Genomic DNA, 57671 nt, shown 5'->3' on the forward strand with positions numbered 1-57671 from the left:
GATCGCGCGATCGCGCGCACGGAGATCCAGCGCGTCGGCCTGGTCTGAGCGCAGCGCTCGCCCCGAGCCCACTGTCTGTCCCAGCCTGCAGACCGACTCACGCCCGCCGTCTGGCCCGTGCCCGCCGGTCAACCTGCACCCGCCGTCTGGCCCGAGGCCCCCATCGCCCCCAAGCGCACCGTTGCGAAAACAGGACAGATCGCGCTCTCGCGCCGAAAACAGGACAGTTCGGCCTGTTGTCGACCGAATGTCCTGTTTTCGCAACCCATGGCGTCCATACGGACTCCTGGGAACAAGCGGGCGGCGTGGTGTGGACGTGCGGCGCAAACCTGCGAGCCAGCCGCTACTCGGCGACCTGCCGTGCGTCGTACGCGGCGCGCGAAGCCTCGATCGCCGGATGATGCGCCGTCGCCCAGTCCCCGAGCGCGATCGCGAGTTCGACGAGCGTGCGTCCGAGTTCGGTGAGCTCGTACTCCACACGAGGTGGCACCTCGGCGTAGACCGAACGCACCACGAGACCGTCGCGCTCCAGTTGGCGGAGGGTGAGGGTGAGCATCCGGTGCGAGATGCCAGGGATGTGACGCCGCAGCTCCGTGAACCGCAAGCGTCCGGCACGCAGCGTGGCGACCACCAGGAGCGACCACTTGTCGCCGATGCGGTTGAGCACGTCGCGCACCGCGCGGCCCGCCGACTCGTCGCCGGCGCACGAGTGCTCGTACGAACTGAGCTCGGCGGCGGCTGCGGACGGGCTGACTGCGCGTGCGGACGGTGCCGAGGCGGCCTCGGACAGTCCGGCGCGACTCGCGCGTGGCCCGACGGCGACACGTGGCTCGACGGCGGCATCCGCAGACGGATGCGCGACATCCGTCGTCCCTCGCCCGCCACTCACGCCGGTTACCTCCGTGTGCCTTTTGTACGTCACCCTCCGGTAACGCATCATGTCATTGATTACGCATCGTAACCGGCTTAGCCGAGTGATCCCCCTGCACCGGGGGCCACCTCGGAGCGCCTGCCTTCAGCACGCTCGTGGTCCCCCGTCCCGAGCAGACCCGAAACGAAAGACACCCATGACCATCGCACTCTGGATCGTCAACATCCTTCTCGCCCTCGCGTTCCTCGCCGCAGGCGGTACGAAGCTGCTGCAGCCGAAGGCCAAGCTCGCACCCGCAATGGGCTGGGTCGAGGACTTCGCCACGCCATCGGTCAAACTCATCGCTGCGGCCGAGGTGGTCGGCGCGCTCGGACTGGTGCTGCCGCTGTTCACCGGCATCGCGACGATCCTGGCCCCGATCGCCGCCGTGTGCCTTGCGATCATCATGGTCGGAGCCGTCGTCGTGCACATCCGGCGCAAGGAGCCGGTGCTTCCGGCGCTCGTGCTGGGAATCGTGTCGATCGCGAGCGCTGTGCTGGGGTTCGCAGCGATCTGAGGCGAGGCGAGTCACGGCTCCGGCGACGAGCATCCCCCGCCGGAGCCGATTGGCAGGTCAACGCCCGATGGGCCTGTATCCAATCCAGCCGAGCACCAGAGACAGCTCGGACGATCAGGCGGCCCGTAGGCACCTAACGGTTGCGTGTACAGCGGCAGATAACGCCCTCGCCATCCTCGTCGGAACCCTCAAGCCGGGGCTGCGGACGTCGGCGCAGAGTTCTTCAACGGCTCGGTCGCCGTCCACCTCGCGCACCGGCAGCACCACCCGGTCATCGTCATCCCGCTCAATCCGGCGTCCCCGGGCGATCCGCTCCCGTGGGAATGAGACAGCCTCGCCCTAGTCTCGCGTTCACTTCGCGCGCGGCTGAAGCGGAACGCTGCGCGGTGGCACCGGGGGGGACACTGTCACGGCTGTGACCGTCTGCCCGTAAAGCAGAAAGCTGTCGAGGATCTCCTCGAGGTCGGCAACCGTCGGCGCGTGCACGTGCATCAGAAAGCAGTCCTCACCGGTAGTGCGATGGCACTCGGTGACGGCTGGGGTCTTCTGCGCCAATTCGGCCACCCGTGGCAGCTGTCCGGTTGCCGGGCGTACCCGCACCCACGCGCTGACGGGCAGCCCGAGCGCGGCCGGGTCGATCACCGCCTGATATCCGCTGATGACACCGGCTGCCTCCAGTTTGCGCAGCCGCTCGGCGGCGGTGGGTGCCGAGACGCCGACGCGTCTCGCCACCTCGCTCATGGGCAGGCGTGCGTCTGAGATGAGCTCGGCCAGGATGGCCCGATCGACCGCATCGAGCGGATTCGCTGAAGCAGTGTCCATTCGACTCTTTCGCTTTCAGATCATCAGGAATTGAATCGATGACCCTCAGGCTCACCATAGCGAGATCGCTACCAGGTTTACAGACTGGGGTTGATGAGAACGAAAGGTACGCGTTCGGTCAAGCTGCGGGCATCCGGCTACTTCCTGGGCAGCGCGATCTTCCACTACCTCGGCCCGTCGCTGGCGGTTCTGCTCTTCACGTCCGTCGCCCCCGCCGGGGTGGCCTGGCTGCGCGTGGCATCTGCCGCGCTCGTGTTCGCGCTCTGGCGCCGGCCCTGGCGCGTGTGGGCGCGATCCACCCGGCAGGAGAAGGCGGTGTACCTCGCACTCGGTGTGTGGTGCTGGCAGGCATGAACACCGTGTTCTATCTTGCGATCGCGCGCCTGGATCTTGCGACGGTCGGCACCATCGAGTTTCTCGGTGTGATCGCGATCGCCGCCTACGGCGCCCGCTCCGGAAGAAACGCCCTTGCCCTGCTCGTCGTGATCGCAGGGGTCGCCGCGCTCTCCGTCCATGCCTTCGCGACAGACCCACTCGGCCTGGTGCTGGCATTCGCGAATGCGGTCGGCTTCGCCGCGTACATCGTGCTCGGACACCGCATCGCCCATCAAGCGGCACCGGATGCCGGCAACAGGGCATCCGCACTGCTCGCGGGAGTCGACAGGCTCGGCATCGCCATGCTGATCGCCGTCGTGCCGACCTCGATCTGGGGCCTTGCGCCAGCACTCACCGCCTTCGCACATCCGCTCTGGCTGGCCTGGGGCATCGGCGTCGGACTCTGCTCCTCGGTCATCCCCTACGTCACCGATCAGCTGGCGATGGCCATGCTCGACAGAGCCGCCTACGCGCTGATGATGGCACTGCTGCCGGCGTCGGCCGCGATCATCGGCGCCGTCGTGCTCGACCAGGTGCCGACGCCGCTCGAGGGCATCGGGATCGCCCTGGTCATCATCGGCATCGTCCTGCACACCGACTCCACGCAAACACGCTCCCCGTCACCGGCCGGCACACCGCAGAAGTGACCGTAGGACCAGACGCCGCCCCGGCACGCATCGAACGATGAACCGGTCGTGTGGATCCGGCCCGCTTCAGGCCTCCCTCGCGGCGAGTGCCGCGTCAGGAGCGGCCGGACGGTGGGCGGCCCTGATAGCCGGGATGCACATCGGCGTCCAAGCCGAGACGCGTGCTCAACGTGGCGAGCAGCTCATAGAGGTCGGCGCGCTGTTCGGCGCTGAGCCCCCCGGTGACGGTCGCTTCCTGCGACTCCGCGGCCTTCCGAAGCTCTGCGAGGAGATCGCGTCCGGAGTCGGTGAGGTCGAGATACTGCGCACGGCGATCCGTCTGGCCACGGGTTCGTCGCGCGAGCCCCTTGCGCTCCAGACCGTCGACGAGTGCGACGACGCGGCTCGGCACGGTGCCGAGCCGGTCGGCGAGTTCACGCTGGGTGAGTTCGGATGTGCGGCCGATGATCCGGATGACGCCGGCCTCCGACGGCGTGATCCCGAGCTCGCGCACCCGCTCTGCGAAGAGTGCGGACGCGTACGAGCCGAGTTGGGAGAGCAGGAAGCCGATCCGAGCTGGGCGTCCGGCGGGCGACATGGTGTCAGATTACTGCATTGACAGGATGATTCACTAGATGAATAATTACAGCCATGACTGACTTGCCCACGGAAGACACAACGCGTCGCCGCCCCGACGGACCGCCTGCCGGGGTGCTCGGGATCATCGTGCTCGCCTTCACCATCGCCTCGGTCGTCGCTTACGCCCTCGACTCCGGCTTCTGGACCGGGTTCTTCACCTTCGCCGCGTCGATACCGCTCGGCATTTACGCGGCCACTGTGTACGCGCGCCAGCTGAGGCTCGGCATCCGCGTTCCAGGTCCGGGCATCAGCTTCTTCGGCGGCGTTTCGGCGTCGGTACTGCTCGGGCTCTCTGGGCTGCTCGGCTGGGCGCAGGCGCAGGTCAGCGCACTCCCCGCCTCGGTGACGAAGCTCCTGACCGAGACCGTCTTCGTTCTCGGCGGAGTCGGCTTCGTCTGCGGGCTCGGGCTGCTCATCGCCGGGATCGCGGTTCCGGCCGTGATCCTCCGCCTCGTTCCTCGTTGGCTCGGCTGGGTGGGTCTCGTGCTGGGCGCGCTCGGTGAGATCGCCTTCCTCGCCCTCCTCTGGGACGGTCTCGACGTGCTGCTGCCGATCGTGCGCTTCGGCGGGCTGATCTGGCTCGCGGTCATCGGATTCCTGTTGCCGCGCAACCGACACGACGTCGACCGGAGCGCTCGCCGATGATCCGATCGCGGCGGACGACCGGCGGCCGGCGCGATGTGTTCGGAACCATTGCGCTCTGACCGCCACCGTCTGCATCATCGCGGCCTGAGACACCGGGTCATCCCCCATCGTCGACTACCGGAACGAGTCGCTGCCGTGATGGCGCTCGGCGCCGCCGAGATCGCATGCCATACGTGGCGTTCTTCGTTCCGTCGAACTCGTCGATCATTCAGACGCCGAGCATCCCGATGCACCCATCAGCTCGGGGCTAGAGCGTCAGGCCGTGTTCGAGGTACGAGAAGGCTTGGTCGATGAGATCGGACATCTCGGCGTGCGGGTCGTCGGCGAACTGCGCGAGGACAGCGAACATGCAGCCGACGATCGCGCCGGCCATCGTACGCACCCGAAAGTCGTCAGCTTCTCGATTCGCACGCTCAGCGATCGCGTCCGAGAGCAAGAGCACTGCCTGGGAGAACTGGTCGAGCATCGCTGCGCGCAGTGCCGGAACGCCCAGCACGAGGGCGAGCCGTTCGCGCTGCTGTTCGCGCTGTTCCTCGGTCAGGCCGACAAATGCTTTCCGAAGTGCCACCCGCATCGCCGCAAGATGTCCGATTTCGGCCGGTTGAGCTTCGTAGGCAGCCACGATCCGGGGGTCGAAGTCGTCGAAGAAGACCACCGATTCCTTGGTCGGGAAGTAGCGGAAGAACGTGCTCTCAGAGACGTCCGCAGCGTCGATGATCTGGTCGATCGTCGTGGCGTCGTAGCCCTGCTGGGCGAACAGGCGAAGCGCATGCGACTGGATGGATGCCCGGGTGCGTGCCTTCTTGCGCTCACGGAGGCCGGGCCTCGGCGCGTCATCCGTTGGGTTCGGCATGTTCAGCCCTTCGACTCTGGGAATTCAACGGCGACGTGGCCGACTCGGCGCGGGCCGATCGCGGAAGAATCATCAGTGCCATGATGGCCCCTGCGACAGCGATGCTTGCCGAGACCAGCAGAGACACGCTCATGCCGTGCGTGAAGGCATCGCGGACCGCGTCGGCCGCCGCAGCCGAGTGCAGCTTCGCCGCGACCGCTGCTCCCGCGTAGACACTCGTCTTCGCCTCGGATGCCACGGCCGACGGAAGGGACGCGAGCGTTGACGTCAGTTGTGCGGAGTACACCGCGGCGACGACGCTGCCGAGGATGGCGGTGCCCAGTGGCGCGCTCGTCTTCTGTATCGCCTGCACCACGCCGGAGCCGACCCCGCTGCGCTCGGGGGTGAGCTGGGACACTGCAGCAGACATGGATGCCGTCAGCGCGAGCCCGGCGCCGGCACACACGATCGCCATCCAGACCGCAATATATGGCTCCCCAGTCGAGCGGACGGTGAACGATCCGAGCCAGGAACCGATGGCGATCACAACGAAACCGATCGTCACGGTCACCTTGAACCCGATCGTCGTACTCAGCCGACTGGAGGTGAGTGCTCCGATGAGCATGCCGCCCACGAAGGGGAGGAGCCGGACCCCGGACGTGAACACGTCGACGTCCTGAACGGCCTGGAAAAACTGCGGCATCACGAACAGCAACCCGACCATGCCGATGCCTGCCACCCCGGCCAGCACTGCTCCGCCGGTGAACGCTCGGGAACGGAACAGCCGGGTGTCGATCAGCGAGGAATGACCACGTCGAGTGAGGACGATCTCCCAGAAGACGAAACCGACCATGATGACCAGCCCTATTCCGAGCGAGACAAGCGCTGTGGCATCCGCCCACCCCTGCTGTCCCACCTCGATGACGCCGTAGGTGAACACCACCAGCCCCGCCACCGACGTCACGATGCCAACGACGTCCAACCCGGGCCGTTCTTCGGCACGAGACTCCGGAATAAGCACCAGTGCAGCGACCAACCCGATCACCACGATCGGCACATTGAGCAAGAACACCCAACCCCACCACACGTTCGCGAGCATCCACCCGCCGAGGATCGGCCCCAACGGCAGGGACAGGAAGTTCGCCGCAGAGAACACGCCGACGGCCTTTGGCCGAGATACGTCATCGAAGAAGACCGTGAGAGCGGACAGCGCCATCACCACGATCCCCGCACCCGCAGCGCCCATCAGGAGCCGCGCGAGCAAGAACACCTCAGGCGTGGTCGCGAGCGCGCACAACGCTGATCCCGCACCGAACACCACAAGAGAAACGATCAGCACCTTCTTGCGACCGAAACGGTCACCGATCAAACCCACGGGCAACACCGCTGCCGCGAGCGTCAGCAGGTAGCCCGACGAAAACCACTCCAGCTGTGACTCCGTGGCGTGCAACACGCGCGCAAGCGTCGGCAGCGCCACCGAGAGCACCGTCCCATCGACGCCCACCGCCAGCACGCTCAGGCTCACCGCGGCAAGCGCCCACCACTTGCGCCGTTGACTCAACATGACAGTTACCTCCTTTTCAAGGATAGCTGCCAACTGATAGAAACAGTCGCGATTGCTCGCCGACCAGGCTGAGCCTGGATCTGCGCTGTGTGGCCTGTGGTTCGGGAGCGCAAGATCGCACGTTGTTGCTCTGCATGCCACGGGCACGCAGAGCTACCCCGGTGGAAGAAGACCGCAATACTCGAACCCGCTGAGGCAACAACTCGCAGCCCGCCCGAAGCCGCCTACGAAGTCCGATCTATACAGTCCGGAACGTCGGCTTCCGTCCGATTCATCGCGACGAGACGACGATCGGATCACGGCACTCCGGGCGGCTCATGCGAAACTCACAAGAAAATAACGAACAGGTAACTAGCGCCCCGTTACCTGTTCGTTATAGAGTTCAAGAGCACCGGCTGTTTGCTGTGGCGGTCGGTGCGGAATGTGATTGCAGGACACTCTTGGTGCAAGGGAGAGGGCCGGTCGTAAGCCTCTACGACCGGCCCTCAATTCTGTCTCCGGTCCGGTCTGTCTCCGGTCCGACGTCGGACGGCGCCGAGATCCACATCCCATCCACACGTTCTGGCCGATGACCCACGCCGGATTTCTCGCTTTCGCATCCCGTCCGTTGTCGTCCGAACGTCTCGGATCCCGTCCGTGACTGGTTCGTTCGTCGCCGACGCCTCGAACACCGCCGACAACGGTCACTCGCAGAGTCGGACATGTTGCCCCTGGTGGGGCCGCTGTAGCCTGATGCTTGCTGTTCCCTCGAGGCGGAGGCACATGTCGTGGATGAGCGGCGACGCTTGCTTGAACGAGCATTCTCACGCGAGGGCGCACACGAGACTCCTCAGCAGTACCGGGACCCGTCCACCGGTCGCACGGTACGCATGACGCCGAGCCATTGGGCTCTCGTGGAATACGATCAGCGACATCGCGACACATACTGTCTGGTCGCGGTGACCGGAACGAACCGAGCAGCCGAAACATGCGGCACGGCGGACGACATCGCCCGCACAGGTCTCGCTCTCTCGAAAGAGGCAGTGGACGGCGAGGCTGTCACCGTGACAGTGAACTGGCAGCGTGACGGCACGATCAGCTGGACCGAGCTGCCGTCCGCCGGCTGAGGTGGAGGTCGAGCGGATCAGACTCCGCTGATCGCCACCGTGACGATGAATCCGATGACGCCCGCGACCGCGATGACGAACGCGGTCCAGACCAGAACGCCTGCGGCACCGGTGCGGGCGGGATAAGTGGGGTGACGATCCTCCATCCCTCGATGCTATGCCCGTCCCGCGCGTCGTGCCTTGTCGCCGAGCATCGGCCTCGTCGCACGAAGGGGCCTGGGTTGTCCATCCGTCCGCCCGGAACGGCGCCCACCCCCGTACGCTGGATCGCGACGTTTCTTCAGTCGGGTCGGTCCGCGACCCGGCAGTCATTCGTGTCGGATCGTGCGACGATCCGTGTTCGGCGCCCCGGGAGGAGTCGCAGCGTGGCCACGAAGTCCGCCATCAGTGCATGGGAATCGCTGTTCCGAGCCCAGGTGACCGTCATGCGCGCGCTCACTGCGGAGTTCCCGCGCGACGCCGACCTCAGTCTCACCGAGTACGACGTGCTCTTCACCATCTCGAAACAGGAGGGGCGCAGCATCCGCATGCGCGATCTGCGCACCCAGGTGCTGCTGACCCAACCGAGTGTGAGCAGACTCGTCGACCGGCTCGTCGACCGCGGTCTGGTGTCGAAGTGTCCGGAACCGGATGACGCGCGCGGCTCCCTCGTGCGCCTCACCGAAGACGGTTACCACCTGTATCGCACGTGCGCCGTGCAGCACGGCCGGTCGATCATCGACCACGTCGGCGGCGCACTCTCGAGTGAGGAACTCGCCCAGTTGGAAGCCCTGTGCGACAAGCTGCGTCGGAGCGTCGAGGGCGACGCATCCGTGCCGGCCACGCCCGCGTAGCCGCACCACCGCCCTCACTCCTGTCCGCGTCCGGTTCGCCTGTGCGGACGTCATCCCACCGTCACGAGAAGGAAGCCACCATGCAGCAACGACCCATCGGCAACCGCACCGTCAGTGCGATCGGACTCGGCGGCATGCCGATGTCCATCGAGGGGCGCCCGGACGAGAAGCGTTCGATCGCCGCCATCCACGCGGCGCTGGATGCGGGTGTCACGCTCATCGACACGGCCAACGCGTACCACATCCACGCCGACGAAGTCGGTCACAACGAGGCGCTGATCGCCAAGGCTCTGCGCGTGTACGACGGCGACGCATCCGAGGTGCTCGTCGCGACCAAGGGCGGCCACATCCGCCCGGGCGACGGCACGTGGATCGTCAACGGCAATCCGGACTACATCCGCGGTGCCGCCGAGGAGTCGCGCCGCAGGCTCGGCGTCGAACGGATCGGTCTCTACCAGTTCCATCGGCCGGACCCCGCAGTGCCGTACGCCGAATCCGTCACGGCGCTGCGCGACCTGCTCAACGACGGTGTGATCGAGATGGCAGGCATCTCGAACGCGAGCGTGGAGCAGATCGACATCGCGCAGGACGTGCTGGGCGGCCGGCTCGTCTCGGTGCAGAACCAGTACTCGCCGCGGTTCCGGTCCAGTCAGTCGGAGCTCGACTACTGCACGGAGCTGAAGATCGCATTCCTGCCGTGGAGCCCGCTCGGTGGCATCGGACGCAACGGTGCAGGCGCCGGATTCGAGGCGTTCCAGGACATCGCTGATGCCCGTGGCGTAAGCCCGCAGGTGATCACGCTCGCGTGGGAGCTCGCCAAGGGACCGGGTGTGATCCCCATCCCCGGGTCGTCGCGGCCGGAGAGCATCCTGGACTCGATCACCGCCGTCGACATCGAGCTCACCCCTGAGGAACTCGACCGACTCGGGTAGTCGAGCGGCGACAGCCGGAGCGGCGTGTCGGCCGGACTCTGTGCCGCACGCCGCGCCGTCGCCCGTCGGGTGCGGCCGCACTCTAGGGTGTGAGCCATGACGGACGCCTCGGGCACCACCGGTTCCGAATCAGATCCTCACGCGACAGCAGGTGCGCCCGGCTCACCCGGCGCGGCCGACGCCGCCGGGACGAGCGAGGCTACGACCGCGGACGCCGGGCCTGCAGGTGCCACGGCTGCTGGCGTCACCCCTGCTGGCGTCACCCCTGCTGACGTCACAGCGGATGCCGTGAGCGACTCGAGCGCAGACGCCGCGGCCATCCGCTCCCACGAAGCGCCACCGTCACGCACGTTCTGGGCCAACCTCAACCATCCGTTCGTGCTCGGCTTCACTCTGACGATCGGCGGACTCGCCGCGATCCTCCTCGGGCTCGCCGTCTCGAATCTGTCGACGATCATCATCTACGTCGTCTTCGCGTTGTTCGCCGCGCTCGGCCTGGATCCCATCGTGCGCACGCTCGAGCGGCACAAGGTGGCAAGGCCCTGGGGCATCGTCATCGTGTATGCGGCGTTCGCGCTGATCCTTGTCGGGGTGCTCTGGCTCATCGTTCCGACCGCGGTGGACCAGATCACGCAGTTCGTCAAGGACGTGCCGAGCATCATCACGAAGTTCCAGCACTCCGACTTCTACGACTGGCTGCAGACCAACTTCGGCGACGAGGTCGGATCCATCACCGACCAGATCCGGTCGTTCCTCTCCAACCCATCGAACATCGCGGCGATCGGCGGCGGCGTCGTCAAGGTCGGCTTCACGATCGGCACGGTCATCTCCGGCATCATCATCGTGCTCGTGCTCAGCCTGTACTTCCTCGCGTCGCTGCCCCTGATCAAGACCTCGTTCACGCGTCTCACGCCGGCCCGCAGCCGTCGGACCGTGTCGGAGATGATCGAGCAGATCTCCGGTGGCATCGGCAGCTACCTCGGCGGGATGGTCGTGCTCGCCTTCTTCAACTCGATCGTCGCCGGGCTGCTGTACCTTTTCCTCGGCCTGCCATTCCCGCTGCTGATGGCGGTCGCGGCGTTCTGCATCACGCTCATCCCGCTCGTCGGATCCGTTCTCTTCTGGATCGCCGGAACGGTCATCGCGCTGTTCAGCAGCCCGCTCGGCGCTCTCGTGTTCGCGATCATCTACATCGTGTATATGCAGATCGAGGCATACGTGCTCACGCCGCGGGTCATGAACCGGGCCATCTCGGTACCGGGATCCCTCGTCGTGATCGGCGCCCTTGTCGGCGGGACGCTGCTGGGACTTCTCGGCGCGCTCGTCGCGATTCCGGTGACGGCGAGCATCCTGCTGATCATCAAGAAGATCTTCATACCCCGGCAAGACGCCAAGCTCTGAGCCACGACCCTCTCTGGACAGCGCGGATGCCCGCGGCGAGGCTTGTGCACATGCCCCTTTCCCGGAAGGCATTCGTGTGAAGGCCAGCAGTGCGGCGCCCTCGCGCGGACGCGTCTCCGACTGGCTGAACAGACACGATCCGGATCTCGCCGCCCTGCGCCGAGCAGGACGCACGGCCATCGTCATGCCGCTTCTCTTCGCTTTCGGCGACTACGTGGTGGGCAACGCCGATTACGCCACGTTCTGCGCCTTCGGCTCGTTCGCCATGCTGCTGCTCGTGGGTTTCGGCGGAACGATCCGGGAGCGCCTGCAGGCACAGCTCGCGCTGGCGGTGACAGGCGCCGTGTTCGTCGTGCTCGGCACGCTGGCTGCGACACCGATCTGGCTGGCCGCGCTGACCATGGCCGTCGTCGCGTTCGCCGTGCTCTTCGTGGGAACCGTCAGCTCCGTGCTGGCGTCGGCGAGCACCTCGTTGCTTCTCGCCTTCATCCTCCCCGTCACGCTGCCAGGCGACGTGGCATCCGTGCTGCCGCGGCTCGCCGGATGGGGCACGGCGTCGGTCGTGGGGTTCGCCGCGATCGCGTTGCTCTGGCCGGCGCCGGTCCGGATGCCGCTGCGCACGAGCGCCGCACACGCCTGCCTGGCGCTCGCCGCACGATTGCGCGCCGACGCGGCCCTCGTGCTGAGCGGTCGCGATGCCGCATCGGAGGCCGCACGGGATGCCGCCGCCGCCCAGGCGGACGACGCCGTCGCGGCGCTTCGGGCGCTGTTCCTCGCCACGCCGTACCGTCCGACCGGTCTCAGCACACCCGATCGGACGGTCGTGCGGCTCGTGGACGAGATCAGCTGGCTCCAGGCCATCGCGGCGCAGGCGGCGTTCATCACGCATCCCGTCTTCCCGGCATCCGATTCCGTCTACAGGGAGGCCTGCGATGCGAAGATCGCGGGCGCCGACGCGCTCGAGCGTGGTGCTGACGTCCTGATGACCAGCGGGGCAGAGACGACCGAGCTCGAGGCGGCGATGGGTCGGCTGGCGCGGGCGCGTTCCGCCCTGGCATCCCGCACGATGACGCGCCTTCCGAACGCGACGGAGCGCGCATCGGCGGGTGGCAAGGGCCATTCGGTCGACGCGTTCGTCTCAGCACTGGATCCCGCGTTCCGCGCCCAGGAGCTGAGCTACGCCGTCTCGCAGGTCGCCGACAACATCGCACTGACCGCCGAGGCGGAGCGGCGCTCGTGGTGGGACAAAGCCCTGGGGCGGCAGCCGGGTGACCTGCGAGGCGCCTTCGGCGCCGGGCTGGAGCGGGCGAGCGGGCAGTTCAGCTGGCGCTCGGTGTGGCTGCACAACAGCCTGCGGGGCGCCGCGGCCCTGGCCATCGCCGTGCTGCTGGCCGACCTCACGGGCGTGCAGCACTCCTTCTGGGTCGTGCTCGGCACGTTGTCGGTGCTGCGATCGAACGCGCTGAGCACGGGACAGAACGTGCTGAGAGGCGTGATCGGCACCGCGGTCGGTGTGATCGCCGGCGCCTTGCTTCTCATACTGATCGGCGACAACACCGTCGCCCTGTGGATCCTGCTGCCGCTCGCGATCCTCGTCGCGGGCTTCGCTCCCACAGCGATCTCGTTCGCCGCGGGCCAGGCCGGGTTCACGATCATCCTGGTGCTGCTCTTCAACATCATCGAGCCGACGGGATGGACCGTCGGGCTCGTGCGCATCGAGGACGTCGCCCTCGGCTGCCTGGTGAGCCTGGTGGTCGGTCTGCTGTTCTGGCCGCGCGGGGCCGCGGCAGCGCTGCGCGTTGCGCTGGCGGATGCCTACAGTGCGCTGGCCGACTACCTCGCGGCGGCCGTGGCGTTCGGCGTCGACCGGTGCGACGCGACGGCTCAGGGGCATCAGGAGCCGACCGCGGAGTCGCGCCGCGCGGCCGCGGCATCACGACGGCTGGACGACACCTTTCGCACGTATCTCACCGAGCACTCGCCGCGCCGCGTGCCGCTGTCCGTTGCGGCATCGTCGGTGGCGGGTGTGGCGGGCATCCGCCTGATCAGCGATGCCATCGTGGACATGTGGCGCGAGGAGGACGGCGTTGCGCAAGGCGATCGGGCGAGGGCTCGTCGAGCGCTCCAGTCGTCGGTCGACCTGCTGGGCGACTGGTGCGTGCGTTTCGGAACGCGACTCGTCAGCGGGGACGAGCTTCCGCTGCCGCCGCTGCGCGATCCCCGTCTGACGGCCGAACTGCTGGATGCGGTGCGGTTCGATCTCAGCGACGAGATGGGCACGAGCACGCCGACGGCGGTGCGGCTGGTGTGGACGGGCGACTACCTGGATGCGGTGCGCCACCTTCAGGCGCAGGTCGTGGGATCGGCGGCGCCCGCGACCGCGGCGCTGAGCGTCACGCCGTAGCCAGCTCGAACGCCCTCCACATCGCGGCGTAGGCGCCGTCCTGCTCCAGGAGCTCCTCGTGGGATCCGACCTCGATGACGCGTCCGTGGTCGAGCATGACGATGCGGTGCGCACCCATCGCCGTCTGCAGACGGTGGGCGATCAGCACGGTCGTGCGGTCGCGGGCGAGGCGGTGCATGGCATCCGTGACGCGGGATTCCGTCGCGAGGTCGAGGTTCGAGGTGGCCTCGTCGAGCAGCAGGATGGACGGCTGCACGAGCTCCGCGCGCGCCAGCGCGATGAGCTGCCGCTGGCCGGCGCTCAGCGACTTGCCACGTTCGGCGATCTCGGTGTCGTATGCGTATGGCAGCGCCTCGATCATGTCGTGGGCGCCGACAGCCCGCGCGGCGTTCTCGATGTCGGAGGCGCTGGCATCCGGTCGTCCGTACGCGATGTTGTCGGCGATGGTGCCGGTGAACAGGAACGATTCCTGTGGCACGTAGCCGAGGTTGCGGCGGAAGCCGGGGAGGTCCAGCCTGCGCAGGTCCCGTCCGTCAGCGAGCACCGCTCCGCGATCAGGGTCGTAGAAGCGCGCCAGCAGCTTCATGACCGTCGACTTGCCAGCACCGGTCTCGCCGACGAGCGCGACCGTCTCGCCCGGACGGATGCCGAGCACGATCCCCGCGAGCGCCTCCTGCGGACGTCGGGCTGCCGCGTCGCGCGAGCGGGGGTCCCTGGCATCCTTCGGGCCGCGCAGCTGCACGCTGGAGACCGGAGCCGTCGGATACGCGAAGTGCACGTCGTCGAGCGCCACATCGCCGGTGAGCTCGCCGACGGCGATCGGATGCTCCGCCTGCGGAGTCAGCGTCTCGAGCCGCATCAGCTCCGAGATGCGCGACACGGACACCCTGGTCTGCTGCCAGGCGTCGAACACCTGCGACAGCTGCTGGATGGGCGAGAAGAACATATCGATGTAGAGCAGGAACGCGATCAGCGCACCCGCGGTGAGCTGTCCCTGCGCGATCAGCGCGGCGCCGAGTCCGAGCACGATGACGTCGGCGATGGCCGACAGGAACTGCACGAACGGGAAGTAGATCGCCACCAGCCGCTGCGCGGCGACACGGGATCGCAGGTACGCGCTGCCGTGTCCGTGGAACCGGCGCATCGTCGCCTGCTCGTGCGTGAACGCCTGCGACTCGCGCACACCGGAGAGGCTCTCCTGGAACGCCGCGTTGACGATGGCGATGCGCTCCCGCGACAGGTCGTACAGCTTGGACGATCGGCGCCGGAACCACAGCGTCGCCAGCGCCAGCGGGATCACGATGGTCAGCACGGCCAGGCCGAGCGGGGCATCCACGATGACGAGCGCGACACCGACGCCGACGAACGTGACGAACGCGACGAGCGCACCGAGCAGGCCGTTCTGCAGCAGCGACTCGAATTGGTCGATGTCGGTCGTCATGCGCGTCATGATGCGACCGGCCATCTCGCGCTCGTAGTAGTCGAGCGACAGCCTCTGCAGCTGGGCGAACACACGGATGCGCAGCGACAGCATGATCCGCTGGGCCACACGGCCGGTGACGAACGACTCCGCCATGCCGTTGAACAGGTCGGCGATCGTGATGACGAGGTAGACGGCGGATGCCGCGAACAGCACGGATGCCACCCCCGTCGTCACGCCCTGGTCGATGCCCGTCTTCACGACGGCCGGACCGAGAAGTCCCACCAGCGCGTCGACCACGACGAACACGAGCGCCAGCAGCAGCGGACGACGGAACTCGCGCAGCACCTTGCCGAGGGAGAAGTCCCGGTCGTGGCGGGATTCGGTGTCGAGATCGATCTGCGGGAAGTCCTTCACCGGTGGCAAGGCGGCAACTCGGGCGAGGAGCTCCGGTGTCGGCGCGAGTCCGGCGCTCATGCCGCGCATGCCGCCACCCCCGCCGCCGAGACCCATGCCGATGCCGGTGGGTCCCGCCGCCCGGCGGGCTCCCGTCCGCGCTGCCGGCCGCCGTCGTGAGCCCGCCGACGAAGGGCTGGCCTCATCCGCCTCCGCGACCACGCCGGCCTCCGCTGCCGGCGCAAGGGCATCGACGTCGCCGCGGCGGGCGGCATCCGTGGCACCGAAGAGCGCCTGGTACGTCTCGCTGCGGTCGATGAGCTCGTCGTGCGTGCCCTGGTCGACGATGCGTCCGTGCTCAAGCACCACGATGCGGTCGGCGAGGTGCAACGTGGAGTGCCTGTGAGCGACGAGCAGCACCGTGCGGTTCTCCATCACGCTGCGCAGCGCGTCGTGGATGCTCTGCTCCGTTCGCGCGTCGATGGCGCTCGTTGCGTCGTCGAGCACGAGGATCGCCGGGTCCCGCAGGATGGCCCTGGCCAGCGCGACCCGCTGTCGTTGTCCGCCCGACAGGCTGAGTCCGCGCTCCCCGACCACCGTGTCGTATCCGCGAGGCAGCTCCATGATGAAGTCGTGCGCCTGGGCGGCGCGGGCGGCCGCCTCGATCTCGTCGTCCGTGGCATCCGGTGCGCCGTAGGCGATGTTGTCGTGCACCGACTCGGAGAACAGGAACGCGTCCTCGAACGCCATGCCGATGGTCTTGCGAAGCGAGGAGAGGCGCACGTCGCGCACGCTCGTGCCGCCGATCGTGACGTCGCCGGAGTCCGGATCGTAGTAGCGCACGAGCAGACGCCCGACGGTGGACTTGCCGCTTCCGCTGGCGCCGACGAGCGCGACGCGCTCCCCCGGCTGCACGGTGAGCGAGAAGTCCTCGAGCACTGTCGCGTGTTCGTCGTAGCCGAACGACACGTCGTGGAACTCGATGGTGCCGGGCTTCTCTGCGAGGTCGACGGCATCCGCTGCGTCCCGGATGGCGGGCGTGAGGTCGAGCAGCTGGAAGATGCGTTCGAGGCCCGCCCTCGCCTGCTGGCCGATGGTCAGGATGCCCGCCAGCTGCCTGGCAGGCGCCATGAGCTGGGCGATGTACGTGGAGAACGCGAGGAACGTGCCGAGCGTGATGTTGCCGCTGAGGGCGAGCCATCCGCCGAGCGCCAGGATGCCGACCTGGCCGAGCACCGGGACGGCCTCCAGCAGCGGCTGGTACTTGGACTGGATGCGCACGGCACGCATCTGGGATCCGTACAGGCTCGACGCGGTGCCGGTGAGACGTTCCAGCTCGCGGTGCTCCTGGCCGAAGGCCTTCACGACGCGCACTCCGCCCACGTCTTCGTCGACGATCTCGGCGAGGTCGCCCTCCTTCTGCTGACCGTCCCAGGTTGCGGGGAAGACGCGGCGGCGCATCCGGTAGCTGATGATCAGCAGCGCGGGCAGCACGGCCAGGCTGATGACGGCGAGCAGCGGCGACAGGATGAACATGACCACGAGCGACAGCACGAGCATGAGCACGTTGCCGGTCACCAGCGGGAGGAAGTTCAGCAGGCCCTGCACGAGCGCCGAATCGGAGTTGGCGCGCGCCACGAGCTGGCCGGCCGGCATGGTGTCGAGGGTGGCGGCATCCAGGCGCTGCAGCTGGTCGTGCATCTCGTTGCGCAGGTCGTTCTGCACGTCGAGCGCGACGCGGCCGCCGCGATACCGCCGCAGGTACGCGAAGCCGAATGCGATGAGCGCCAGCACGATGAGGAGCGTGAGCCACGGCAGCAACGGGGCGGTCTTCGCCACGATGACGCCGTCCACGATCTGGCGGGCGATCAGCGGGGTGGCCACCTGGCACGCCGACCCGAGAATCGACGCGACCACGGCGATGGTCACGTTCCGCCGATGGCGCCACAGGTAGCCGCCGAGGCGGCGGAGCCATCCCTGCCGGCCAGGCTGAGTCGTCGGATCCTGCTGCGGAGCGGATGCCCGTGCCTCCCCCGCTCCCTCGTCCTGCGTGGCGGACGTCGGCGTCCGATCGCTCCTCGTGCTGTTCGCTGCGGTCGGCCCCGTCACCGGCTCGCCCCTTCCCGAGCCGTGTCCGGCGCCTTGTCTGCGGATGCCGCATGCCCGGCGGCGAAGGCCGCCTGCCGTCGTTCGATGGCGTCGCCCAGAGCGGCGAGCGCCGCGAGCGTCGCCTCGGGATCATCGGTGTCGCCTGCGAGTCCGACCGCTACCGCCGCGAGTGCGGACTCGGCCTCTTCGCGTGCGGTCTCGCCTTCCTCGGTCAGCACGAGGTCGATCGCGCGCTGATCGGATCCGTGCGCCTCACGTCTCAGCAGACCGCGCCGCACGAGGGACTCGACGGTGGAGCTGATCGCCGGCTTGCCGAGCGCGAGCCGTTGCGCCAGACGCGACGCGCGCGCCTCGCCCTCGGCGACGGCGGAGAGCACCCGGAAGTCGGCGAGGCTCAACTGCGGCAGCGACCGCTCGAGGATTCGGGAAGCCCTGGTCAGCGCGTGGACCGCGGCGCGGGCATCCGCTGGGATGCTCCTCGATGACGCGGATGTCGCAGCGACGACTCCGTCAGATAGTTCGACCACCGAACCATCGTATGCCCCGTGTCGCTCGAGGATGCACGCCTGCGGCGCCGGCCCGCCAACCCGCCGAAGCGGCGAATCCCGCCACGGCGTCAGACCCGCTAGACCCATCAGTCCACGGTCAAAGTAGACTGATCCTCATGTCTCATGAAACGCCGCAGTCTGTCGCGGACGTCTTGGACACGCACAAGGTCGACTTCTCGGCCTTTGCGAACGACATCTCGCCCGACGACTGGTCGAAACTCATCACGGTTCGTCCACCCGTCTTCTTTCCTTCGCCCATCGACACGTTGTCGGTGACGCACCCGGTCGGCCTCGGCCGCACCAACACCACGCTCATCCAGGCGACCATCGTGCAGACGGATGCTCCATCCGCCTACGCCAGCTTCGACCGGTCCGTGAATCCGGCGCGCAATCCCGCCGTTTCCCTTCATTTCGAACCGGACGCATACGGCATCACCACGACGCGGGACTACGTCGTGACGTTCTATCTGAACGCGGCGGCAGCCTGCACCTTCTCGGCTACCCAGGGCGGTGCCCCGAGCGCCGGCGGACTCGGCAACCGCACGATCAGTGGCCAACAGACCATCTCGATCGTGCTCAACGACCTGCCGGCAGGCCAGCAGTGCTACGCGGCGCTCGAGGAGATCTCCGGACAGTCCTGGAGTTGGTACAAGACCGTGATCGCCCCGCCACCGCTGGTCTTCCAGCTCTGACGAGCTCGGATTCGTCGTGCCCGTCTGTTTCGACGCGCCTGTTCGTCTCCGTGAGCGACCCGCTGCCGTATTCAACGCATACGTCGATTGATCGACATGTCGACAAGCGGCGACCTGTCCTGAATACGGCAGCGGGCTCCTTGTCCACAACGAGTCGGGCGACACGACAGCCAGAAGGCCGTGCCGGAGGCACTACGGCAGCGTGTGTCCCGCCGCCGTGAACAGGCGGTACCACTCGGGGCGGGTGAGGGGCAGGTCGGAGCCGGCCGCGGCATCCGCGACCCGCTGCGGGTTCGTCGTGCCGAGCACGACCTGCATGTTCGCCGGATGCCGGGTGATCCACGCCACGGCGACGGCAGTGGGCGTCACGCCGTACGACGCGGCGATGTCGTCGATGGCGTCGTTGAGCTCTGCGTAGTTCTCGCGGTCGCCGAGGAAGACGCCGTCGAAGAATCCCTTCTGGAACGGCGACCACGCCTGCAGCGTGATGTTGTTGAGTCGCGAGTAATCGAGGATGCCGTTGTCGCGGTCGATCGACTGGTCGAGACCGTTCATGTTGGCGGCGACGCCCTGGGCAAGCACGTTCGCGTGCGTGATGCTGAGCTGCACCTGGTTCGCGACGATCGGCTGGTTCAGCGAACGGCGCAGCAGCTCCGTCTGGCCGGGCGTCTGGTTCGAGACTCCGAAATTGCGAACCTTGCCCGCCGCGTGCAGCGCGTCGAACGCCTCCGCGATCTCGTCGGGCTCCATCAGCGTGTCGGGGCGGTGCAGCAGCAGGATGTCGAGGTAGTCGGTGCGCAGAGCCTTCAGCGACTCGTCGACGGACTCGAGGATGTGCTCCTTCGAGAAGTCCCAGTACCCGTTGCGGATGCCCACCTTCGACTGCAGGTAGACCTGCTCTCGCTCGGCGCCGGTGAACCGCATGGCGTCGCCGAAGCGTCGCTCGCAGCCGTGGTCGCCGCCGTAGACGTCGGCGTGGTCGAAGAAGTCGATGCCGGCGTCGCGCGCGGTGTAGACGAGGTTCCGGATCTGCTCGTCGCTGAGTTCCAGGATGCGCATCAGACCGAGCACGACGTTGCTCGCCTCGATCGCGGCGGTGGTGTCGGTGGCGCTGTTCGGCAGGGTGATTCGTTTCATGACATCCATCATGGAACCTGGAGCGCGCTCCGGGTCCAGCGCGCTGGCGTCTCGACGGTCGGTTCCCAGCATGCATAAGGGCTCCTCAGGACCGTTCAACCTCCAGTCGCGCCAGCTCGTCAGGCGTCAGCGTCGGCGCCTCGTAGCCGGCCGGAAGGTCGGGCACCGTCATCCGCTCGTCGCCGGCATGCACGGACACTGCCTCGAGGTCGCCGTCGTCGATCCAGACGTCGAGTGCGTCGGTCTCCACCACGTCGACGAGCTGGATGCGCCGGGCACCGACCGTTGAGCCGCTCGCGACCACACGGCCGGCGATGCGCACCTCGTGCCGCCCGATCCGCTGCCCGTCGTCGAGCCGCTCGACGAGGTCGACGTGCCGGACGGCGACCGGATGCGGCAACGCGACGTGCACGACACCCGGCTCGGTGCCTCGTGCCAACGTGCCAGCCACCGGTGCGCCGAACCGTCGATCACGCTCTGCAGCGAAGACGTGAAGCGACGCGATGTCCGCATCGTCGAGGGCGCCGGCAGGTGTCGGCGGCACGTTCAGCAGCAGGTTCGCGCCGCGCCCGACCGAGCGATACCAGACCGCCAGCAGATGGTCCGGCGTCTTCGACGCGTCGCTCGGACTGTGGAACCACTTGCGACGGATCGACACGTCGCACTCCGGCGGCAGGTACACCGGCTCGGCGAGCTCCGTCGAGGACTGCGTGTACTGGCTGTCGTCGGTGCTGTCGACTGCGTAGAGCACGGGCTCGTCGACGATCCCGTCCTCGTTGCCCGCCCACCGGATGCTGGGCCGCCCCATGTTGAACACCATCGCGTTCGGCTGCCATTCGTCGATCACCGCCATGTAGCGGTCCCAGTCGTAGACGCGCCCCTCCGAACCCGCGCCGTCGAGCCAGATCTCGGCGAGGGCGCCATATGAGGTGCACAACTCGGTGAGCTGGCGCACAGAGAAGTCGTCGTACGCCGCGGGATCCGCATACGTCGGCTCGTGCCGATCCCACGGCGACAGATACACGCCGAAGCGGATGCCCTCTGCCGCACACGCATCCGCGACCTCGCGCACGAGATCCCCTTCTCCGTCCCGCCACGGCGAGGATGCCACCGAGTAGTCGGTCGTCGCGGTCGGCCAGAGGCAGAATCCGTCGTGGTGCTTCGCGGTGAGCACCACGTACCGCGCGCCGGCGGCGGCGATCTCGTGCAGCCAGGCGTCGGCATCCAGGTCGGTCGGATCGAAGGTGCTCGCCGGGAGCGTGCCGTCGCTCCACTCCACGTCGGCGAACGTGTTCACGCCGACGTGGAGGAAGACGCCGAGCCCCCAGCGCTGCCACTCGCGCTGGGCGGGGCTGGGCGCTGGGCTCCGGGTGTTCTTTGCGGACGGGTGCATGAGTCAACGGTAGGGCCGAACTGCGGCCACTTCGGGCGGAGAAACGGGCACCCTCGCGAGGAGAAACGGGCACTTTCGGGCGGAGAAACAGGCACCTTCGGGAGGAGGAACGGGCACTTTCGGGGACTGGGGGGGGAGAGAGAGACGCGGGTCAGACCAGGGTGACCTCGTGGCCGGAGGAGGCTGAGCGGTAGCACGCGTCGATGACGGCGGCGCGCTTGAGGCCGAGGGATCCGTCGTGCTTCCCCCACTCGGATTCTCCGGCCTCGATCGCCTCGACGAACTCCCGCACGACGCGGTCGTGTCCGCCGTTCTCGCCGGGCGTCGCCCTGTAGTCCGCGTTCGCGCCGTCCTTGTTGCGGAACACCGTGAACTCGCTGGTCTCGTAGTCGATGACGCGCAGCTCCGCGCCGCCCTCGGTGCCGTACACGGTCATCCAGTACTCGTTGTTGTCGGCGCGGTAGGTGTCCCAGCTCGCCTCGAGCGTGACCGTCGCGCCGTTCGACAGGCGCACGAACGCGATCGCGATGTCCTCCACGTCGAATCCCTCGATGGCCTTCGCGCCGAGCTCCGCATACGTCGACGCGGAGACCGTTGCCACCTCCGGCTCGCCGAGCAGGTGCAGCACGTAGTCGATCACGTGCACGCCGAGATCCAGCAGCGGACCACCGCCGGAGAGCTGCTTCTGCGCGAACCAGCTGGATCCGGGGATGCCGGCGCGCCGCAGCCATCCGGCCTTCGCGATGTACGGCGTGCCGAGCTGACCGGAGTCGATGATGCGGCCCAGCTCCGCGATGTCCCCGCGCAGCCGGTGGTTGAACACGACCTGCAGCACGCGACCGGATGCCCGCGCCGCCTCGACCATGCGCCTCGCGTCCTCGATATCCGCAGCGATCGGCTTCTCGGTGAGAACGTGGATGCCGCGTTCGAGCGCCGCGATCGCGATCGGCGCGTGCAGGAACGTCGGGGTCGCGATGCTGATCGCGTCGAGTTCGAGGGAGTCCAGCATGTCCCCCCAGCGCTCAAAAGTCGCGGGGATCTCGTACTCGCCCTGCAGCTGAGCGACGAGTTCGGTCTCCATGCCGGCGAGGCCGGCGATCTCGACGCCGTCGAGGGCGTCGTATCCCTTGAGGTGCTGCTGTCCGGCCCACCCGGCTCCGACCACCCCGACCTTGATGGCGCTCATGCCTGTGCTCCCTCGGCAGCGGATGCCTGCGCCGACGCCGTCGCGGACGTCGCGCTCGAACCCACGTCAGCGGGTGCCTGGAACCAGTCGCGGCCGGGGTTGGAGACCTCGGGGATCCGTCCGTATCCGCGTACCGGTGCCGCCCAGCGCACCGCGTTGGCGAGCACGTTGCGCACGTCGTCGTGATAGAAGACCGGATACTCCTGGTCGCCAGGGCTGAAGTAGAACACCTTGCCGTGCCCGCGCCGGTATGTCATGCCCGAGCGGAACACCTCCCCACCGGAGAACGAACTCACGAACACCAACTCGTCGGGCGTCGGCACGTCGAAGAACTCGCCGTACATCTCCTGCTGGCCGATGATGAGCGGCGACGGAATGCCCTCGGCGATCGGATGCGTCGGGTTCACCGTCCACACCAGCTCGCGCTCGGCCTCGTTGCGCCACTTCAGCGAGCACGTCGTGCCCATCAGCTTCTTGAAGATCTTCGAGAAGTGGCCGGAGTGCAGCACGATGAGGCCCATCCCGGCCAGCACGCGCTCGTGCACCCGCTCCACCACCTCATCCGCCACGTCCTCATGCTTCATGTGGCCCCACCACAACAGAACGTCGGTCGCCTCGAGCGTCGCCGCATCGAGGCCGTGCTCCGGCTGGTCGAGCGTCGCGGTGCGGATCTCCGCATCCGGCAGCCGGGACGCGAGTCCCTGCGCGATCGCGCCGTGGATGCCGTTCGGATAGATCGCCGCGATGTCGCTCTGGTGGGTCTCGTGGAAATTCTCGTTCCACACGGTGATGCGCATGGGTCTCCTCAGGTGACGGTCGTCTGGGTCTGTGCGTGGAGGGTCATGGTTCGAATCGATTCGAGAGCCGTCGATACGCTACGCGTCACGATCGGGGTGTGCAAGGAGGCGGCACCGACTGACGCCATGGCAGGCGCACCGGCGACCTCTCCGAGCTCCTCCTCCTCGTGTGACGCCGCACCACGCCAGGGTTTCCAGGTGTGGTTGACTCGCGTTCGTGACGAGCGCGGCGCCGGGGCAGCATCCATCCGACACGGACGGGCGAAGGGGCGGTTCCCGGCGGCGATCGCAGCTGTTGTTCCTGCGCGATCTGGCGATCATCGTGGTGGTCGCGTTGCTGGCGTCGTTCCTGATCAAGACGTTCCTGGTGCGGTCGTTCTACATCCCGTCCGGGTCGATGGAGAACACCCTTCAGATCAACGACCTGATCCTCGTCAACGAGCTCGAACCCGGTCTGGTTCCGATCCACCGCGGCGACGTCGTCGTGTTCACGGATCCGGGCGGATGGCTGCCCGCCACACAGGAGAAGCCGAACACCAACCCCATCGTGTGGGCGCTGTCCCTCATCGGACTGGCCGCGCCGGACAGCGACGACCACCTCGTGAAACGGGTCATCGGACTTCCCGGCGACCATGTGACGTGCTGCAACGCGCTCGGGCAGCTCACCGTCAACGGATCGCCGCTGGTCGAGCCTTACGCCGTCATCCCGGTGGGTGACACGGATGCGGGAGCCGTGCACTTCGACGTCACCGTCCCGAAGGGCGAGCTGTGGGTGATGGGCGACAATCGCTACAACTCGAAGGACTCCTCCCTGAACCAGAACCTGCCCGGCCATGGTTTCGTCCCCGAGTCGGATGTCGTCGGCCGCGCCATCATCATCAGCTGGCCCATCAGCCACTGGAGCTGGCTCACGGACTACCCGGACACCTTCAAAGCCGTGTCGACGCCGGCGTCATCATCGGGGTAAGCCGGTCGCACGGGGATGCCCCGGAGCAACGAACACGGAAGCGAGCCGAAGTGCGGCATGACGCACTTCGGCTCGCTTCGCTCGCTCAGTGAGCTCGGTTGATGTTTCTCAAGGTCAGAGCAGTCGGCTCAGCCAGTTGCCGACCTGCTGGATGATCCACTTCACGGCGTCCACGATCGAGACACCCGGGTGTCCCGATCCGCCGCCGTTGTTGCCGCCCTGGTTCCCGTTTCCGTTGCCATGGCCGTTCCCGTTGCCGTTTCCGTTCCCGTTGCCGTTGCCGTTGCCGCCGTCGCCGGACACGTGCACGGGCACGACCTTCGCCACCGAACCGTCCGATGCCAGCAGTACCGCGCGCTGCTGCGGGTGGTTGAAGTCGAAGAACCCGTCCAGAGATCCGGCGCGAGCGTCGAACGAGGAGTCGCCGATCTGGCCGGTCGACCAGTTCTGCTCGATGAACTTGGTGATCGACGTCTGCTCGGTGGCGGTGTGGTCGATGTAGTTCTGCTTCGAGAAGGGCGAGATCACCAGGAGCGGAAGGCGCTGGCTGGGACCGCAGCGGTCCGCGTAGCCGCCAGCCGCCTTCGCGGTCGCGGTGGTGCAGATCGTCGAGTCGTTCGCGCTGTCCGTCGACCCGTTCAGGATGGTCGGTGCGACGTGGTCGTACCATCCGTCCGAGTCGTCGTAGTTGATGACGATGGCCGTGCTCTTCCACGACGGCGACTTCTGGATGGCGTTGATCTCGTTCACGAGGAACTTCTGCTCGTCCAGTGGGTCGGAGTAGGCGGCGTGGCCGTCCTGCGCCTCCGGGGCCTTGAGGAACGACACCGCAGGCAGGTTGTCCTCCTTGAGCGCGGTGTCGAACGACGTCAGGTCGTACTGGTGGTTGGCCTGGTCGGTGTGGCCGATCATCTTGTCGCTGGAGGGAGCCAGGTGGTGCGGGTTCGACGTCGACTTGTAGTACGCGAACGGGTTGTGGTGCGGCGAGTAGTCCACGGATGCCGCGCCTGCCACGTTCGTCGTCGTCGAACCGCAGACGGCGTAGGAGCCCGACTGGCCGTTCCACGTGGTGGTCGGCGTGAAGCCGCCCTGGAACCAGCCCCACGTCACGTTCTTGGCGTTGAGCAGGTCGCCGATGTTCTTGCCCGACATCGAGCCGAGCGCGTTGGTCGACGTGTGGTTGTTGTCCGCGCAGTCGTCGTACGCCGGGTCAGGGTCGTTGATGACCGTGCCGACACCGTTCGCGTCAGGCGAGGCGACCGTGTAGGCATCCGGAGTCGCGGTCTTCTGACCGGTCTTGGAGTCGACGGAGGTGACGCCGTGCGTCTGACCCGAGATCAGGTTCAGGGCTCCGGGAGTCGAGGGTCCGAACACGGTGTCCCAGGAGTTGTCGCTCATGGCGTAGTTCTGGGCGTAGTTCCACAGACCGGTGACGGTGTTTCCGTCGTAGTAGTCCATGGCGAGACCCGGCGAGCCGTACATGCCGGTGCAGGTGTCCTTGCTCGTGTTCTGCACGAACTGATCCATCGCGCCGTTGTTCTCGGCCTTCTGCTCTGGGCCGTATCCGTGGTTCTGGTCGCACGTGACGGCCTCGTCGGGCGTGAGCCGCTGCGGCGTGTACTCGTTCGGGTTCGACGCGATCAGGCCGGCCTTCTGCATGGTGTTGGCGGAAGGCGTGTTCGCGGCGGCGGTGAACGTGGTGCCGTCGGTGTTCGCCGCGTTCGGGTAGGTGCCGAAGTAGTGGTCGAACGAGATGTTCTCGTCGAACAGCACGACGAGGTGCTTGATCGGCGTCTTCGTGGTTCCGGAATTGTCCGGCTGGTTGGCGGACGCCGGAGCCGCAAGGGCTACCGTCGTCGCGATCGCGGCGAGCGCGACCGGGATGGCAGCGAAGCGCACAGCGCGCCGCCCCCAGGAAGCGGGGGCAGGGTCCGTCGGCATTCGTGATCCTTTCGTCGGGAAGGTGTGCTGCTGTCGGTCGAAAGGCATGCCGGGCATCCGTTCAGGCCAACAGCCCGCTGGCGAACCAGTCGGCTTGGTGACGCACGCCCGGCAGCGCGAAGAAGTAACCGCCGCCGGTCGGCGAGATGTAATCGACGAGCGGCTCGTCGATGAGTCGCTTCTGCACCGTGACGAACTGGCGCTCGAGATCCTGGTTGAAGCAGTTGAAGATCAGGCCGTTGTCGAGGTTGCCGTTCACGTCGACGCCGGAGTCGTAGTTGTATCCGCGGCGCAGCATCTGCTGCTGCTTCTGCTCGGGCGAGCGGTTGTTCGCGAGGCGGATGTGCGCATCCATCTGGATGACGTCTCCCGTCGGGTCCGTCTCGTAGCGCGGGTCGTCGAACTCGTGGCTGGCGGTGAGCGGGGCACCCGAGTCGCGGCGACGACCGATCATGTTCTCCTGCTCGTGCAGCGAGACCCGATCCCAGAACTCCACGAGCATGCGGATGATCCGCACCACGTGATACGAACCACCCTCGACCCAGCTCGGTTCCTTGGCACCGGCGTGCGTCCACACCAGCTCATTGGGCGCCTTCGAGCTGTCGAGCGCCGGATGCGCCGTGCCGTCTTTGAACCCGAGCAAGTTGCGCGGCGTGCCCGACGGACGCGGCGGCGAGACGAATCCGTCCTTGCGCCAGCGCACCTGCATGGCGCCGCGCGTTGCGCGCGCGATGTCGCGCAGGGCATGCGTCACCGTGTCGGGGTTGTGCGCGCAGATCTGCAGCAGCAGGTCGCCGTCGCACGTCGCACGGTCGAGGTCGTCGTTCGGGAAGTCCTCCATGGTGCGCAGCCTGTGCGGTTTCCGCGCGGCGAGCCCGAACCTGTCGTCGAACAGGGATGCTCCGAGAGATGCCGTCACGGTGAGCCCATCCGAGGGAACCTCGGGGCCGAGCACGCCCGAGTCGGACGGCGATGCCGTGATCCCCACGTCCTGCGGCGCTCCGCCTCCCGTGAGGAACCGGACCCGATCCGTGAGCTCCCGCATCATGGCCGTGAGCTCTGAGCGGTCGGTCGCCGTCACGTCGAACGACACGAACGCGGCGTTCCGCTGCGTGGGCGTCAGGATCCCGGCCTGGTGCGCGCCGTGGAAGGCGTACGACGCGTCGGCGCCGGACGCCGGGCTCGAGGTCGCCGCGACTGCGGCGGCCGGCGCCGCAGCGACGGCGGCGAGCGGTGCCGCGATGCCTGCACCGACGAGCCCGTGCAGGAATCCGCGGCGCGTGGCGCCTGCACCCGCGCGAACCCCGGCCGGCTCGGAGACCCGGCGCTCGGAGCCATGGCGCACGGAGAGCTGAGACTCAGGGAACTGCAACTCAGGGGCCCGAGACTCGGAGAGCTGAGAGTCGGGGAGCTGAGAGTCGGGGACTCCGTGATCGTGGAAGGGACACCGGTTCACGACGCCGACCTCCGCACGTCGCAGATGGCGGCGATCGGGGCGAGCAGCTCGATGGTCGTGTCGATCTGCGCATTCACCCGTTCGCGCTGGGTCCTGCTGAGGCTCTGCAGCGGCGTCCACGATCCGTCGGCGGCACGGAACGACTCGACAAGCTTCTGGGACGCGGCGATGGCGGCATCCGTCTTGGCGAGATCCGGGTAGCGGGACTTCAGGATGCCGCGCAGCGGCTCCAGCGCCTGCACCGTCCCTGTCAGGTTGGCGTCGACCGTCGCGAGGTTGGTGTGGCTGCCGGCATCCGTCTTGCCGGTGAGTTCGAACTGCAGGGCGTTCTCCAAGATCTCGTGGGCACGCAGCCCGATGTCGAGCGGATCGATCCGCGCGTTCGAGAAGTCGGTGCGGAGGTGATCGATGTCGTCCACGAGTTGCGCGGCGACGGGAGCGATGTCGGCCGCCGGGGCGCCCGACCAGAGCAGGGCCTCGATCTTGTGGAATCCGGTCAGGTCCGGATCGTCGAGGGCGGTCCGTCCCGAGACGGGCGTGCCGTTGATGGCGGTGTCCGCATCGCCGAACGCACCGTAGGCTGCACCGAGCGATTCGTACTCGAGGTGCGCGGTCAGCCAGTCGGTCCTGGCCTTGCCGAGGTCGCCGGATGCCGCATCCGCGCTGAGCGCCTGGGCGTCGGCTTCGAGCGTGGGGAGCCTGCTCTGAATCCAGGCGCCGTACTGCTTCGAGGCCGGAATGAGGTCGTTCTGCGTCACAGGGACGATGCCCGGCGTCGCATCCGCGACATGCACGGCGCCCGCCACGGAGACGACGGGCCCGGCGATCGGATCCTCGTCGGCCGGAAGACAGATGAACCGGTACTTCCCCGCGCCGACGGTGACGTGGGCACGGGTGGTGGTCCCTGCGCCGAGCGATTCGAGATCCAGGTAGACGGACTTGCTGGAGGCGGACTGCAGGTAGACGTCCATGCCCGCGATCGAGGTGTTCTTCACGTCGAACGTCTGGGTCCCCGCCCTCGCGTCGGACCAGCCCGTTCCACAGCCGGAGATGGCGGCGGTGACAGTGTAGGCATCCGGATGCTCGCCCGCGCTCGACCCGCTCCTGGTCGTCACGGTCACGACGACGCCCGCCGCAATGACCACGGCGAGCGCACCCGCCAGCACCCCGTATTTCGTTGCTGTCCGCACCACTCGCCTCGTCGTCACACCGCCTCGACGCGCCGACCGCCTGTGATCGCATCCCGTGCCATGACGGCATGGAAGACGGAGGTGTCAGCGCTCGCCGGGCCGATCCCGGCCCCGAACGGATGCCAGCCTGGCACCGGATTCGGGCGCGTTCACCGGCCGTTCACCGAGTTCACGCACTGTTCAGCGAGTGCTCGCCAGGAGACCCACAAGCGCGGGTAGACCGCGCGGTTCGCGCGCCGCGCAACGGCCCGGTCGCGCGAGGTCGCGGAGTGCGTTTCGACTCGCGAGTTCGCGGGCCTCGTGCACGCTCCCCCAGCGGACTCGAGGGTGCCGGTGCGCTCGGCGCGCTCGAGGGTGCAGTGCGCGTGACGCGCTCGTGCTCAGCGACCGGCGGTTGCGGTCTGCGGGGCGGAGGAAACAACATCCGCCTTGCCGCGGAAGGTGAAGAACACGAAGATCAGCGCGAGCACCTCGGCCGCGATGCCGAGGAACAGGCCGAAGGCGAGCGGGCCCGGTGCGTGACCGGACGCGAACGTCGTGAAGTCCCAGAGGCCGTGCAGCACCATCGCCCAGATGAGGCTCCCCGTGACGCGACGCACGATGTAGAAGCCCGTTCCGCCGAGGAACGCCAGCCCGATCTGCTGCAGGGTGCCCGGCAGCGGAGCACCGAACGCGAGGTTGCCGGCGTGCATCAGTCCGAACAGGGCGCTCGTGATGAACCACACCCATGGCTCGCGCAGGTTCGCGCGGAGGCCGACGAGCAGCAGACCGCGGGTGGTGAACTCCTCGTTGAAGCCGACCATGACGCCCAGCAGCAGGAGCGGCACGATGTAGGCGAGGTCGATCCCGCCCCAGTCGATGCCGAACGCCAGGGTGAGCAGTGCGGCGAACGCCATGAGCGCCGGCGCGACGATGGGCCACCTGTGCTTCGATGTGGACTTCTCGAACAACGCGGGACGCCACCAGCCCAGGGCGCTCGCGATGACGATCAGCACCACGGCGCCGCAGACGAGGAAGAGGTCTGCGCCTCTCCAGAGATTCGAGGCGCTGTCCCCGATGGCGGTATACGGCACTCCGGCGACCGTCCCGACGACGAGCACGACGACGACGTAGGCGAGCCAGACGAGAAGCCCGATCCACCAGCGAGCAGCAACGCGCATGCGCTGATCCCTTCCCCCAAGAGACGACAGTCGAGTCATTCTCGCAGACCCATGCGGATGCCCGGCGACGCGCCACAGACCGCGGAGCGTGTCGGAATTTCAGCGCTCGGCGTCGAACAGCGGACGCGCGAGCGCGAAGTATCCGCTCCTGTCGAATCCGTCTATGAGGGTCTCCTGCACGACGGCCCCCTGCAACACCCCGATCAGCAGCGGGGCAAGCTCTGCCGCGCGTGCCTCGGATGCCGCAGCCGACACCTCGCGCACCTCACGCAGCCACAGCGCGAACTGGTCGGCGATGGCCGACATCAAAAGCGGGAAGACCCGCCGGAACGACTCCCTCAGCTCGGGGTCGACGGATGCCTGACCCCACACCTGCAGCGGCATCGCGGTGCCGCCCACCTGGTCGACGATGGCATCGAGCAGCCCGCTCATCGCGTCGAGCGGATGCAGCGGCACGCCGTGCGCGTCGCGCGCGTTCCGCAGAGAAGCGGGTCCGGCCTCGAGCACCCGATCGGTGACGGCGGCGACGATCTCGCCCTTGCCGGTGAAGTGCCCGTAGATCGCTCCGGCCGAGAGCCCGGACTCGGCGATGATGTCGCTCATCGAGCTCTCCTTGAAGCCGCGGCGCAGGAAGCTCCGCACCGCGGCGTCGAGGATCTGTTGACGGCGCGCCTCGCGGTGTTCGTCACTCACCTTCGGCATCGATCGCCCCTCATCCGCCGTCCACCGGACCGGCTCTGTTCGTCGTTCCATTCTCTTCGACGAGGATCGACAAGGTTCGCCGCCGGTCGTCGGTGCCGGTCCTGGTGCCGGTCCTGGTGCCGGTCCTGGTGCCGGTCGCGATCCGCTCCGATGTCGGATCTCCTGACCCGTGTTGTCACTTTCGCCCTCTGTAGCGACAACAGACGCCAGGAAGTTGGGCCGCGTTGCGCCTCCCCCGGTACGCCCTGCGGAACTGCTGGCTCATGGTGTCGCTTCCGCGCGGCGATGCGACACAAGGCGCCAGGGATTTCGAGGTTGGAGTGCCGAGCAGGTCTCGCCGGTCCGGATGGCGGGTATCCGGGCAGGCGCGGAATCGGTCACGCCGGTTGACATGTGACTGCATCACACTCACAATAAAGAACGAACATTCGTTTTTCTAGATGATCCACCAATCCGAGTCAAGGCCCATCCGCATTCGGCAGGGGACTACTCGGCGCGGCACGGGACCACTCGCGCGTGGCACGCACCGCGGCGCCACGGGGTGCGGAGCCGACCGAGGCGCCCGGCGCCCGCCCGGCTGCTCCGCCCCGCGCGGCCCGACAAGGCCCATCGCCCTGCGCGGCCCGCCCTGCCCTCCGCCCCTGCAACTGCATCGCTTCACTCCTGACAACTGCATCCCCTCACTCCTGACAACTGCATCCCTTCACTCCTGATTGGAGTCCGTCATGACCGAACGCATCGCCCACACCACGTGGTCGCGCACCCTGCTCATCGGAGTCGGCGCAGCGATCGCCATCGGCGTCGTCGTGCTGGCCTTCCTCTGGCCCACCGTCACGTCCTCGCCCAAAGACCTGCCGCTGGCCGTCACCGGTCCGAGCGCTCAGGTGACCGCCGTGGAAACCGCACTGCACAAGGCCCAGCCCGATCTCTTCGACGTCACGACGGTCGACAGCCGTGGCGACATCGTGTCTGGACTGAAGGACCGCACCTACTTCGGCGGGATCGTCGTGGGGAGCTCGCCCGAAGTGCTCACGGCATCCGCGGAGGGTCCCGTCGCCAGTCAGGTGATGACGCAGGTGCAGGGCATCCTTCAGGCACAGGCGAGCGCCGCCGTCCAGCAGGCCGTTCAGCAGGGGGCGGCTGCGGCTGCCGCGAAGGGCGCGTCCGCTCAGCAGGTGCTGCAGGTGATCGGCTCTGCACCGAAGGTGACCGTGAAGCTCACGGATGTCGTGCCGCTCGCGAGCACCGACTCCCGCGGATCCGGCATCACCGCCGCAGCCTTTCCGCTCGCGCTCGGCGGGATGATCGGCGGCGTGATCATCTCGCTCCTCGTCTCCGGCGTGTGGCGTCGGCTGACGGCATCCGTGCTGTACGCGGTGGCGGCCGGCTTCGTCGTGGTGAGCATCATGCAGCCCTGGTTCGGCGTGCTGCAGGGGTCGTACCTGCTCAACGTGGGCGCCATGGCGCTGTCGGTGTTCGCGACCGCATCCTTCATCATCGGGATGTCATCGCTGATCGGTCCGGCCGGCATCGCGGTCGGCGCCGTGGTCACGATCCTGATCGGGAACCCGCTGGCGGGCGCAGCGCAGCCGTCGCAGTTCCTCCCCGGATCGTGGGGCGAGGTCGGCCAGTGGTTCGTTCCCGGCGCGGCGAACACGCTGCTGCGCAACCTCTCGTACTTCCCGGATGCCTCATCGGCGTTCCCGCTGCTCGTGCTGGCCGGTTGGTCGGTCCTGGGAATCGTGGCGCAGTTCGCCGGGCACTTCCGCTCGCGCGAGGTCGTGCACGTGCCGGGAGCCGACGACGAGGATGCGGTGGCCGTCGCAGCGTAGGACGCATCACTCCGTCGCGCAGACGCCGGTCGCGACCGGCGTGCTGCCGGCGCCGGCCACCACCGGCTCGAGCTCGTCGAGGGTGAGGGCGTAGCCGGTGTCGGCATCCGTCGTCGAACGCGCGAACACCATGCCGACGACCTCACCCTGATCGTCGAAGAGCGGACCACCCGAGTTGCCCGGACGCACCGTCGCGCGCAGCGAGTAGATGTCGCGCAGGACGGCGTCGTGCTGGTAGATGTCCGTTCCGGCGGCGTTGAGCTCGCCGCGGATGCGGGCCGATCCCAGGGTGTACGGTCCGCCGCCCGGATACCCGGCCACCACTGCACCGTCACCAGCCGTCAGCGTGCCACCGGTGGAAAGCGCAGGGGCCGTGAGGTCCGGCACGCTGAGCACCGCGACGTCGCGCTGCGGGTCGAACGCCACCACCGTGGCGGAGTAGCCACGGCCATCCTGCCCGATCACGCCGACGGAGGATGCCCCCGCCACGACGTGCGCATTCGTCACGACCACGCCCTGAGCTTCGACCCACCCGCTTCCCGTGGACTCCATGGAACAGCTGGCCTGCACGGCATCCACCTTCACCACGCTCGCGGACTCCGCCTGCACGGCTGCCGGGATGCTCGGGTCGGGGGCCGCGATGCTCGGGATCGTCTCCCCGCCCGAGAACACCTCGGGAAGCCCGGCGCCGGCGAGCGCGTCATCCAGGGCGCCCAGCGCCGTCGATGGGGGTACCGGCGCGATGTCGTCCAGCATCGTGACGATGCGCGATGCGGATGCCAGTTGCGACGCCGGGTAGATCGACGACGACTGTGCGAACCCGGCAAGCAGCCAGACGACCGCGGCCCACGCGACGACACCGATCACGGCCCCGCCGGTCGAGTCGACGTTGTTGAGGGGACCGCGGTGGCCGATCCGCCCGCGGAGCATCACGCCGACGGTGGATGCGACGCCGTACAGCACGGATCCGCAGACCAGCACGACGGCCGCCGCGAGGATCGTGCGCGCGATGGTGCTGCCGTGCCCCTGCGGCATCACCCAGCCGACGATCGGGGCCGCCAGCAGCAAGCCGATCCAGAGCCCGGCGACCAGCCCCACCATGGACAGCGCCGTCACCAGGGCGCCTCGGCGCCATCCGACGGCGATCGCTGCGACCGCTGCGAGAGCGAGCACGATGTCGACGGGGAGCTCCACCCGACTACTGTGGCGGGCGTTGCTGTGCGGGTGCTGGAGCGCGGGTGGAGGCCGCCTGTGGTGAAGCGCCGAGTCTGCTGCGGGTGTTCTGGTGTCGGCGCCAGCACGGTCCCGGCCATAGGGTCGACGAATGGCAGACGAAAGATCCGGCATCCGAACGAATGCGAGTCCCTCTGGCGTACCCGGCGTCATCGTCGTGGGATCGATCAACACCGACCTGGTGGTGACCGCCGAGCGCATCGTGGAGCCCGGCGAGACGATCGCCGGCACGGGATTCGACGTCGGACAGGGTGGCAAAGGTGCGAATCAGGCATCCGCCGCAGCAGCAGCGGGTGCCGCAGCCGGTACTCGCGTGGCGATGATCGGATGTGTCGGCGACGACGCCAACGGACGCGACGCGGTCGCCGCCCTGCGCGACTGCGGCGTCGACGTGTCGCACATCACGACGGCGGATGCTCCGACCGGCGTCGCCCTGATCCAGGTCGCCTCCGACGGTGAGAACGCCATCACGGTGGTGGCCGGCGCGAACGCCCGGCTCTCCCCTGCCGCGGTGGACGCGGCGTTCGCCGAGCTGGACACCGCGCTTCACCAGGAAACGGACCCGCCGGACGACGAGCGCGTCGAGCGCGACCCGGACGCGCAGCCCGATCCGGACGTCTCGCATCGCGGCAGCCCTGCCGCACCGGTCGTCGTGCTCTGCCTCGAGATACCCCTGGAGACGGTGACGCACGCCGCGGTCTCGGCGCGTGCGCGCGGCTGGACGGTCGTGCTGAATCCGACACCGGTGCCGCACAACCCGTTGCCTCGGGAGCTTCTGGCCGCGCTGGATGTGCTCGTTCCGAATGAGCAGGAGGCCACGGCCCTTGGGCGCGCCGGGGCGATGTCCGTGCCTGCGCACTGCGCCGTCGTCGTGACGCGCGGCGAGGCCGGAGCCGTGCTGTTCCGCGAGCGCGACGACCTCGTGGTGCCGGCACCCGCGGTGGATCCGGTGGACACGACGGGTGCCGGGGATGCGTTCATCGGCGTGCTGGCGGCATCCCTCGCCGAAGGCCGGGACCTCGCCGAAGCGGTGCGACGCGCCGTGGCCGGCGGGGCCATCGCGACGCTGGGGGCGGGGGCGCGGGGATCGCTGCCCACGGCATCCGCAATCGAGGATCTCCTGCAGCCCTGAGCCGCGCACGGGCGCCCACCGCGATGGGCCGAACCGTTCACCGCTGCAGTGCGGTCACTGCTGGGGTGCGGTCACCGTGCAGTCCGGTCACTGCTGGGGTGCGGTCACCGTTGTGGTGCCTCCCTGCTGTGATGCCTCACTGCTGTGGGCGCTCACGGTTGAAGTGCGCTCCAGCGGCATTCCGGGGCGACACGCCGTTGGGCGCGTGCAACGCGCCGGGGTGATGCTCGGAGTGCCGCTGGAGCACACGCCCCGACCCGGCCACCGCCGCGCATGGCAGTTCGACGACCGCTCAGCCGAGGTGGGCGAGCTTCGACATGAGGTCGACCATGCTCACGGTCGGGTCCGTGCAGACGGCGATCGGCTGGCCCTGTTCCTCGTTGTCCATGCCGACGAGATCGTCGAGGTGACCGGAGACTTTGCAGTGCTCGAAGTACTGCTCGGCGCGCGGATACTCCGCCCCGACGAACACCACCTGTTTCGTCGAATCGGGTGGGGGCGGGAGCGTCGCGAGGGCGTTGTGTCCGCTGTAGACGCCGGGCGATCCGGCCGGGAGATACCGCTCGAGGGCTCCCGCCTCGCCGTAGTTCGTCGTGACGATGGCGGTGTCGTCCTCTGACGCGAGCCGGTGCACGACGTGATCCACTTCGTCGACGTACTGCGGCCATCCGACCTGGTCCCGGATCGCCTGGTCGATCGCGCCGATCGGCGTCTTCGCCTCGGTCTGCACGGGAAGGATCGGAAGCGACAGCAGGATGCTCCCCAGCGAGCTGACGACGATGGCCGCGATCACCAGCGCGAGGCGGCCGCCGTGTCCGCGTGCCCAGTCGGCGGCGGGGACGCATCCGATCGCGAAGACCGTCGCCAGGAGTCCGTATCCGTAGTAGACCTGCGATCCGGCGAGGAAGACCAGCGCCATCACGACGAGCAGAGCGATCGGGATCCATCTCAGCGGACGCCACGCCGTGCGTCGGAGCAACGCGACGATTCCGGCGATCCAGATCGGCACCAGGAACGGTCCCAGCTCGATGAGGATGAACGGCACGAGCAGCGGACGCACGTCGCCGCTCTTCTCCGCCGCGAGCGCCGCACCCATCTGGAGCTGCGGCCATCCGTTCAGCACCTGGTAGACGAGGTTGGGCGCGCCGACGACGAGTGCGACTCCGATGCCGGCGTACGGCCACCAGGTCGCCAGCGCCTTGCGTGGCCCGAGCACGAGCATCCCGATCGCAATGCCCACGAGGAGCATGGCGACCAGCAGCTTGTTGTACATGCTGAGGCCGACGACGAGCCCCGCGACGATCCACCACCAGGGCTGATCGCGCGTGAAGACCCGGATGACCAACAGCATCACCAGCGGCCAGACGATGAGATCGAGGGATGCCGTGAACAACGAGTGACCCATGATCAGTGTCACCGCGCCGAACGCGTACCCCCACGCGGCGAGCCCCTGCGCCAGCATGCCGCCGCCCACCTCGCGCGCGATGAGCGCCACGATCGCGACGGATGCCACGGCGAACAGGATCGACGGCACGTGCAGCGACCACGGCTGGTCGCCGAACACCAGGGTGGCGTGCGCGATCAACGGAGTCAGCGGCGGCTGGTCGACGTACCCCCACGCCGGCGGCAGCATGCGGAAGTACAGCTCGTCGCGGTGATAGCCGTACACATTCGACGTGGCACCGAGCAGGAGCAGCAGCGTGCCCATCGCGGTGAACACGGGCAGCCACGCGAACCCGGGCAGCGCGCGGTCGCGGTGAAGGAAGGATGGTGCGGCGACAGTCGCCGTCATGGGATCAGGGTAGCGGGAGGCCCGTGTCCTCCGATCGGACGACACGGACCCCGCCCGGTCGTCGGTGCCGCGACGGCGAGCGGATGACGAACCTGGGAAGTGGCATCCGATCGGGCGCCGAATCCTCGGGAAGGAACCTCATGTCACACGCAGCGGGCAGCGGTATGGCAGCCGGGTCGACAGTGGGCACGGCCGGTGCCGGCACTGGCACGAAGGGCAACGTCACGGCGCTCGTCGGCCTGATCATCGCCGTGTCGATGACCACCATCGACCAGACGATCGTCGCGCTGTCGGCGCCGACGATCGAACGCGACCTGAACCTCACGCACGATGCGATGCAGTGGGCGGTCAACGCGTACCTCGTCGCGACGGCCGCGTTCTTCCTGCTCGGCGGGCGTCTCGCCGACGTGATCGGCCACAAGCGCATGGCGCTGATCGGCATCGCGGGCTTCGGCGTGACCTCCGTGCTGTGCGGGCTCGCACCGGAGGGCGACCTCGCGGCACCGTGGCTGATCACGGCCAGGGCGCTGCAGGGCATCGCGGGAGCGTTCATGTTCCCGGCCGCGATCGGACTCGTCGTGCAGGACTTTCCGCGCGAGTCACGCGGTCGTGCGATGGCGATCTTCTTCGCGATCACCGGCGCCATGACCGCCCTCGGGCCGATCGCAGGCGGATTCCTCAGCGAGTGGACCTGGCGGGCGATCTTCTTCGTGAACGTTCCGCTCGCGATCGTCGCGTTCGTCATCGTCGCGCTGGCCGCCGCACCGTCCGCTCGGCGTCGTGAACGAATCGACGTGCTGGGGGCTCTCGTGGCAGCGGCCGGGCTCGGACTCATCGTGTTCGGCCTCCAGCAGGCCGGCTCGTGGGGCTGGGACAGCCCGGCGGTGATCGGCGCACTCGTGGCGGGCATCCTGCTCGTCGGAGTCTTCGTGCTGATCGAGTCGCGCAGCGCTCAGCCGCTCGTGAAGCTCCGCGTGTTCCGCGACCGCGGGTTCACGCTCGCCACGCTCGCGACGATGTTCGCCTCGATCGCCTTCATCTCGACCTTCTTCTTCCTGAGCGTCTACGGCCAGGTGTCACTCGAGCTCTCTGCGCTGTCGACAGGCCTGCTGTTCCTCAAGTTCTTCATCGGGTTCGTCGTCGCCTCCCGTCTCGGATCCGTACGCTTCGACCGCAGCGGCGCCAAGGGCGTGCTGATCCTCGGCGGACTCGCCGGTGCTGCCGGCTTCGCCTGGCTCGCGTACGCGGTGACGAACATCCCGGCTGACGCCGACTCCTTCTTCAACGCGCAGACCTGGCCGATCATGCTGGCCGGCGCAGGCATCGGCTTCATGTTCAGCGCCGCCAGCACGGATGCCGTCAATCGCGCCATCGGCGCCTCCTACGGCGAGGTGACCGCCGTGTCGCAGACGATGCGCAACTTCGGCGGAGCGCTCGGCATCGCCGTGCTCGGCACGATCGTCACCGGCGCGGTGAGCGACAAGGTGACGGCCTCGTTCACGAAACTCGGCGCGAGCGCGCAGGATGCCGCGGATGCCGTCGCCCGCATCGGCGGTGCCGCCTCGGCCGGCACGGAGAGCAGTCTGTCTCACCTGAGCGACTCGGTCCGCGAGCAGTTCCTCCGCGCCGTGCACCAGGGATACGCGGACTCCGTCGCCTGGGCGTTCGCCGGCATGGCAGTCGCGATGCTCGTTGTCGCGGTGCTCGGCGTGCTGTACCCGAAGGGTCAGGTCTCGGCGAAGTTCGACGAGACCTCCAGCGATGCGTCCGGCGAGGCTCCCGAAGAGTCATCTGCCGCGGCACCCGCGGACACTACAGTCTGAACGATGGACACCTCGGATCCAGCCGCGGTACCGCCGGCTGAGCCTGTCGAAGCCAAGCCTGTCGAGACCACGTCGGTTGACGGGTTTCGGCCGGCTCAACCCTCGGGGACGGCTCAACCCTCGGTGGCGGGCCGCCCCTCAGACGCGGACTTCCGTGACTGGCTGATCTTCGCCGCCCTCGCCACGGTCGGCACGGCCGTGGTGGTGCTGGCGAATCCGATCACGATGACGAGCGCTGCGATCTCCGCGGCGCTCGTCATCGCGCTGCAGGTCCTCTACTGGTTCCTGGCGCGGCCGAGCGTGGCGGGCATCCGTCAGGATTCGTGGCGAGCCTGGACGTTCGGCGCCATCGCGCTCGTCGCGTTCACAGCCGCCGTCATCCTCAACCCCTGGGCGTCGCTGGCGCTGTTCGCGCTCTGCCCCGAGATCTTCCTGCTGCTCACGCCGGCAGCCGCGGCGATCGCGGTGGTGCTGATCAACGCCATCCCGCTGGTCTTCCGCCTCACGATCAACACCGTTCCGCTGCCCGACGCCGTGCAGCTGATCGGCACCACGGTGTTCATCATCGCGTTCTCCATCTTCTTCTCGGGACGGATGCTCGCAGTCACCGCTCAGAACGAGGAACGTCGGCGGCTGATCGACGAGCTCCACGAGCGCGAGGCCCAGGTGGCGGCGCTCTCTGCTGAGCGCGGAGCCGGAGCCGAGCGCGCCAGAATCGCCCGCGAGATGCACGACACCCTCGCCCAGGGGTTCACGTCGATCATCACGCTCGGCCACGCTGTGGAGCACGAGCTCGACACGGATCCGGATGCCGTGCGCCGCCACGTCGCCCTCATCACCGAGACCGCGCGGGAGAACCTCGACGAGTCCCGTCGCATCATCGCGGCACTGACGCCGTCGCGCCTGGAGGATGCGTCTCTCGCCGAGGCGCTCCGCCGTCTGGTCGACCGGTTCCAGGCGGAAACGGGGGTTGCCGCCGAGTTCGTCCTGAACGGAACCGAACATCCCGAGCCGCCCGCCATCGAGGTGGTGATCCTCCGAGTCGCGCAGGAGTGCCTGGCGAACGTGCGCAAGCACGCCTCCGCCGGCAACGTCGACGTGGTGCTCAGCTACTCAGCGGACTCCCTCTCGCTGTCCGTGCTGGACGACGGGGTCGGATTCGATCCGGAATCCGTGGGCTCGGAGCGCGTGAATGCGACGCCGTCGCGAGCGGAACTGTCGCGAACAGAGCCGTCGCGAACAGGGTCGTCGCGAACAGGGTCGTCGCGACGAGAGTCCGTTCTCTCCGGACGTGACGGCGGCTACGGTCTTCGCGGAATGCACGAGCGTGTGAACGAAGCCGGCGGCTCGCTCGAGGTGAGGTCGGATGCCGGGGCGGGCACGGGCATCCGTGTCACGGTTCCTCTGCCGGTCGAGCCCCTGAGCGCGGATGCCGCCGACCGCGAGACCGGACCCGCCCCGCTCGTGGACGCCGCGCACCTGAGCGACACGACGTCAAGCGACACGACGTCAAGCGACACAGCGCAGAGCGACACAGCGCAGAGCGACGAGACCGAGCGCGGCCGGTCCTCCGACACGAAGGAGCTGCCGTGATACGCATCGTGCTCGTGGACGATCATCCGATCGTGCGAGAGGGAATCCGCGCCATGCTGTCGGCGTTCGACGACGTGGAGATCGTGGGGCAGGCATCCGCGGGGCCGGAGGCGGTCGAGCTGGCCGCACGGCTGCGTCCGGATCTCGTGCTCATGGACCTGCGGATGCCGGGCGGCGACGGCGTCGACGCCTCCCGCGCCATCACCGCTGCCGGCACGGCGCGGGTCGTCGTGCTCACGACGTACGAGACGGATCGCGACATCCTGCGCGCGATCGAGGCCGGAGCATCCGGATACCTGCTCAAGGACATCGAACCGGATGCCCTCGCCCGGGCCGTGCGCGCCGCCTCTCGCGGCGAGACCGTGCTGACGCCCTCGGCGCAGACCGCCCTGATCGGCAGCATGCAGAACCGCGCCACTGCAGCACCCGCATTGTCACCGCAGGAGGTGAACGTGCTGCGGCTTGCGGCTCAGGGACGCACCAACGCCGCCATCGGCGCCGAACTCTTCGTCAGCGAGACCACGGTGAAGACGTACCTGAGCCGGGCGTACGAGAAGCTCGGCGTCGCCGACCGCACGTCCGCGGTGCGGAAGGCGATCGAGCTGGGTGTGATCAGCTGAGGCCAGGTCCTCGGCAACAGCCGCGACTTGCCCCCTCGGCGCCCGCTCGCCCCCTTGCTTCTGGGCGCAAAGGGGCGAGTCGGCGCTAGAGGGGCGAGTCGGTGTGGAGTCCTCGCCGCGAGCGCAGGCCGACACCCTATTCCGAACCGTCGTCGTCTTCCGGCTTGACGCCATCGGGCGTGGTGCTCACGAAGGAGACGGCCGCCCACGCAGACCGCTCCTCGTCCTCCCGCAGCGCTCGGCGGGATGCTCCCCACCAGCCGAGCGGGACGGCGACGGCGCTCGCCGGCGCGTAGGCACACGTGAACACCGACAGTCCGAAGTACCACGGCGCCACGCCAGTAACCAAACCCCAGCCGAGCCCGAATAGTAGGGCGGTGAGAACGCCCGCACCTAAGCCGAAGACCGTGAAGGCGACCACGTGCACCCGGTCGCGACCGATGTGCTGCAGCCTCCGTCCGAGACCATAGGCGAACGGTGAGAAGACGATCGCTGCTCCGACGGAGGTCGGTATGCCTGAGAGGGCGCCGACGAATAGGAACATCGGAAGCAATGCGAACTCCGTGGGGTCGATCGCACAGACAACCAGACCGATGAGAAGCGACGTCGTGGCACCGAACAGTTGGAACCACAACCATGCTCGCGCCGCGCCGCCGATGAACTCCTGCAACGTGAACGTGCGTGGCGACTCCGGCGTGCGGGGTGATCCGTGGCCGGCGGTTCCGTATCTGGGCGGCACGCCATCCTGCCGTTCCGCGTCGATCCTCGAGCCGGCGTCGCCGGACATCCCACCGTGCGCTGCTTCCGCATCGTTCAGGCCCGCGCCCCGATCGCTCTGACCTGCAGCACTCTCGCCCACACCCGCTGCACTCTCGCTCACACGGGCATCCTCATCGCTCGGCTCCGCGTCCCCATCGCTCGGCTCCGCATCCCTCTCGCTCATGCTCCCGCCTCCGCGACCAGGTCGAGGAGCGAGCGGAGCGGGGACCGGAGCACCGGCATCCGCGTCAGGGGAAGCGCCAGCCGCAGCAGGCCGAGTCCTTGGTCGAGGAGTCGCTGCGTGCGGCGTTGCCCCTCCGAGCGGTCGTACGTCCAGTAGAGCGCGAGCAGCAGGTAGGCGAGCCAGAGGGCGGTGGGCATCCGAGGCAGGAATTCGGCGGGCAGCGACTTCTTCGCGCCGGCCAACGCGTCGCGGAAGATGCCGACCGTGATGTCCCTGGCCGGTCCGGACTCCGGCGACAGCGGGTTCAGTGGCGAGTCGGGCGACACCATGGCCGCCAGGAATCCGGGCGCGAACGCGTGGAACGGCGCGAGTTGCGCCAGTCCTGTGCGGAACACGATGCCCACCCTCTCGACGAGATCGTCGGCGGATGCCAGCAGCGGCTCCGCTGCATCCCGGTGCGCCTCCTGCACCTCGAGATACAGCTCCTGCACCAGATGGTTCTTCGTCGGGAAGTAGTAGTACGCGTTCCCGAGCGAGACGCCCGCCTCCTCGGCGATGGACCGCATGGTCGTCGCGTCGAATCCGATTTCACGGAACGACCGCAGCGCCACGTCGCGGATGGATGCGCGCGTGCGCTCCGCCTTCGACGTCGCCTTCGCCGACGTTTGCGTCGTCGCCTTGGTCGTCGCGTAGGTCGTCGCTTCGATGGCCGTCGCGGGCTCCTCATCCTCATTTTTGAACACGTTCAGAATCTAGGACGACGATGCCGGAATGTCCACCCCGCCGATCGGGTTGAATCCGTTCGTGCACGCGGATGAGACGAACCGGACCGAACGGGCGAAGCCCGAAGAGACGCTCGGCCGCAGCGCCGAGCAGCGGCTCGAGGCCGACGCGCGGGAGGTCGAAGGGGAGTTCGCGAATCCTGCTCCGACGCGGTCCCCGCGTCTCGTCACCGTTGTCACCGCTGTCGTGGTCGCCGCGCTCGGCGGAGGGCTGATCACGATCCAGGCGAGAGTGAACGGCGAGCTGGCGCTCGAACTCGGCGACGGGTACACCGCAGCCCTCATCTCGTTCTTCGTCGGGCTCGTCGTCATCGCCGTCACGACGGCCGTGTCACCGAAGGCGAGGCGTGGCATCCGCATGATCCCGTCGGCAGTGCACAGCGGACAGCTCCCCTGGTGGATGCTGCTCGGCGGCCTGGCCGGCGCACTTCTGGTGCTGTCGCAGGGACTCGCCGTGGCGATCATCGGCGTCGCGCTCTTCACCGTCGCCGTCGTCGCCGGTCAGACCATCGGGAGCCTCGTCATCGACGCACGCGGCATGGGACGGGTTCCGCCGAAGCCCGTCACGCTCACTCGCGTGGTCGGCACGGTCATCGTGATCGGATCCGTCGCGCTGTCGGTCTCCCCGCAGATCAACGCGAACGCCCCGTTCCTCGTGCTCCTTCTGCCGCTCATCGCCGGATGCCTCACCGGATGGCAGCAGGCGGTCAACGGGCAGGTGCGCACCACTGTCGGCTCCCCCGTCGCCGCCACGCTCGTGAACTTCATCGGCGGGACGCTCCTGCTCGGGATCATCGCGATCGTGCACGTGTCGATCGCAGGGCTTCCGCACTCGTTGCCCGGCAATCCGCTGCTCTACCTCGGCGGGGTGTTCGGCGTGATCTTCATCACGATCGCCGCCGTCACCGTTCCTCTCGTCGGCGTGCTGCTGCAGGGCCTCGCGGCCGTGACCGGGCAGCTCGTTGCCGCCCTTGTGATCGAGGCGTTCTTCCCTGCTCCCGGCACGACGCTGCAGCTGGTCACGGTACTCGGAACCGTTCTCACCATCGTCGGCCTGGCTATCAGTGTCGTCCCGAGGCGGAGGCGTGCGGCACCGACGGAGGCATAAGGCACCCCCGCGGGTCGGGAGGCCACCGCCGCACGGGTGTACCCGGATGCTCCGATCGACCTGGTAGACAGGAACGTTCGGGTGCAAACGCCGGCCGCCAGGGTGCACAGTGAACCTAGGCAGGGGGCACACATGACCGACACCACTCACCCGAACAGCACCGGATCCAGCGACCGCTACGGACAGCCGGAACGCACCGGATACAGCGACCGCACGGGCGCGTTCCATCCGTTCGGCGACACCGCCGACGAGGAGCGGGTGCGCGCCGACGATCGCCGTCACGTGTTCCACTCGTGGAGCGCGCAGGCGCAGATCCACCCCACGCCGGTCGCCGCGGGAGAAGGCGCCACATTCTGGGACTACGAGGGCAGCGCATACCTCGACTTCAGCTCGCAGCTGGTGAACCTGAATCTGGGGCATCAGCATCCGGATCTCGTGCGCGCCATCCAGGAGCAGGCGGGCCGGCTCGCGACGATCCAGCCGGCCATGGCGAACGACGTGCGCGGCGAACTCGCCCGACGCGTCGCCGAGGTCGCACCAGGCGACCTGAACAGCGTCTTCTTCACCAACGGCGGAGCGGATGCCGTCGAGAACGCCGTGCGCATCGCCCGCCGCATCACGGGGCGCCGCAAGGTGCTGTCGATGTACCGCTCGTACCACGGCAACACGTCCACCGCGATCGCGCTCACCGGCGAACCGCGTCGCTGGGCGAACGAGCCGACGGAAGGATCCGTCGCCCACTTCTTCGGGCCGTATCCGTACCGGTCGGCGTTCCACGCGACATCCGTCGAAGAAGAAGGCGTGCGTGCGCTCGAGCACCTGCAGAGCGTCATCGCGCTCGAAGGGCCGGAGACGATCGCCGCCGTCATCATCGAGACGATCGTGGGCACCAACGGCGTGCTCGTTCCGCCGCCCGGGTATCTGCATGGCGTGCGCAAGCTGTGCGACGAGCACGGCATCGTCTACATCGCCGACGAGGTGATGGTGGGCTTCGGACGCATCGGCGAATGGTTCGCGGTCGACGCGTACGGCGTCACGCCCGACCTCATCACCTTCGCGAAGGGCATCAACTCCGGCTACGTGCCGCTCGGCGGCGTCATCATCTCGGATGCCATCGCGCACTTCTTCGACGACGTCCCGTTCAACGGCGGGCTGACGTACTCCGGGCATCCGCTGGCGTGCGCTGCGGGGATCGCGACGTTCGAGGTGTTCGAGAGGGACCGCATCCTGGAGCGGGTACGCGACCTCGGATCGCGCGTCGTCGAGCCGACGATCACCGCGTGGCTCGACACGCATCCGTCGCTGGGCGAGGTGCGCGGTCGCGGTCTGTTCTGGGCGCTCGAGCTGGTGCGCGACCGCGAGACGCGCGAACCCCTTGTGCCGTTCAACGCATCCGGAGCGGATGCCGCCCCCATGAATGAGGTCGCCGCGGCATGCAAGGCGGCCGGCGTCTGGCCGTTCACGCACTTCAACCGGATGCACATCGCCCCGCCGCTCATCATCGACGAGGCGGATCTGCGCCGCGGCCTCGACGCCTACGACGCGGCGCTCACCGTCGCCGACAGGTACTACGTCGGGTAGGGCGGTCCGCCGCCCTACCCGCTACCTGGGCTGGCTTCGACAAACTCAACCAGCGGAAGCGGGACCTGGGGCTGGCTTCGCTCCCCAGTGCGCACGGCCGTCACGTCGCTTCGCGACGCGCCGAAACCGGCGGCCTGGCCCCAAGCCCAACCACCGGAAGCGGTGTCGCAGCGTCGCCGGTCGCCGCTACCGTTGTCACGTGGCGGGCATACGGTACGAGTTCGAATCCGTGCTCGTGCCGTGGGAGGCGCGGCGCGAGCTCTGGGTGTTCGCGCACGTGCCGGTCGAGATCGCCGAGGAGCTGGACGACGCACCACTCCCCCGCGGCGGATTCAACTCCATCAAGGTGACGGCAACGCTCGGCTCATCCAGGTGGTCGACGTCGATTTTCCCGGAATCGAATGGCACATACGCGCTCGCCATCAAGAAGGCGATCCGCAACCGCGAGGGTGTCGACCTCGGCGACACGGTGCGGATCGGCATCGAGACGGAGATCTGAGCCGGAGACGGATACGGCCGGCACGTCGACTCGCTCCGCTCGTCCAACGGAAGCTCCGCGCGACCTCCGTCGCTGTCGCTCGGCGTGCCTGATACGGCCTCAGTCGTTCGGCTTGATCAGGCAGAACGGATGGCCCGAGGGATCCAGATACACCCGGAACGTCTCGTGATCCGACCCGGTCCTCGTGGCGCCGAGCGCGAGGACCTGCTGCTCGGCGACATCCATGTCGTCGACGCGCACGTCGATGTGCATCTGCTGCGGCACATCCTGTCCCGGCCATTGCGGCGGCCCGTAGTCTCCCTCCACCTGCTGGAACGCGAGGAGCGGACGCGCATCCGGTCCGGACGCCAGCATCACCCACCCCTCGCTCTCCTCGACGATCTGCATCGGCAGCAGTTCCTCGTAGAATCGCGCGAGCGACAGGGCGTCGGGACAATCGATCACGAGCACATCCCAGGTTCCGATCATGCGCTGACCCTAGGCCGACCCACCGACGCCGCGCACGATCGGCACAGAACGTTCCCCGTTCAGAACTGAACGGTCGTGGTTCTGCAGAGGCTGAGCGCTTTCCTGCAATGGCCTGGAGCGTAGTGATCCCGCACAGTTCATCCTGCAGAAAAGGCTCCATAAGGCGTCGGGAAGGACCGCCTCTGCAGGATGAAGCACCCCGGGGCGGATGAACCCTGCGGCAGATGAAGCACCCGGGGCAGATGAAGCACCCCGGGGCGGATGTCCCCTACGCGGCGACCGCCACCTGCGCCTGCTCGTCGTAGAGGCGGGCGTACTGGCCGCCGAGGGCCAGGAGCTCGCCGTGGGTGCCCTGCTCGACGACACGTCCGTGGTCGATGACGAAGATGACGTCCGCACCGACGATCGTGGAGAGCCGATGGGCGATGGCAAGCGTCGTGCGTCCGGTGGACGCCGAGTCCAGCGCCTGCTGCACGACACGCTCGGAGATGGTGTCCAGGGCGCTCGTCGCCTCGTCGAGGATGAGCACCTCCGGATCCTTCAGCAGCACTCGCGCGATGGCGATCCGCTGCTTCTCGCCGCCGGAGAGACGGTATCCGCGTTCGCCGACGATCGTGTCGTAACCGTCGGGGAACCCGACGATCGTGTCGTGGATGTTCGCGGCGCGGGCGGCCGCCTCGAGTTGCTGCTGCGTGGCATCCGGTGCCGCGTATCGCAGGTTCTCGGCGATGGACGCGTGGAACAGGTACGTCTCCTGACTCACGATGCCGATGTGGTCGATGAGCGATTCGTGCTGCAGCTCGCGCACGTCCGCGCCCGCGAAACGCACCGATCCGCCCGTCGCCTCATACAGTCTCGGCAGAAGGTACGAGACCGTCGTCTTGCCGGCGCCGCTCGGCCCGACGAAGGCCGCGAACTGGCCGGGCTCGATGGTGAACGACACGTCGTCGAGCGTCGGGCGTTCGCCTTCGCGGGCGTCCGGATACCGGAACGTCACGTCGCGGAACTCGATCCTGCCGACCTCGTCGCCCTTCGCGACGGCCACGGCGTCGGTGCGATCGGCGATCGCGGGCTTCAGGTCGAGGTACTCGAAGATGCGGGCGAACAGCGCACCTGACGTCTGCAGGTTGAGCGCGGTCTGCATGATGCCCATCAGCGGGAACAGCAGGCGCGCCTGCACTGTCGTGAACGCGACGATCGTGCCTGCCGTGATGTCGGCCGCGCCTCGGCCGAGCAGCCACGCGGAGACGAGGTAGACGACCGCGGGGATCGACGACAGGAAGATGTGCACCATCGCGAAGAACCACTGGCCGCTCATGGTCTCCTTCACCTGGAGCGCGACCTGGGTCTCGTTCTCGTCCGAGTAACGGGCGGTCTCGAAGCGCTGACGGTTGAAGCTCTTGGAGAGCAGGATGCCCGACACGCTCAGCGTCTCCTGCGTGATCGCCGTCATGTCGGAGAGCGACTCCTGGGTCGCCGTCGCGATACGTGCGCGCACCTGCCCCACGCGTCGCTGGGCGATCACGAGGAACGGCATGAGCACGACGGCGATGAGCGTGAGCTGCCAGTTGAGCAGCAGCATCGCCACGAAGGCCGCGATCACCGTGACGATGTTGCCGAGAACACTGGAGACGGTGTTCGACAGCACTCCGGCGACGCCGCCGACGTCGTTCTGCAGCCGGGACTGGATGACGCCGGTCTTCGTTCGCGTGAAGAAGTTGAGTTCCATGGACTGCAGGTGGCGGAAGAGCTTCACCCGGAGTCCGCCCATCACCTTGTTGCCGACGGTGGCCGTCAGGTAGGTCTGCCAGACACCGAGCCCGCTCGACGCCAGGTAGACGATGATGATGGCGACGACCAGAGTGGCGGTCACGGCCATGTCCGGATGCCCCGCCTTGGGGAACAGCCCGTCGTCGAACACCTGCTGGGTGAGCAGCGGCGGCACGACGGAGAGCGCCGCCGACACGAGGACGAGCGCGACCGTCACCGACAGCGCGACCTTGTACGGCGCGAACAGCTGCGCGACCCTGCGCATCAGGTGCGGGATCTTCGGCGCCTGGGCGTTCCTGGCCTTCTGCGCGGCGATGTCGCCGCGTGCGGCACCGCGGCCGTGACCGTCACCACCGTGTCCGCCGGCGTGGCCGCCGCGTGGACCGCCTCCGCCCGGGCCGCGTCCCGGTCCCATTCCGCTCATGCGTGACTCCTCGATCTGCGGATGCCTGTTGCGCGTGGATCCGGCGACCACCGGCTCATCCGTCCGCGCAATAGACTATCAACGATATATCGCTTGCAGCTATTCCGTGTCGTGCGCGGCTCGCGACGGACACCGCCTCGCCGAGTCGACGGTTCGCTGCACCGACATCATCGGCCCCTGCACCGACATCCGCCGGCCGGGCTTCGGCCGGACCCTCTCGTCCGGCGACCACCTCCGCGGCCCAACCCACGACTCCGGCAACGAGGTACACGACCTCCGCCACCGACATCCGCAGCCCGGTCCACCGGCATCCGAGGAGCGATGATGCGATTCGGCGGTCTGCGTGGTCCACTTGTCCAGTGACGGACAACTCACCCCAGGCACCCACCGGCCGCGCCGGTTCGTTCTCCCTCTCGCCCGATCCCTCAGGGACCACCGTGAGCAAGCGTGCCTGGTGGGCACTGGTCGTGCTGCTCGCCGGCATGGCCATGGCACTGCTCGACACGAGCATCGTCAACGTCGCGCTGCAGACGATCCGCACAAGCCTCGACGCCGACGAAGCGACCCTGTCGTGGGTCATCTCCGGATACGCGCTCGCCTTCGGCCTCTTGCTCATCCCCGCCGGACGATTCGGCGATCGCTTCGGCCACAAGTGGATCTTCATCGTCGGCGTCGCGGTGTTCACGCTCGCCAGCGTCTGGTGCGGCTTCGCGCAATCGAGCACCGAGCTCGTCGTCGCTCGCGTGGTGCAGGGAATCGGCGGCGGCATCTACGTGCCGGCCGTGGCATCCCTGATCCAGCTGATGTTCCCGCCGCGCATCCGCGGGCGGGCCTTCGGCGTGATGGGCGCCGTGATCGGCATCTCGACGGCGCTCGGCCCGCTCGTCGGCGGTCTGCTGATCCAGGCCTTCGGCGAGACCGAGGGATGGCGTTCCATCTTCTTCGTGAACGCACCGATCGGCGTGCTCACCGTGATCGCCGCGTTCCTGCTCGTACCGCGCGGGGCGGAGGGCAAGCGCCTGTCGACGGATGTCGTCGGCCTCCTCCTCGCGATCGCCGGCCTCGTCGCGCTCCTTGTGCCATTGATCGAGGGAGAGGACCAGGGCTGGCCGCTCTGGACCTGGCTCAGCCTCGCCGGCGGCATCGTGCTGCTGGTGCTGTTCGCCTTCTGGGAGCGGCACGTCGCCACCACGAAGACGGAGCCGCTCGTTCCGCCGCACCTGTTCTCGCATCCGCAGTTCACGGGCGGGGTGCTGCTCGCATTCGTCTATTTCGCGGCGTTCACCAGCATCTTCTTCACCATCTCGCTGCTCTGGCAGGCGGGTCTGCAGCACACTGCGCTCGAGTCAGGCCTGGTATCACTCCCGTTCTCGATCGGCAGCATCGTCGGAGCCGCGCTGAGCGACCCATTCGCGCAACGGCTCGGACGCAACGTGCTCAGCCTCGGCACCGGACTCGTCGCGCTCGGCCTCATCACGTTGTGGCTGATCTTCTGGCTCGCGCCGACCCAGGATCTCGTCAACTGGGATCTCCTCCCGCCGCTCCTCGTCGCCGGCTTCGGCAGCGGTCTCTTCATCGCACCGAACGCGCGCTTCATCGTCGCCACCGTGGACAACTCGGAGGCCGGAGCCGCGAGCGGCGTCATCCAGACCATGCAGCGCATCGGATCCGCGGTCGGCATCGCCATCATCGGCAGCGTGCTTTTCGCACAGTTGCCGTCGTCGTTCGCGCCGAGCAAGGCCAAGGCCGCCGAGATCGCGCAACAGCATGCCGCCGGCGGCTCTGACGCCATCAAACACGCGATCCAGCAATACGTCGACCACGGCCTGGCCGTCGCGTTCGGCGACGGGGCGGCTCTGGCCATGCTGACGAGCTCGGCCTTCGCCGTCGCGGCGTTCCTGCTCGTGTTCGCCCTTCCGAAGAAGGTCAGCCTGCACTGAGCTTTTCGCGCGCCGCTCCCCGCGCGGCGCGCCGCAGTCGACACCGCGCGTGGCTGCGATCGGTGCGACGTACACGCCGCCGCACCGGCGAGCGTGTCACCTCCCCGGGAACTCGACCCGCTCCAGTACCGGCCGTATCAACCAACCACGCCGATACTGCGCGCGCCCGACTGACGGCCGAGACGGCCGTCAGCGCCGGGGTCGCGGCTGATCGCTGAGCTTCACCCCCCGGAGGCAACGCCGTGCGCTCCAGCGTCCACCGCGCGCGGCGCCGAGGTGCCCACCGCGGACGCCCGCCGGGTTCGATAGCCAAGGAGGAACAGCGCCAAGGCGATCACGCTGACCACCGCGCCGGCGATCGGAACCAGCCACGGGCCGGCGACGTCGAGCGAGAGGTTTCCGAGCGGAGGCGCGATCGCGATCCCGAGGTACATCGCGGTCGAGTACCACGCCATGGTCTGCTGGGCGCTCTGCGGATCGATCGTGACCAGCCGGTGCTGCACCGGAATCGTCAGCCCGGCGACGACGATGCCCCACACCGCGAACACCACGACGGATGCCGCGAACGACCACTCGAAGCACGCCAGCGTCACCAGTGCGACCGTCTGCACGAGCAACGCGACCGTCGCACTGACCCGACTGCCGTACCGGTCCGTCACACGACCGGCGAACGCGTTGCCGATGACGCCTGCGACACCGTAGACGAGAAGGAGAACAGCCAGCAGCGAGCCGGATCCGCCCGTCGCAGCGCGCACGACCTGCGCAGAGAAGATGTAGACGATGTTGAAGCTGGCGGTCACGAAGAGTGTCGTCCCCAGGGCTGCGAGCACGCGCAGGTCGGACAACGGTCGCAGCCGGCGGAGGAGCGGGATCGGAGCGGGGTGCGGAACCGCACGGAACATCGGCAGGATCAGCACGGTGACGACCGCGCCGATGACGGCCAGCGCCCACATCGGAGCGCGCCATCCGGCGATGCTGCCCAGCGCCGTGCCGAGCGGAGCACCGAGCGCGACCGCGAGCGTGAAGCCCGCCCCCACCATGGCGAGCGCCCGTCCTCGACGCTCTGGCGACACGATCGTCGCGGCGACCGCGCTCGCCGTCGGCACCAGTGCGGCTCCGCCGAGGGCGGCGATCACACGTGCGACTACGAACCCGGTCAGTGAGGTGCTGAGCGCCGCGATGACGACGCCGACCGTGAACAGCAGCGCTCCGCCCGCCATCAGGAACCCGCGCGGCATGCGGGACAACACGATCGCCACGACGGGCGACGCGAGCGCTACGAGGAGCGCGTAGACGGTGATCGAGTAGCTGACAGATGCCTGGCTCGTGCCGAGCCCGCCCGCGATGCGCGGCAGAAGTCCGGCGATCACGAAGGCGTTCGTTCCGACCGCGAACAGACCGACCATAAGGACGATGAGTCGAAGGGTCGAACCGCGATATGATTGTTCGATGACGGTCATACCGTCAAGATAGACCAACTGTTCGATGGATGTCGAACTATTTTTCGGAGAGTGACGTGCCAGAACACGAACCCGACGGATCCGGCAGGCCCGAGCAGGAGCCCCCTGCGTTCCGGCTCGAGAACGGGATCGAGCACTATCCCGTCCCCGACCTGGCCGACGTGCAGCTCGTGGACGTGCTGCGTGCGTTGGGTGATCCGATCCGACTGGAGATCGTCCGTCGACTGGCGGATGGCACGCCGCGTCCGAAGTCCGAGGTCGTCGGCGAGTTCAGCGTGCAGAAGTCCACGCTGTCGCACCACTTCAAGACGTTGCGCGAGTCCGGGCTGACGAAGTGGGCGGTCAACGGTCGCACGCACGAGATCGAGCTGCGCCGCGCCGAGCTCGACGAGCGGTTCCCCGGCCTGATCGAGTCGCTCCTCACCGACTGATCACGCGGTGCGCCGATCGCGTGCACCGCGGGGAAGCGCCTACGCGCGTGACCCGGCTGCGACCTCCGCCAGGAACCGGGCGACTGCGTCCGCGCGACCCGAGTCCTCGCATCCGTCGCCGCCTGCGCAGTGGCCGTGCGGCAGCACGTGCACCCAGGTCGGTCCGCCGAGCGCGTTGGCGACTGCGAACTGTCCCTGCGGCGGAACGCTCGGGTCTGCCAGTGCCGGCAGCACGAGCACGGGCACGGTCACGCGCAGGGCGGCGCTGGCGGCATCCGCATAGCGAAGCGTCTCCATGACCTCCGGATGCTCCACGACATACTCGCGCACCACAGCTGCCGAGCCTGTGCTCGGCACGGCGACCCGTAACGGATGGTTCCCGAAGCTCGGCACCTCGAGCACACCGGCCGAGAATCGGTCCCCGAAGGCGAGGGCGAGTGCACCGATGCCGCCGCCGAAGCTTCCGCCGATGTAGACCGGCAGGTCGATGCCGGGGAACAGCATCCGCAGCACTCTGGCGGCGATCCACGTGTCGACGACCGATCCGACGTGGCTGTACTCGCGCGGCGAGCGGATGCCCCACAGCACGTGATGCAGACCCGTCGCGCCGCCAACCCCCTCGACCTCGCTCCTGGTCGGAAGCCCGCGCGCGACGGGGAACACGGCCACCGCATCCGTCGGGATGCCGGACACGTCGGGTGCGTCGCGCCCGCCGTATCCGTGTCCGATGACGAAACCCCGCGCCGGCGCGACGCCGCCGCGCGGACGGGTCAGCCAGCCGCCGATCCAGCGCCCGTCGAGGCTGCGAAACTGCAGGTCGGCGACCTCGACTCCCGGCGCGTCGGGAAGCGGCGACCACGCGCCCATCCCGATCGCGAGCTCGATGGCATCCGCCTCAGGGGAGATGCCGGCCCAGAACGCGTCGAAGTCGTCCGGTTCCTCCGGAGTGCCGATCTCGAGCAGCTCCGTCAGCGCGTAGCCGTGCGTCGGGTCGAATCCGAACCGCTCTGCCATGGGCGGCGCGACTGTCGCACCTGTTCGTCGTCTGTCGTTCACGTGTCGTGCCTCCTTCGTCGCGGGCGAGCGTCCGACCCGCCACCCTAGCCACCCAGCCGATACCAGTCGGCTGCCGTGCCCCCGCGCGTCCGATCTGCGACGACGACCGAGCGATCGGACGCTGCCCCTTCCACGCTGTTCGGACGCTCGGCCGACACCGATCCCCTGCCGTCTTGACGGTCGGTCGACGTCGGCCCCGTTCCCGCCCAGTCGGCGACGAGGCCGTCAATCGTTCCGATCGCGCCGACGTATCCGCCGACCGGTTCGCAGAGGGGCCAGTCGGATCCGATCATCACCCGGTCGGGCCCGAAGTCCTCGAGCACCGCGTCGACGTAGGGACGCAGGTCGTCGATCCCTTGGCGATCCGAATCGAGCTGGGTGAGCAGCCCGGACAGCTTGACCGCCACGGAGCCGTGTCGGGCGAACGCCTTCAGGTGCGCACGCCAGGACTCGAGGTCGTTGCGGGCGACATCCGGTTTCGCGAGGTGGTCGATCACGAATCGGAGGTCGGGCACCGCCTCGACGAGCGCCAGCGCGTCCGGAAGGCGTTCGGGCGTGAGGAGCAGGTCGAGCGTGAGGTCGCGGGCGGCGAGGGCGCGCATTCCGTCCGCGAGCGGCGAGGCCGCACGGTCGTCCGCCCGTCGCGCGTCCCCTGGGTGTGGAATCGCGAGCTGTCGAGTCGCGATGCGCGGGACCATCGAGCGGATGCCCACCAGCCGCTCGCCTCCTGCTGAGCCGAGCATGCGGTCGAGGCGTCCCTCGACATCCGGTGCCGCAAGATCGACCCAGCCCACCACGCCCGCCACCAGCGGGTCGGAGCCGGCAAGGGCGAGAAGCTCCTCGCTCTCGGTCTCGCTGCCGATGGTCTGCACGAGCACCACGCGATCGACACCGGCTTCCGCGGCGAGGGGCCGGAGCCGGTCGAGCGTGTCGCGCGGTTCGACGGCACGCGCGCCGGTGCGCCGGCCGGTGTCGGCCAGCGCGTCGGTCCACACGTGCACGTGTGCGTCGGTTCTCATCGCTTCTTTCGTGTCGTTCGCTCGAGTGCCCGGTCCGAACGCCCGAGCGCCCCGGGCGAGGCGAAGCCGAGTCGGGGGCCTGCCGACCGGCCTGCCCTCCGACTCGCTCCGCTCGCTCAGGGAACTCGGCGTTTGTCGCCTAGCGGCGAGTGGCGCCGGCCGTCCACCTCGGGGCGCCGTACTGGTAGGCGCCGAGGCTGGGCGTGGCATCCGTCGATCCGTCGTTGATGCCGGGCAGCGGGATGGCCGCATTGCGTGCCGGCGAGCCGGGCTGCAAGGTGTAGTCGTTGTTCGCCGCATCGGTGAACAACGGATCAACGGTGGAATCCATATTGTCGGTCAGCACCATGCCTCCCAGGGTCGCATCCGTCGTTCCGACCATCGCCCCGATGTTGTTCTCCACCACGGTTCCGGTGGACTGGTTCGCGCCCTTGACGTACATCATGTAGACGCCGCCGGTGTTGTTGGCGACGAGGTTGTTGTACGAGCCAGAGCCGAGTCCGTTGAGCATGACGGTCTGCGTCGGGTTGTTCCAGCCCACGTTGTTCACGACCCGCACGTCGCTCTGCCCGTTGTCGAGGTAGACGCCTGCCATGGCGAACTTCTCGGTCGTGCCGATGGCGGGTGTGGCGTCGTGCAACACGTTGTGGTCGATCGACGTTCCCTGCATCGACCCGCCGCAGCAGCCGTAGATCGCCGCGGTGTCGAGGTTGAGGTTTCCATACTCCGAGATGTCGTTGTACGCGATGCGATCCGGCGCCTCGATGCCGCTCGCCGGCTGGATCCACTGCAGGTTGATGCCGCTTCGTCCCACCCGCGAGATGGTGTTGTGCGTGACAGTCTCGCCGGATCCCTGCACGGCGATACCTGCCGCATACGTTCCCGCATAGTCGACGTCGGTGATCACGTTCTCCGTCGCCGTATTGCCGTTTCCGAGCAGCGCGATGCCGTTGCCGGCGCTCAGCGAGAGCGTGCTGTCACGCACGACGTTCCCCGTGCCCTTGATGACGATGCCGCTGTCGACGATGCCCCTGTTGACCGTCGTGCCGCAGTTCGTGGCGCCCTGCGTGACATCCGTGTAATGCGAGAGGTACTTGCCGACGATGCCGTCGAGCGTGATGCCCGTGCTGTTGTCACCGGTCGCGATCGACGTGCCGAACAGGTGGATGCCCTGTACCGTCGTGTTGCTCGCGCTCGTGAGGTCGAACCCGAGCTGCCGCTGCTTCGTCTCGATCAGCTGGGTCGACGGCGGCCTCTGGCTCACCAGGTAGAGCTGCTTGGCGGACGTGTCGTAGAACCACTCCCCGTTGTGCGAGAGCTCGGCGATCTGACCGGCCAGCGTGTAGCGCGTCTGGCCGGGCGTGATGGTGTGCACGCACGCGGGTGCGACGTCGAGAGTGAGGGATCCGGTCGCCGAGTCGACGATGGTCCCGGTCTCGGTGGCGTACCAGTAGCTGGTGAGCACGCGGGCGCCGTTCCAGTAGCCGGCCGGTTGCGTGAGGGCGGGATCCACGAGCGTCGCGCCCGTGCTGCCCGCCTGCGCACGCTCGACGGTGAGCGGATGGATCGGGTCGCTGCCCGGATACGGCCACTGCGCCTCGACATCCATCGCGCCATCCGTGAAGACCTGCACGGGGCTGACGTCGTCGCCAAGGTCGATCGGCACCGAGTAGACGTCTCCGGCGTCGACGGCCTGGCTGAACGCGGAGCCGACGACGAACGGATCGGATGCCGCCAAGGCCGTGACATCCCGCCCCTTGACGTGCTTCCAGTGGCTCACCGGATCCGCACCTGAGACGGTGACCGTCGCCCCGCGCGCCGCCCGGTACGTGATGGGTGCTTGCGCGGTGCCGGACGCCTTGGGCGTGACGGTCTCGCGATACGTGCCGCCCGCGATCTCACAGGTGTCGCCCGCGATCATCACATCCGCGCAGCGCTGGATCGTCGCGAACGCGTGGTTCGGGCTGCGACCGTCCTTGTGGTCGTTGCCGTGCGTGGAGACGTAGTACGTGGTGCCGTGAGACGGCGTGGCAGCGGCTGCTGCGGGGATCGCCAGCGCGACAGCCGCGACAGCCGCGACCGCGAGCGCGGCAACGCGCCTGCCCGGCGGCGTCGACTGTACGGATCGTCGGTCCGTGAGCGCCTTCGGTGACCGATCGCCGGGACGGCGGTTGTTGACAGCAAGCATCCTCGCTCCTATCGATAGGGTATAATCGATGAAACTAGCGGGATATCTGGACGCCCGTCAACGCCGATCTGCAGGATTATCGATAGATAGACTCATGCCCGTGTCGAACACTTCGGCTTCCCACTCCGAGACGAACGCCTTCTCCGGCGCCTCGGATGCCGCCACGATGAACTCCGAGCCCGGGTCGCGTGACGCCCTGCGCCGCAGCCTGGAGGCCGAGCGCGGCAACTTCGGCCGCGACTTGCTCTCCGATCAGGTGTACGACCTCGTGCGCCGACTCGTCATGGAGCAGGCACTGAAGCCAGGCGACCGCGTCGTCGAGCTCGAACTGTCGCAGCGGCTCGGCATCAGCCAGGCGCCGGTGCGCGATGCCGTCAAACGTCTCGCCTACGAGGGAGTGCTCACCCACGTTCCGCGCCGCGGCCACTTCGTGACCGTCGCCCAGGAGGACGACCTCGAGCACGCCGTCGTCGCCCGCACCATGATCGAGCGCACGTCGGCCAGGCTCGCCGCCGAGGTGATGTCGGACGATGCGAAGGCCGTGCTCGAGTCGGTCGTGGAGCGGATGCGCGAAGCCGCCGCGATCGAAGACGTTGCCGCCTTCCGCGTGCTCGACTTCCAGTTCCATCGCGAGGTGTGCACCGCGGGCGGCAACCCGCTCATCGTCAAGTGCTGGGACGTCATCGAGCCCGCGCTGCGCTCGTCCCGTGCGGTCGGCGATCCGCTGTTCAAGGGCGACTGGGCGAAGATCGCCGACGAGCACGCCAAGCTCCTGAAGCTGCTGCGCCCCGACAAGGCGGATGCCGCGGCCGACGCCTTCGCGCGCCACGCGTCCCTGCAGAGCCCGTAGACCGCCCCGCCCCCTCCCCACCCCGAGGGTGCCCGTTTCCCCTCCCGAACGTGCCCGTTTCCCCTCCCGAACGTGCCCGTTCCTCCTCCCGAGGGTGCCCGTTTCTACGCGCGAAAGTGCGAGTTTCTACGCTCGAAAGTGCCCGTTTCGACGCTCGAACGTTCGCGTCTCTACACTCCAACCTGCGAAGAAGTGCGCACCCTCGCAACAGGGAGATTCGCGCACTCGAGCGGGGGAATGGGCACTCTCGAGCGTAGAGACCCGCACTTTCGCGCGGAGATTCGCGCACTTTCGAGCGTAGAAACTCGCACTTTCGAGCATAGAAACTCGCACTTTCGTGCGGAGGAACGGGCACTCTCGGGGGGTTGTGCGCCGTCGCGGGATGCGCCCGGTGCGGCGCGGAGGCCGCACCGGGACGAGAGGGGGC

49 protein-coding genes are annotated in these 57671 nt (G+C 68.1%); 22 read left to right on the forward strand and 27 right to left on the reverse strand.

Translation table 11 applies throughout. The annotated features are described in order from the left end of the window. Positions 1–343: 343 nt before the first annotated feature. On the reverse strand, positions 344–889 hold the full coding sequence (locus ACX9R5_RS00280) for a winged helix-turn-helix transcriptional regulator (protein WP_459407007.1): 546 nt from the start codon (positions 887–889) through the stop codon (positions 344–346). A gap of 178 nt (positions 890–1067) precedes the next feature. Between ACX9R5_RS00280 and ACX9R5_RS00285 the strand changes: the two genes are divergently transcribed. Beyond that, positions 1068–1427 (forward strand): DoxX family protein, encoded by a 360-nt coding sequence (locus tag ACX9R5_RS00285; RefSeq protein WP_459407008.1) that lies wholly within the window; start codon positions 1068–1070, stop codon positions 1425–1427. Between the two features lie 351 nt (positions 1428–1778). On the opposite strand, the gene ACX9R5_RS00290 is transcribed toward ACX9R5_RS00285, so the two are convergent. After that, the gene (locus ACX9R5_RS00290) at positions 1779–2249 is read right to left on the reverse strand and encodes an Lrp/AsnC family transcriptional regulator (RefSeq protein WP_459407009.1); all 471 of its coding nucleotides are present in this window, start codon (positions 2247–2249) and stop codon (positions 1779–1781) included. 93 nt (positions 2250–2342) lie between these two features. Between ACX9R5_RS00290 and ACX9R5_RS00295 the strand changes: the two genes are divergently transcribed. Together ACX9R5_RS00295 and ACX9R5_RS00300 are read left to right on the forward strand one after the other, a co-directional pair. Further along, complete coding sequence (locus ACX9R5_RS00295) at positions 2343–2603, forward strand: hypothetical protein (RefSeq protein ID WP_459407010.1); 261 nt, start codon at positions 2343–2345, stop codon at positions 2601–2603. Next, positions 2600–3271, forward strand: coding sequence for an EamA family transporter (locus ACX9R5_RS00300; protein ID WP_459407011.1), 672 nt, complete (start codon positions 2600–2602; stop codon positions 3269–3271). Before ACX9R5_RS00295 ends, ACX9R5_RS00300 begins: the two co-directional genes overlap by 4 nt. 94 nt (positions 3272–3365) lie before the next feature. Here ACX9R5_RS00300 and ACX9R5_RS00305 read toward each other — a convergent pair whose 3' ends face one another. Then, the gene (locus ACX9R5_RS00305) at positions 3366–3848 is read right to left on the reverse strand and encodes a MarR family winged helix-turn-helix transcriptional regulator (protein ID WP_459407012.1); all 483 of its coding nucleotides are present in this window, start codon (positions 3846–3848) and stop codon (positions 3366–3368) included. Positions 3849–3901: 53 nt separating this feature from the next. On the opposite strand from ACX9R5_RS00305, the gene ACX9R5_RS00310 reads away from it, so the two are divergent. Next, on the forward strand, positions 3902–4534 hold the full coding sequence (locus ACX9R5_RS00310) for a hypothetical protein (protein WP_459407013.1): 633 nt from the start codon (positions 3902–3904) through the stop codon (positions 4532–4534). A gap of 247 nt (positions 4535–4781) precedes the next feature. Here ACX9R5_RS00310 and ACX9R5_RS00315 read toward each other — a convergent pair whose 3' ends face one another. Both ACX9R5_RS00315 and ACX9R5_RS00320 read right to left on the reverse strand, forming a co-directional pair. Further along, positions 4782–5387 (reverse strand): acyl-CoA-like ligand-binding transcription factor, encoded by a 606-nt coding sequence (locus ACX9R5_RS00315; protein WP_459407014.1) that lies wholly within the window; start codon positions 5385–5387, stop codon positions 4782–4784. Beyond that, positions 5368–6930 (reverse strand): MFS transporter, encoded by a 1563-nt coding sequence (locus ACX9R5_RS00320; protein WP_459407015.1) that lies wholly within the window; start codon positions 6928–6930, stop codon positions 5368–5370. The genes ACX9R5_RS00315 and ACX9R5_RS00320 overlap by 20 nt, the downstream gene beginning before the upstream one ends. 938 nt (positions 6931–7868) lie before the next feature. On the opposite strand from ACX9R5_RS00320, the gene ACX9R5_RS00325 reads away from it, so the two are divergent. Beyond that, positions 7869–8036 carry a hypothetical protein gene (locus tag ACX9R5_RS00325; protein WP_459407016.1) on the forward strand — a complete coding sequence of 56 codons (168 nt, stop codon included), beginning with the start codon at positions 7869–7871 and terminating at the stop codon, positions 8034–8036. A gap of 17 nt (positions 8037–8053) precedes the next feature. Here ACX9R5_RS00325 and ACX9R5_RS00330 read toward each other — a convergent pair whose 3' ends face one another. Next, positions 8054–8182: a hypothetical protein gene (locus tag ACX9R5_RS00330; RefSeq protein WP_459407017.1), complete on the reverse strand. Its 129-nt coding sequence runs from the start codon at positions 8180–8182 to the stop codon at positions 8054–8056. A 279-nt stretch (positions 8183–8461) separates the two neighbouring features. Between ACX9R5_RS00330 and ACX9R5_RS00335 the strand changes: the two genes are divergently transcribed. From ACX9R5_RS00335 to ACX9R5_RS00350, 4 genes are all read left to right on the forward strand, one after another. Then, a complete protein-coding gene (locus tag ACX9R5_RS00335) occupies positions 8462–8869 on the forward strand; it encodes a MarR family winged helix-turn-helix transcriptional regulator (RefSeq protein WP_459409003.1) in 408 nt (135 codons plus the stop codon). Between the two features lie 80 nt (positions 8870–8949). Then, positions 8950–9801: an aldo/keto reductase gene (locus ACX9R5_RS00340; RefSeq protein WP_459407018.1), complete on the forward strand. Its 852-nt coding sequence runs from the start codon at positions 8950–8952 to the stop codon at positions 9799–9801. A 96-nt stretch (positions 9802–9897) separates the two neighbouring features. Further along, on the forward strand, positions 9898–11202 hold the full coding sequence (locus tag ACX9R5_RS00345) for an AI-2E family transporter (RefSeq protein ID WP_459407019.1): 1305 nt from the start codon (positions 9898–9900) through the stop codon (positions 11200–11202). A gap of 76 nt (positions 11203–11278) precedes the next feature. Continuing rightward, positions 11279–13606 carry an FUSC family protein gene (locus tag ACX9R5_RS00350; protein WP_459407020.1) on the forward strand — a complete coding sequence of 776 codons (2328 nt, stop codon included), beginning with the start codon at positions 11279–11281 and terminating at the stop codon, positions 13604–13606. Here the strand turns inward: ACX9R5_RS00350 and ACX9R5_RS00355 are convergent. Both ACX9R5_RS00355 and ACX9R5_RS00360 read right to left on the reverse strand, forming a co-directional pair. Further along, complete coding sequence (locus ACX9R5_RS00355; RefSeq protein ID WP_459407021.1) at positions 13596–17531, reverse strand: ABC transporter ATP-binding protein; 3936 nt, start codon at positions 17529–17531, stop codon at positions 13596–13598. The genes ACX9R5_RS00350 and ACX9R5_RS00355 overlap by 11 nt on opposite strands. Continuing rightward, positions 17528–18058: a MarR family winged helix-turn-helix transcriptional regulator gene (locus tag ACX9R5_RS00360; RefSeq protein ID WP_459407022.1), complete on the reverse strand. Its 531-nt coding sequence runs from the start codon at positions 18056–18058 to the stop codon at positions 17528–17530. The genes ACX9R5_RS00355 and ACX9R5_RS00360 overlap by 4 nt, the downstream gene beginning before the upstream one ends. Before the next feature lie 137 nt (positions 18059–18195). Here ACX9R5_RS00360 and ACX9R5_RS00365 point away from each other — a divergent pair, with 137 nt between their 5' ends. Then, the gene (locus ACX9R5_RS00365) at positions 18196–18771 is read left to right on the forward strand and encodes a hypothetical protein (RefSeq protein ID WP_459407023.1); all 576 of its coding nucleotides are present in this window, start codon (positions 18196–18198) and stop codon (positions 18769–18771) included. Positions 18772–18963: 192 nt separating this feature from the next. Here ACX9R5_RS00365 and ACX9R5_RS00370 read toward each other — a convergent pair whose 3' ends face one another. From ACX9R5_RS00370 to ACX9R5_RS00385, 4 genes are all read right to left on the reverse strand, one after another. Beyond that, entirely contained in the window at positions 18964–19908 is a 945-nt protein-coding gene (locus ACX9R5_RS00370; RefSeq protein WP_459407024.1) for an aldo/keto reductase, read from the reverse strand. Between the two features lie 85 nt (positions 19909–19993). Next, a complete protein-coding gene (locus ACX9R5_RS00375) occupies positions 19994–21301 on the reverse strand; it encodes an alpha-L-fucosidase (protein WP_459407025.1) in 1308 nt (435 codons plus the stop codon). A 151-nt stretch (positions 21302–21452) separates the two neighbouring features. Next, on the reverse strand, positions 21453–22487 hold the full coding sequence (locus ACX9R5_RS00380; RefSeq protein ID WP_459407026.1) for a Gfo/Idh/MocA family protein: 1035 nt from the start codon (positions 22485–22487) through the stop codon (positions 21453–21455). After that, complete coding sequence (locus ACX9R5_RS00385; protein WP_459407027.1) at positions 22484–23284, reverse strand: ThuA domain-containing protein; 801 nt, start codon at positions 23282–23284, stop codon at positions 22484–22486. The genes ACX9R5_RS00380 and ACX9R5_RS00385 overlap by 4 nt, the downstream gene beginning before the upstream one ends. Positions 23285–23501: 217 nt before the next feature. Between ACX9R5_RS00385 and lepB the strand changes: the two genes are divergently transcribed. Further along, complete coding sequence (gene lepB, locus ACX9R5_RS00390; protein WP_459407028.1) at positions 23502–24251, forward strand: signal peptidase I; 750 nt, start codon at positions 23502–23504, stop codon at positions 24249–24251. A 114-nt stretch (positions 24252–24365) separates the two neighbouring features. Here lepB and ACX9R5_RS00395 read toward each other — a convergent pair whose 3' ends face one another. The 5 genes from ACX9R5_RS00395 to ACX9R5_RS00415 all read right to left on the reverse strand — a co-directional run bounded on the left by ACX9R5_RS00395 (position 24366) and on the right by ACX9R5_RS00415 (position 30700). Further along, the gene (locus ACX9R5_RS00395) at positions 24366–26192 is read right to left on the reverse strand and encodes a phospholipase C (protein ID WP_459407029.1); all 1827 of its coding nucleotides are present in this window, start codon (positions 26190–26192) and stop codon (positions 24366–24368) included. 61 nt (positions 26193–26253) lie between these two features. Beyond that, a complete protein-coding gene (gene efeB, locus ACX9R5_RS00400; protein WP_459407030.1) occupies positions 26254–27537 on the reverse strand; it encodes an iron uptake transporter deferrochelatase/peroxidase subunit in 1284 nt (427 codons plus the stop codon). Between the two features lie 107 nt (positions 27538–27644). After that, positions 27645–28838, reverse strand: coding sequence for an imelysin family protein (locus ACX9R5_RS00405; protein ID WP_459407031.1), 1194 nt, complete (start codon positions 28836–28838; stop codon positions 27645–27647). A 380-nt stretch (positions 28839–29218) separates the two neighbouring features. Beyond that, positions 29219–29998, reverse strand: a complete 780-nt coding sequence (locus tag ACX9R5_RS00410; protein ID WP_459407032.1) for a CPBP family intramembrane glutamic endopeptidase — start codon at positions 29996–29998, stop codon at positions 29219–29221. 99 nt (positions 29999–30097) lie between these two features. After that, on the reverse strand, positions 30098–30700 hold the full coding sequence (locus tag ACX9R5_RS00415) for a TetR/AcrR family transcriptional regulator (RefSeq protein WP_459407033.1): 603 nt from the start codon (positions 30698–30700) through the stop codon (positions 30098–30100). Positions 30701–31425: 725 nt separating this feature from the next. On the opposite strand from ACX9R5_RS00415, the gene ACX9R5_RS00420 reads away from it, so the two are divergent. Beyond that, a complete protein-coding gene (locus ACX9R5_RS00420; RefSeq protein ID WP_459407034.1) occupies positions 31426–32532 on the forward strand; it encodes a hypothetical protein in 1107 nt (368 codons plus the stop codon). Between the two features lie 6 nt (positions 32533–32538). Here the strand turns inward: ACX9R5_RS00420 and ACX9R5_RS00425 are convergent, their stop codons facing one another. Next, positions 32539–33726: a MarP family serine protease gene (locus ACX9R5_RS00425; RefSeq protein ID WP_459407035.1), complete on the reverse strand. Its 1188-nt coding sequence runs from the start codon at positions 33724–33726 to the stop codon at positions 32539–32541. A gap of 130 nt (positions 33727–33856) precedes the next feature. On the opposite strand from ACX9R5_RS00425, the gene ACX9R5_RS00430 reads away from it, so the two are divergent. Continuing rightward, positions 33857–34897 (forward strand): ribokinase, encoded by a 1041-nt coding sequence (locus ACX9R5_RS00430; RefSeq protein WP_459407036.1) that lies wholly within the window; start codon positions 33857–33859, stop codon positions 34895–34897. A 292-nt stretch (positions 34898–35189) separates the two neighbouring features. Here the strand turns inward: ACX9R5_RS00430 and ACX9R5_RS00435 are convergent, their stop codons facing one another. Further along, positions 35190–36689 (reverse strand): ArnT family glycosyltransferase, encoded by a 1500-nt coding sequence (locus ACX9R5_RS00435; RefSeq protein ID WP_459407037.1) that lies wholly within the window; start codon positions 36687–36689, stop codon positions 35190–35192. 140 nt (positions 36690–36829) lie between these two features. Between ACX9R5_RS00435 and ACX9R5_RS00440 the strand changes: the two genes are divergently transcribed. The 3 genes from ACX9R5_RS00440 (at position 36830) to ACX9R5_RS00450 (ending at position 40725) form a co-directional block, all read left to right on the forward strand. After that, positions 36830–38512: an MFS transporter gene (locus ACX9R5_RS00440; protein ID WP_459407038.1), complete on the forward strand. Its 1683-nt coding sequence runs from the start codon at positions 36830–36832 to the stop codon at positions 38510–38512. Between the two features lie 123 nt (positions 38513–38635). Further along, positions 38636–40105 (forward strand): sensor histidine kinase, encoded by a 1470-nt coding sequence (locus tag ACX9R5_RS00445; protein WP_459407039.1) that lies wholly within the window; start codon positions 38636–38638, stop codon positions 40103–40105. After that, entirely contained in the window at positions 40102–40725 is a 624-nt protein-coding gene (locus ACX9R5_RS00450) for a response regulator (protein WP_459407040.1), read from the forward strand. Before ACX9R5_RS00445 ends, ACX9R5_RS00450 begins: the two co-directional genes overlap by 4 nt. A 136-nt stretch (positions 40726–40861) precedes the next feature. On the opposite strand, the gene ACX9R5_RS00455 is transcribed toward ACX9R5_RS00450, so the two are convergent. Further along, positions 40862–41668 carry a hypothetical protein gene (locus ACX9R5_RS00455; RefSeq protein ID WP_459407041.1) on the reverse strand — a complete coding sequence of 269 codons (807 nt, stop codon included), beginning with the start codon at positions 41666–41668 and terminating at the stop codon, positions 40862–40864. Next, the gene (locus ACX9R5_RS00460) at positions 41665–42411 is read right to left on the reverse strand and encodes a TetR family transcriptional regulator (protein ID WP_459407042.1); all 747 of its coding nucleotides are present in this window, start codon (positions 42409–42411) and stop codon (positions 41665–41667) included. Before ACX9R5_RS00460 ends, ACX9R5_RS00455 begins: the two co-directional genes overlap by 4 nt. A 28-nt stretch (positions 42412–42439) precedes the next feature. Here ACX9R5_RS00460 and ACX9R5_RS00465 point away from each other — a divergent pair, with 28 nt between their 5' ends. From ACX9R5_RS00465 to ACX9R5_RS00475, 3 genes are all read left to right on the forward strand, one after another. Beyond that, positions 42440–43558, forward strand: coding sequence for a DMT family transporter (locus ACX9R5_RS00465; RefSeq protein ID WP_459407043.1), 1119 nt, complete (start codon positions 42440–42442; stop codon positions 43556–43558). 132 nt (positions 43559–43690) lie between these two features. Continuing rightward, positions 43691–45139: an aminotransferase class III-fold pyridoxal phosphate-dependent enzyme gene (locus tag ACX9R5_RS00470; RefSeq protein WP_459407044.1), complete on the forward strand. Its 1449-nt coding sequence runs from the start codon at positions 43691–43693 to the stop codon at positions 45137–45139. A 199-nt stretch (positions 45140–45338) separates the two neighbouring features. After that, positions 45339–45638: a DUF1905 domain-containing protein gene (locus ACX9R5_RS00475; RefSeq protein WP_459407045.1), complete on the forward strand. Its 300-nt coding sequence runs from the start codon at positions 45339–45341 to the stop codon at positions 45636–45638. Positions 45639–45737: 99 nt separating this feature from the next. Here the strand turns inward: ACX9R5_RS00475 and ACX9R5_RS00480 are convergent, their stop codons facing one another. Further along, entirely contained in the window at positions 45738–46106 is a 369-nt protein-coding gene (locus ACX9R5_RS00480; protein WP_459407046.1) for a VOC family protein, read from the reverse strand. A 268-nt stretch (positions 46107–46374) separates the two neighbouring features. Next, entirely contained in the window at positions 46375–48291 is a 1917-nt protein-coding gene (locus tag ACX9R5_RS00485) for an ABC transporter ATP-binding protein (RefSeq protein WP_459409004.1), read from the reverse strand. Positions 48292–48659: 368 nt separating this feature from the next. Between ACX9R5_RS00485 and ACX9R5_RS00490 the strand changes: the two genes are divergently transcribed. Continuing rightward, on the forward strand, positions 48660–50240 hold the full coding sequence (locus tag ACX9R5_RS00490; RefSeq protein ID WP_459407047.1) for an MFS transporter: 1581 nt from the start codon (positions 48660–48662) through the stop codon (positions 50238–50240). 221 nt (positions 50241–50461) lie between these two features. Here ACX9R5_RS00490 and ACX9R5_RS00495 read toward each other — a convergent pair whose 3' ends face one another. Further along, complete coding sequence (locus ACX9R5_RS00495) at positions 50462–51700, reverse strand: MFS transporter (RefSeq protein ID WP_459407048.1); 1239 nt, start codon at positions 51698–51700, stop codon at positions 50462–50464. A gap of 56 nt (positions 51701–51756) precedes the next feature. Here ACX9R5_RS00495 and ACX9R5_RS00500 point away from each other — a divergent pair, with 56 nt between their 5' ends. Continuing rightward, positions 51757–52131: an ArsR/SmtB family transcription factor gene (locus ACX9R5_RS00500; RefSeq protein WP_459407049.1), complete on the forward strand. Its 375-nt coding sequence runs from the start codon at positions 51757–51759 to the stop codon at positions 52129–52131. A gap of 39 nt (positions 52132–52170) precedes the next feature. Here the strand turns inward: ACX9R5_RS00500 and ACX9R5_RS00505 are convergent, their stop codons facing one another. From ACX9R5_RS00505 to ACX9R5_RS00515, 3 genes are all read right to left on the reverse strand, one after another. Beyond that, positions 52171–53145, reverse strand: a complete 975-nt coding sequence (locus ACX9R5_RS00505; protein WP_459407050.1) for an acetylxylan esterase — start codon at positions 53143–53145, stop codon at positions 52171–52173. A gap of 86 nt (positions 53146–53231) precedes the next feature. Next, positions 53232–54206, reverse strand: a complete 975-nt coding sequence (locus tag ACX9R5_RS00510) for an amidohydrolase family protein (RefSeq protein WP_459407051.1) — start codon at positions 54204–54206, stop codon at positions 53232–53234. A gap of 139 nt (positions 54207–54345) precedes the next feature. Next, complete coding sequence (locus tag ACX9R5_RS00515) at positions 54346–56394, reverse strand: right-handed parallel beta-helix repeat-containing protein (RefSeq protein WP_459407052.1); 2049 nt, start codon at positions 56392–56394, stop codon at positions 54346–54348. Between the two features lie 100 nt (positions 56395–56494). Between ACX9R5_RS00515 and ACX9R5_RS00520 the strand changes: the two genes are divergently transcribed. Beyond that, positions 56495–57244, forward strand: coding sequence for a GntR family transcriptional regulator (locus tag ACX9R5_RS00520; RefSeq protein ID WP_459407053.1), 750 nt, complete (start codon positions 56495–56497; stop codon positions 57242–57244). The last annotated feature ends 427 nt before the right edge of the window (positions 57245–57671 follow it).

It is taken from the genome of Rathayibacter sp. CAU 1779, assembly GCF_054551755.1.

Bases quoted from the DNA above. Each gene is read 5' to 3' on its own strand.
- ACX9R5_RS00285 (WP_459407008.1), top strand. From the start codon at position 1,068: ATGACCATCGCACTCTGGATCGTCAACATCCTTCTCGCCCTCGCGTTC.
- ACX9R5_RS00315 (WP_459407014.1), bottom strand. From the start codon at position 5,387: ATGCCGAACCCAACGGATGACGCGCCGAGGCCCGGCCTCCGTGAGCGC.
- ACX9R5_RS00465 (WP_459407043.1), top strand. From the start codon at position 42,440: ATGTCCACCCCGCCGATCGGGTTGAATCCGTTCGTGCACGCGGATGAG.
- ACX9R5_RS00515 (WP_459407052.1), bottom strand. From the start codon at position 56,394: ATGCTTGCTGTCAACAACCGCCGTCCCGGCGATCGGTCACCGAAGGCG.
- ACX9R5_RS00330 (WP_459407017.1), bottom strand. From the start codon at position 8,182: ATGGAGGATCGTCACCCCACTTATCCCGCCCGCACCGGTGCCGCAGGC.
- ACX9R5_RS00380 (WP_459407026.1), bottom strand. From the start codon at position 22,487: ATGAGCGCCATCAAGGTCGGGGTGGTCGGAGCCGGGTGGGCCGGACAG.
- ACX9R5_RS00310 (WP_459407013.1), top strand. From the start codon at position 3,902: ATGACTGACTTGCCCACGGAAGACACAACGCGTCGCCGCCCCGACGGA.
- ACX9R5_RS00395 (WP_459407029.1), bottom strand. From the start codon at position 26,192: ATGCCGACGGACCCTGCCCCCGCTTCCTGGGGGCGGCGCGCTGTGCGC.
- ACX9R5_RS00345 (WP_459407019.1), top strand. From the start codon at position 9,898: ATGACGGACGCCTCGGGCACCACCGGTTCCGAATCAGATCCTCACGCG.
- ACX9R5_RS00480 (WP_459407046.1), bottom strand. From the start codon at position 46,106: ATGATCGGAACCTGGGATGTGCTCGTGATCGATTGTCCCGACGCCCTG.
- ACX9R5_RS00300 (WP_459407011.1), top strand. From the start codon at position 2,600: ATGAACACCGTGTTCTATCTTGCGATCGCGCGCCTGGATCTTGCGACG.
- ACX9R5_RS00455 (WP_459407041.1), bottom strand. From the start codon at position 41,668: ATGAGCGAGAGGGATGCGGAGCCGAGCGATGGGGACGCGGAGCCGAGC.
- ACX9R5_RS00375 (WP_459407025.1), bottom strand. From the start codon at position 21,301: ATGCACCCGTCCGCAAAGAACACCCGGAGCCCAGCGCCCAGCCCCGCC.
- ACX9R5_RS00290 (WP_459407009.1), bottom strand. From the start codon at position 2,249: ATGGACACTGCTTCAGCGAATCCGCTCGATGCGGTCGATCGGGCCATC.
- ACX9R5_RS00295 (WP_459407010.1), top strand. From the start codon at position 2,343: ATGAGAACGAAAGGTACGCGTTCGGTCAAGCTGCGGGCATCCGGCTAC.
- ACX9R5_RS00305 (WP_459407012.1), bottom strand. From the start codon at position 3,848: ATGTCGCCCGCCGGACGCCCAGCTCGGATCGGCTTCCTGCTCTCCCAA.
- ACX9R5_RS00370 (WP_459407024.1), bottom strand. From the start codon at position 19,908: ATGAAACGAATCACCCTGCCGAACAGCGCCACCGACACCACCGCCGCG.
- ACX9R5_RS00440 (WP_459407038.1), top strand. From the start codon at position 36,830: ATGTCACACGCAGCGGGCAGCGGTATGGCAGCCGGGTCGACAGTGGGC.
- ACX9R5_RS00340 (WP_459407018.1), top strand. From the start codon at position 8,950: ATGCAGCAACGACCCATCGGCAACCGCACCGTCAGTGCGATCGGACTC.
- ACX9R5_RS00485 (WP_459409004.1), bottom strand. From the start codon at position 48,291: ATGGGACCGGGACGCGGCCCGGGCGGAGGCGGTCCACGCGGCGGCCAC.
- ACX9R5_RS00495 (WP_459407048.1), bottom strand. From the start codon at position 51,700: ATGACCGTCATCGAACAATCATATCGCGGTTCGACCCTTCGACTCATC.
- ACX9R5_RS00415 (WP_459407033.1), bottom strand. From the start codon at position 30,700: ATGCCGAAGGTGAGTGACGAACACCGCGAGGCGCGCCGTCAACAGATC.
- ACX9R5_RS00335 (WP_459409003.1), top strand. From the start codon at position 8,462: ATGCGCGCGCTCACTGCGGAGTTCCCGCGCGACGCCGACCTCAGTCTC.
- ACX9R5_RS00435 (WP_459407037.1), bottom strand. From the start codon at position 36,689: ATGACGGCGACTGTCGCCGCACCATCCTTCCTTCACCGCGACCGCGCG.
- ACX9R5_RS00385 (WP_459407027.1), bottom strand. From the start codon at position 23,284: ATGCGCATCACCGTGTGGAACGAGAATTTCCACGAGACCCACCAGAGC.
- ACX9R5_RS00470 (WP_459407044.1), top strand. From the start codon at position 43,691: ATGACCGACACCACTCACCCGAACAGCACCGGATCCAGCGACCGCTAC.
- ACX9R5_RS00365 (WP_459407023.1), top strand. From the start codon at position 18,196: ATGTCTCATGAAACGCCGCAGTCTGTCGCGGACGTCTTGGACACGCAC.
- ACX9R5_RS00510 (WP_459407051.1), bottom strand. From the start codon at position 54,206: ATGAGAACCGACGCACACGTGCACGTGTGGACCGACGCGCTGGCCGAC.
- ACX9R5_RS00430 (WP_459407036.1), top strand. From the start codon at position 33,857: ATGGCAGACGAAAGATCCGGCATCCGAACGAATGCGAGTCCCTCTGGC.
- ACX9R5_RS00505 (WP_459407050.1), bottom strand. From the start codon at position 53,145: ATGGCAGAGCGGTTCGGATTCGACCCGACGCACGGCTACGCGCTGACG.
- ACX9R5_RS00320 (WP_459407015.1), bottom strand. From the start codon at position 6,930: ATGTTGAGTCAACGGCGCAAGTGGTGGGCGCTTGCCGCGGTGAGCCTG.
- ACX9R5_RS00410 (WP_459407032.1), bottom strand. From the start codon at position 29,998: ATGCGCGTTGCTGCTCGCTGGTGGATCGGGCTTCTCGTCTGGCTCGCC.
- ACX9R5_RS00420 (WP_459407034.1), top strand. From the start codon at position 31,426: ATGACCGAACGCATCGCCCACACCACGTGGTCGCGCACCCTGCTCATC.